The organism is Paenibacillus barcinonensis (assembly GCF_003217495.1).
In the GTDB taxonomy this organism is placed as follows: domain Bacteria; phylum Bacillota; class Bacilli; order Paenibacillales; family Paenibacillaceae; genus Paenibacillus; species Paenibacillus barcinonensis.
Window position 1 is genome coordinate 282,306 of sequence record NZ_QJSW01000002.1, and the last position, 53,784, is coordinate 336,089.

Genomic DNA, 53,784 nt, shown 5'->3' on the forward strand with positions numbered 1-53,784 from the left:
CAATTCAATCGTAATACTTATAGTGCATAATTACCTCCCGATAAATAAGTATTCCAAACAATCGTCTTACAACTACATCTTCTCCGGTATAAACTTTTTTTGTTTTTATTTTATTAATTACATAATACTCCCCATGATCCAAGTCTAAGTAATCAGTCATCACGAAATTTTTCAATGACCGCTTAACATAAACAGGTTCATGATAAGGGAATATGTTTCGTTCACGGTATGTAGTTGTTAAATTGACCAACAATAAATTCACCTTCTACGGCTGTCCTATATTCAAGTTTATATTTTTCCTGTCCAAGTATGAACTGTCCTTTTTCATTAATGTAACCTGCTCCCATGGCATATCTCCTTAAAATATGTATTTCAAATAGATTCTAATAATATACTAAACTCTTTAGATAATTCGGTCTCGCTGCCGTAAATGTTTTCGTATTGAAGTAGTAACTCAGATCCAGTAGCTTTAATTTTAGCTAAAAGGATTCTCGTCTCAGTCAATTCTCTAATTGTCCGACTAATTAGCATGTCATCATCGTTTGGAGATGCAGGAATACTCAGCCTACCTTTGCCGTTTATAAATCTCGTTAGTGCTGAGTCTGCTGAATGTAGATTAACGGGTGAATAGAATTGCTCATCAAATTCCGCTTTGTTCATTTTCAACCTCCTCCCCACTGTCCAAATCATTCAATTCACAACTTGAATCAACATAAAGATCAAAGCTCCGCAAGAAAACTGCTTCTGCATCGGTCAATTCTTCGTCCTCTTCTAATCTATCGTGTAACTCATTGGCTAGATCAAATAGGGAGTTCATCATTCCATCAAAACATTGATAGTTGTAATCTTCTTTCTCCTTCATTAGCAGCTCTTCCTGTTCTTTGTTCATAGTTTCATCCTCCTAATTATATGTATTTATTTATTGTGAATCCTTTGCACTCATTAATCTCATAGTTATCTTCGAAAGTATACTGAATGTTATTGTCTGGATTGCTACATGTCTCAAAGCAGCCATATTCTTCTTGTTGAGATGAGTCTCCGCATTCATGCCAAAAATATTTACACTTTAGACAGACGCTGTCAGTATTTACTTTCATTAAGTTTCTCCTTATAAAAATAGTGTTCTTCTCCATTTGCATGAGTCCATCGATATATCCATCCGTCTTTTTCTAGCAAACCGATAACTTTATTAAATGACGTATACTCACTGAAACGGCAAAGTATTTGCTCCCTATTATCAGTTGAAAATCTCCAAACTTCATCATCTAAGAAAACCGTGGCTGAAGTCTGTTTTGGTTTATTTTGTATGTCTAACTCATTGGCTACTAACAACAATTCCTTGGAGAGACTTCTCAAAGTTTCTGATGACCAATGACTTTGGCTAAACCGCAATTCATTAAATAGGTAGGGTAGATTATATAAGCTTTCGTCAGCGCGCTGTTTACTTATTTTCCCTCGTACGAAGTCACCATTAAAATCAGTAATACTGTTATTTGTAAACATAATGTCTCCTTCCCATTGTTAGTGAAACACGCATTTCATTATCAAATTTCTTTTTGTTCAAATATAACAGAATTATTTCTTTCAACCTTTGCAATGAAGTATTTATTAACGAATTGACTCCATCCATCACCGTAAACCACGACACCTTCTAAATAAGGATTTTTTTCTTTAACCTCACCCTTATCTATAAAGAATTTCCCTTCGTTTTGGTTGTAGTAGTGAACCCAATCTCCTTTAGATAGAATGGTAGTATCCACACAGTTATATTCTCTCATTTCCCTCTCCCTTTCTCACTGAAATAGACCTTTTACAAGATCGTATAACTTGCCTCTAGGTTGCTTTCAGTTAGTTTAATAACTTCGTCAGAATGTTTGCCATGCTGATCGCAGTATACTATTGCCCCGTCCCCATGTCTCCTTGTCACATACCACTCATCGTCTTGTGCGTAATCCACCCTTGCAACTTCTCCCGTAGGAAGTAAATCTAGTAGCCCAGATAAAGTCAACATCAAAATTATTCACTCCTTCTCAATCTCCCATTAATTATCTCCTGATACTCCACTATTAGTTCGTCTGGATTTTCAAAATACTTTATAGAATCAGTGTCATGTAAATCCACAATCAATTGCTCCTCTGAGGCATTGGCAAAATATCTTTCAATTGATTTCTTCATCTCTTCGGCATTTAACTTCATTGTTTTCCTCTCTTCCTATCGCTGACAAAAGTTCCTTTAGGAGCAATTTCAATTTGAACAATAAAGTCTCTCTTTTCTAAATACTTAATATCAAGTTTGCTCCAGTATCCAATCAATCCATCAACGACAGGAGATACATATGCCACGATACCTAATTTATTTAGCACTCTTTCACACTTTTCATAATCTTCTGAAAGTCTAACTATGTATTCCATGTTAACCTCCTTTTTAGTTTCCCACAAAACAATCTTGAATACTTTCCCGCACTTGTTTTTTCAAGTCTATACCTGAGTCTTCGTCCCACTGGTTTATGTAAATACATTTCCAACCAATGAGGTATTTTCTTTTCTCAAAAATCTTTAACTTTTGAACATTTTTATAGTAAGTCGTCTGACCTTTCGTATCTGTGACTACCTTAACATCGTTGATTTTCACCATGTATCTCTTGCCATCTTCATTCCAGTATTTTTTATACATTTCGCTCCCCCTCTTGTCACTGCATTCGCAATAACCATGTGATTACATTTTTTATCGACTCATCATTTTCACTCAACTCATAATCATATTGATTCTGTTTTAAAAATTGAATCACTCTATTAGTGTTAAATCCGTCACTATATGTATCCTTAGTTTGATCTCCGCTGCTTGGTGGTTGAATTGTGGTCTTAGATTCATCTCTCATGTTATCTCTATGATGTTCCTCTACCATGGATTCAGGTATTAAGTATCCCCTGCAAATTGGACATCTATCGAGATCTACACTGAATTTTTCACCACAACCGATAGAACTAGAGAAATGCATGAAATTCCTTTTTGGTACTCCAATACATTGATACATTGCTCATTCTCCTCCTTTCTTTTTGGCGGTATAAAAATATTCTTCATAGATAAATTTAAACGCTGCCTCTTCTTGATCTATAAGGCTCTCTTCGCCATCTATACCGTATCCCGCATTACATCCTTGAGCGAAAAAATAACGGAGCATTTCTTTCAAACTGTCCCTCTTTATATATGGCATAAATCATGGCTCCCATCTATATAGTTCATAGTCGTTATCGACCAATTCATAGTAATCAGAACTATGATCACCTGATAATTTCTCATTTAGGATATCAACTATCATATTCCCATAATATTCACTTACATTTTCACAAATTAAATTGTCATTTTCTGACTCTCTATTAAAGTTATCTTTGCAAATGATCTTCATTTTAACTCCTCCAGCACTTCTTCAATATTTTTAAAGTTGCCCCATACCTCATCATAGTAATAGTTAACATTTCCATCTATACTATCGACCGATATTTTGCAACAATCCTTCCCCTCTTCGTCACAGTAATTGTTCCATCGTACATTTACTTCTGGGCTGCCACTGTGCTTCTGAAAATATGTAACCATATATGTGGGAAGTCTACTTATTTGAACAATCATAATTATTTCGCCTCTTCCTATGAAACGTGCCTTTTACTTAGACTATGATTGCAAATCATCTACTCGAACTAAGCCCCACTTCTCTTCGTCCTCTGGCGTTGCTTCTCGTATGAATGTCGCTTCAACATGAGGACATAAGCATCCACCTTCTCCTCGTACAATCATTTCAATCAGGTTATCTGCACACCATGAACCTTTATTGTATCTGAACTCAATATCTTCATCCTTCCAATGCTCTGGCACGTTTATTACCATCCTGACAGTAAAATCCATTACAACTGTTCTACTCCGAATTACACATTCGGAAGTATGCGACTCTCCAATCAAGCTATGGCAATAAAAACAACGATCAGGCTTACCTGCTGGTCTTGCTGCATATTCGGTTACAATCCAGTCTTCTCTTTTCATTTAGATACCTCCAATTTTGATGAAACAGATCTTTTATGTAATTCCTTAATGCTTATCTCTTAGCTCAGGAAATAGGAATATAATAACGTCTATAACTTCAACTTTCTTTCTTGTGACATCAATAGTTGAATGCAACTTAGGCGATCTATTTCTTGCTGCAACACTAATGCTCAGTTCCTCTGCTAATCCCAACATTCTCTCTATTCTGTTCCCTTGCTGCACTCTATGTATCACATCCTTTCATAAGAAAAACGGCGATGTAACAACTCGTTAAAGTCATTATATCACCGTTTTCACCAAATGTATAGTATTATCTTTGTGTTTTAAGAGATTCTAATGTGTTTTTTATCTGTTACAAGAACCGCACCGTCGACTTCTACCCCATTCTTAACATCCTTAAGCAAAGCCTTACTGTCGATTTTAGGATCTTGAGCAGTCTTGTATTTATCAGGAATCTTCTTGGGATCAATAATATTGATTGAAGGTGGGTTAGTCTGTAGTTTAACCTTAAACGTACCAGCATTGACCTTATCGATATTGCTAACCTCAAGTGTGGTCTGCATATAATTCTTCAGCCCATCAAATTTGTTCTGTAGATATTTGCGCTTCTTCTCAAGTCGCTTTTCTTCATTCTTGAAAGCCTCAATATCGCCCTCAATATTCTTCATAAACTTAACAATGTTCTCAACCTTTACGCTAACTTCATCTTCAATCGACTCCAGAGTCTCAATGTACATTTGCAAATCATCTTCAGTCAGATCCTCGTCATCCCATGCTGTATCAACAAAGTCATTAAAGCGTCTGTACTGTTCACCAAGCTCATAAAGTTTACTCATTAAACATTCTCCTCTTTTGTGTATATGTTATGGTCAGTTCTCTAAATCAGTACTTCATGTATCTGTAATCTTTTATCGTATTGAGTTTTAGTTAATTCATACAGAACATAGTAATTGGGGGTATCAATAACATATCCAGTAACTAAATAGTATCTCAACTTTCCACCTTCGGGCACAATAACATGACTATTCAATTCGGTAGAAATCATTCGCTCCGTAAGACCTCTTGAAGTCATACCCTTAATTTCTTCCTTGGTTAAATGATTAACAAATTTCATATTTAATCACACTTCTTACTATGTATTTTTCATAAAATCTATGTTTCATTAAATCTCGCTTTCTAACTTATCCAACTCTGACACAGCTCGTTTAATTTGCTTATTTAAACTTTCAATGCGCTCATTTAATTCTGCCTTTTCTTTTGCGATTACTATTTCAAATGCTTCTGTACTATACGCTTGATCGTTATAAATAACCCAATCATTACGTAGTTCCGAACCAGACATAACACAACTTCCTTCTTCAAACTGTTGTTTATAGAAGAGAAACTGTTCTTCAATCGATTTACTATCCATCTCTTTGGCTCTGATTATAATAACATTCACCATCCTTCCTCAAATTCCAGATGTTCTTGAACAGTTTGATAATCTTTGTATAGTTGAGGATCTTCTTTAGCTGCTATACTGTAAATTACACTGTAGTTATGTTCACAGTCTCTAAACACTCGACCATCTCCATCCCATTTATCGTAAATGTATGAAGAAATGTTGTCATATATTTTATAGTCTAAATCTGATTCGGTTACGAAATCACTCAAACCAGACTCCGCATAACTATACCCATCAGTCCAATCATTCCGATTCGCCTCTAGACAGTGAGCTAATCTTAAATATTTATTTCTGTCTATGATTGCTTCATTAAGTTCCTTCCAAGAATCTGTGAGCTCAAGATCGTATTTAGCTAATAACAAAGCCAACATTTTATTGTACTCTTTTTCCTTTTCTTCCTTCTCCTTTTTAACCCTCGCTTGTTTCATTTTATAGACCTCATCGTTCCAGATCTTTTTAATCTGATCAATCAAGGATTTTTTCAGTTCCTCTAATCTATTTTCTGAATATTGGGTTGGAATCTGCTTTCTAATTTCTGTAGGGAAATTGTAATATAATTCAGTCGTTTGTCTTGATCGTCCAGTTTTATAGCCATAGTAACTATTCCTGATGCCAACTTGCTTTAATAAATCAAAAACTTTGGTTTCAGTTTCTTTGTTACTTTTTACCCTTTCAACGTTCTTAAGATGGATGTCTTTATCTGTATCTGCAATTGCACAAATAAAACTAATCATTTTCTCAAGAGCATCATTTTTATTCTCATCAAAAAATACATATGTATAATGCCAGTTTTCTTTATAGTTTACTCCGTTGAGTAATCCTCCTTGTTGGACGAGCTTATCAATGTCGGAGCTATTCCATTCAACTCTGAGAATTGGCTTATCATTATACCAACCATCTCGATGCTCTGATCGTCTTACACAGAATTCGCTAAGTTTGAGTGGTACAAGATGCTTGATTTTCGCCAATCCTGTTGACTCCTCCAACTTCTTAAACTTTGAAGTTGTTAGATCCTTCATTTTCTCAATTTCTTGAACGATCTCATCAAAATTCTTCTCAATACTTGATGATTCCCATACTCCCACTCACATTTCTCCTCTTCTCAGTAAAATTTACATTTTATAAAGTATTCTATGTATTAGTCTAGTGATTGCATTTGACTATTCAATCTATCGATTTGTTCTTGAATGTATCTTTTATGAGCTTCTTTTTGTTGGGCTTCAGAATCATTTTGATCTCCATTCCAATTATCTTGAAGTCTCCACATGTCTTTTTCGTACCCATCAAATGAATCTGCTGCCACGGTCTCATGTCTTTTTACGATGACACTGGGAACATACCAATCGCACCCTACTCCGCAACATTTATGTCTATAATCAAATCCAGTATCAGTTTCTTCGCAAGTACAATAGCTGCCACGCATATCGTCACTCAATTCGATCGTATAAATAAAGTTTAGTTCTTTATTCCATTCGTAGGGATCGCTATCTCCATCACCCTTTTCGAAAAAGTTAATAACTATTCTTTCGGGCTCATAATATGAATAATATCCTTCAGGAGGATCATAGAATACGAACGAAAAATCATATTTATCACATTCTTCAAACAATTGTTTCAATTTTTCATTTAGCTGTTCTATGGTGCGATAATATCCCGCCACTTTTGAATTGTCTAAGTCTTTACACTCAACCATGAATTTTTTCAGTTTGGTGAAGAATAATTCCATCTAAACATACCCCTCACAATATTATTTGTTGTATTAGCAATATGATCCAATCTTCCGTCTAACCGTGAATCCTCGTGTTTCTAAATACTCATTCAATTCGCGCGCGCTAATGTTTCCATTATATTTACTCTCAATATCATCAATCAAAATGTCTACTGCCTTGTCTGGCTTCTTAAATGGTTCTGTTGGTTCTGACACTAATATGTATTTGGTTATTCCACCGTCTAATTCTTCACTATGTATTTTATATCCACGAACATACAACTCTTGAATACGTGCATTGTATCGTAAAGCAATCTTATTTAGTTCTACATTGGTTACACCAGAATCTCCAGCTCGTTTTAAGGCAGCAATAATCTTATCCCTCTGAGTCTCGGTTCTTTTTTTTGTCTCTTGGTTCATCTATACTCCTTTCTTTGATCTTGCTTCTTTAAGGCGTTCAGCAGCAGCCTGTTTCTGTTCTTCCGTCCACGCTCTACCACCACTCTTGGCACGAAATGACACTTGCCCATATTCACCTTTAAAATAATGGCCTCCATGCTCGTCTACACGCAACAGTTCCAATCCAGCCTTTTTGATCTTTGTAATTGTTTTAGGCGAACAGCTATAAACTTCCCACTCATTTGTTTCATCATTACATACACATACCGTTTCTCTTTCCTCTGCCGTATAACTCAATCGACATCAACTCCCTGTTCCTTCAAATAGTCTTCAGCTTCAATTATGTAGTCCATCAACTCTTCATATCTATTGCCTGTCATACTAGCACCTTCTTTGATACCTCTACTGCAAATTGTACAGAGTTCAGAATCTAACTCATTAGCAGCTATGACGAGATTTTTTAATATATTTATCAATTTATTGTCGAGTATTATACCTCTTTCGAAGTTCAATTCTCGCCCTGTAGGAGAAAGCAAACTTTCCAAGGCTTTGGTGTAACTATTGGATTCTTCCTTAGTAAAATCTCTCACTCAAATCAACTCCCACAACAATAATCTCTTCTGTTGAACATCTTCAAAACAATTCATCAGGTTCTTCCTTTGCATTCGTGTTATTTTTAGAACTAAAATAATCTTCCCCGGAAACCTCTCTTCCCGTTGATTGTCTGCATCTCAAACATCTACTTAGAGATTCTGACTCATAGATTTCTCCATCACACTTAGCGCATTTGTCTGTCAATATTGCAACGCTCCTTTTTGATCAAAGTTTCATTTCATACCTTTTTATAATTAATATAAATACTACTTTTTTCCGATATAGTTACTATTAATCAGAGAGTGGTGAGCTAATGTTAGATAGTTTAAACGATATTGATTTACAGTCTTTAATTTCCTACCTTTCACCTGTATTAATTCTAATTACTTCTGGAATTTTACTGTTGTTGGCAAACAAACATGAAAGAATTTTATTTACTCCAAAAAGAAACCTTTATAGGGTAATAACTAAAATTCTTATCTTATCGATGGTCGGTACTGTATTGGCTACAGTATTAGTTCTATTTGCCACAACATTAGTGAACGATGATACTTTTAAAGTCACATTGACCTATTTGCTAATTGTTTTTATAGTGTACTTTGTAGTCATGGCTTTGGTTAATGGATGGGTAGAGAAGAACGTTAAGGTCTACCACTGGGTCTACCTTGAAAAGTATGATTGCAAACCACTACTAATACACAAAGTAACTTTCAATAACAAGTTAATGCTTTCATCAGCACCATCTCCCCAAGACAAGCTTGATCAAGGTTTAATAATTATTGAGGATGTATCCATTCTAGATAATCAAGAAATCCATTTTATAGGGCCGAAGAAAAGAAACTTTATCTTAACCAACAGACCAAAAACAGAAGATTTATTGCAGGCGATAGACAATTGCAGACCTTAAATAAATTAGAGGGAGATCAGTGGTCTTCCTCTTTATATCTGCGTCAAATGCTGATTTTATTAAAATATTATCGTTCCCAAGACTCTTTAACCCGTTCAATTTGGAGATTTTCTTCATCTTTAATGTCAAAGTCTAGCCTTGCACATTTTTCAACCTCAACATATTCCTGTTTAAACTCATACTTTCCATCACAACAAGGGCAGCGCAACCAAACTTTCTGCCCATCATTATCAGAATCAAATAGATTCAACACTCCATTTTCGAGAATCTTATATTGAGTAGTCATTGTTTCTTCTACATATAAAATCAATTCAATATCTTCCCACTCATTTTCATAAAGCTCAATACATTCTGGGTCAGTACATTTAAGCTTTTCCAATTTAAACTTACCTCATTTCTCAGTAAATGATCGATTTTACTTGCTTACGTATGGAGCATCCTCAAAATACTCTTTTTCGATACTGGTTAACTCAATCTGTTGTTGTGGGGCTAGCATTGAAATAACTTCTAACAACATTTCATATCTATGTATAAGTCTAATCCTGTCAATGCATTCATGTTCACGATGCGCACAACTTGTTTTACTATAAAGTTGTTCGTAGTATCTATTTTTTTGTTTAGCTAGGTAATACAAATAATCGTACACTTATATAACTCCTTTCAATCCTTATGGTCATATATGTATTCAAGTTCAAACTCCACATCTAACGCCTCTAATAAATTCCTTACAACATCCATGTCAACATCTGTATATGTGCCAATCAACTTCTCATTAACAATCAACTCTGTTCCATAATCGCCACAACAACCGTCTGAGCAGTTATAGTAATATTCTCGAACCACAATTTTGTTCAGCCTTATCACACCCTTTACGTTAAACGTTTCTATTAAAAGAAATGTACATAGTCTTTCCAATTGTACTTTTCGCTTGTATTTCGTTCATCAAAACATGGTGGACGTAGCTTCATAATAATTACACTAACATCATAAGCATTATCCCAAAGAGTTTTATCAATATAGACTTCCTGATATCTCAATCCTCTGCAATTATCGCTATACTTTTTGGCTTGGTATGTTCCTAAAACTGTTTTAACATAATCCTTTTTGCGTCTGATGATTGTTTTTTCGGGTAGATATCTAATCAGCTCGTTCATCTTTGATTCGGCTTTTAGTTGATCGTCTGAAAATATCATCGTGCTAACATGCGTAGCATTCATGCCTATACTTTCCCTTCTTTCTCTGTGAAATATCAATTTTACTTAGATCTTTTTAGTTTTCTTAATCTATTTACAATGCCTTCGCTACTAACTGTATAGCTACCTCCCATAATCAACATATAACAATAGACGACAACATGAGCCAAAATGATAGGAAAAATCAACAGTAATACAAACCATACCCACATACCTTGAAAGCTAAGTTTAAGGACACTCTCTTTCAAAAGCGATGATGCTGCTACGGAAATGATTACCAAAATATAGTTTAGATAATTATTTTTAAGATGTGATTTCATTTTATACTCCCCATTCTAAATAAATTCTTTATTTTACTGAAACATAACTTTGTAGCTGTTCAATTAAGCGTACTACGTCATCTTTTTCTAGACATACTTCTGTTAAAAACTCAGAATCTTTGTAGTTGGAGAAGGATACATGTGATGCTTCTGTATCAACCTCAAAGTAAATCCCCTTACGAGGTAACTCAAAATAACAGCTATATCTATTGTTCATTGGTTAGCCCTCCTCCGTTCTTAAAGTAAATCCATCAATCGTTTTTAACAATCTACTATGAACTGCCTACTCATATGTACTAATAGCTTTCTCAATGTCGTTCAATATCTTTTTTATTTCTTCGGCATTCTTTCCAAAAATTGAACCACCGCTTGATTTAATCTCAAACCTGAAGTTGTCCTTGTTCGTCTCTGGTTCAACTGGAACAGTGTTGTATATCAACGTACCTTTTGAAAATGTCTTTTTAGTGTAGCTGTCACAATAATCTTCTCTAAGTTCTGTCAGACCTTTACATCCTCTAATTTGTTTAACACTTTTCTTTGATCTGATCCAGCAATGACCGAGCGTTTTAAACTTATGAACCTCTAAGAGTAATCCATCTCTAATTCGCCATATGTCCTTAATTGCGTGTGATTGTATTTTTTCCATATTCATCAATCCGTTTCTGAATTTTCTTTTTAATTCGGGTGCTTTTTGTTTTCTTCATGCGTCTATTCAAATCAGGATTTTTTACAGTTTCTTTCTTGGTCCATTTTGGGCTAAATGGTGTTTCAATCATTTCAGTTTCAACAATCGAACTTTGATTACCTACTGTCAAATTAATCCCCTTTTCAGAAGTAATGTGAACATCACCATTCGAGTGAATTTTAAAGTTCCCCAGTTCGATACTGTCCTTACTAATCTTAATGCCCTTTTCTTCCTCAAACACTTCCGCTGCTAATGGTTTAACTGGAGTACTAAATTTGCTTGCTACCTTTTTAATGAATTCTTTAAATTTACTCATTCGTTCTCTCCTTGTTATATGAATTTAATCTAATAAATTTTTGTTAATATCAAACTTGTAATATGATAGGATAGTCAGTCTCATATCCCTCAATACAGACATTCTTTCAACCATTCTATTAATATCTTGAACATTACCTTTTGCTATCACATAGAAGGCATATGCCTCATCAAACGTAACTGGGTAATCATTAGATATCTCATTTGCAATGTTAACTCCAACTTCATCAAACATCGCTTCCATGTGCAACCTCCTTTTTAAACGTAATTTCAATATCTTTATTCTTAATAATTGAAACGATTGTCATCCCTCTGATTTTACTTCCTACGGAAATATTATTGAGATTATCTTTCCAATCTCTAATCTCAAGTCCATCTCCGATCCATACAAACCCGTATGTACTGCTATTTTCGTCAAAGGTGATGAACACGTAGTTACCAAGCTCAGTTACTAGTACGTCTCCATGTTCTGCATGAGTTTCTGCTTTGACTCTCTTGTCGACGATTTCCACTCAATTGTCCCCTTAACTAGAATTTGCTGTCCTTATAACAGACATTACACTTAACAAAAGCGGTCGTTCCCCAGTGCTCATATTCTTCATCATGGTTTGTTTCATAGTGATCTTCAGAAACAATCTCGCAATCTGTACTCCCACAATTTAGGCAAGTGATCTGAAATCCATTCTCCATCTTATGTTTCCTTCCTATGAAATACAGCTTTTACTATGACTCAAGGCGTTCAATTAACTCCTGCACCTTGAGTCCATATTCAGTCCTGCTTGCTTTTGCTGATTCAATAACTTTGTTAATGTCACTCTGTTTAGAGACGATCTGTCTGACCATCTCATCTACAGAGGTTTCACTTATGCATTTGACTGTTTTAAGCCTATTCACAAACTACTCTGTCTTTCTGATATTGCTGATTTTTCAGTTCTACCGCTTGCGCAAACATTGCACGACACATAATATGTGACAAGTGCTCATCAGAGGTATCTCCAGCCAAATAAGCATATGCATGAATCAACATGTGATTGATGTGATCTCTTACTTCAATGTTCATCCAATTATCTGCACCATATTTATCTGCTCCATACTTCAAGACTTTCGTCATCTCAAACATTGCAGCAGGATTGAGTAGATCAAACCGATAAAGGACTTGTGACTGCTTACCACCAAGTTCGTTGGTGACTGTTGGAGCATCCTTCCCTACTCCTTTAACTACTTCGCTCATATATGTATTCATCCTCTACTAATCAATAATTCTTACTCTTACGTTCTTCTTTCTTCCGAACTCTAATGCTTCTTTTTCACTTTTAAAGTACACGTCGATTTTGTGATTTTTAATCGCGCCACCCTTATCTTGCACAACTCTTTCTCCAACTCCATCTATATAAACCTTTGTTCCTTCAGGCAATACATGCCAGTCTGCTGCAATCGTTACACCTTCTTTGGTCATAGCTCCACTTGCTGTCTTTCCGTATTCGGGGTGACCCTTACTCTTACCTGTGCTATTTTCGTGATTTGAATAGGCGGTTAACTCAAAATACATCCAATCATAATCATCGTCACTTTTTTTGCTTGTAGTTGCTTTTACTTGCTTAACTTCCAATTTAGCTACCTTCTTAGACTCAACCGACTTTTCAACTTTAACACTCTCAATCTTAGTCGTGTTTTTCGCTTCTCGTGCTTGATTGACACCCTCATATCCAACTTGACCAATATTACCAATGGACAGTGCCAACAATAGAGATAGGAGTACTTCCAACGTATCACCTTCCTGATATTTGATTATAGTAAAGCCCCACTATTTTAAGTGAGGCCATATGTATGACTGTTTCTAATTTCCCGCAAACTCTCCGTAATGTTTTGCTCTCATCTTTTTAGCAAATTCGTCTGCTACCTTTAAGTCATCAAACTTACCAACAATAGTATTGATTCCTTCAATTTGAATTTGTACAGTCCATTTTCTTGTTCTTTTACACCAATACACATTTCTAATGCCAGATTTACTATTCCTATTTGCTTGTGGACGATTACACATATTTTGTTTCTTATTAACTACTCTCATATTTGCAATCCTATTGTCTAGAGTGTCATGGTTAATATGATCGACATACATCAATGGGTCTTTGACATCCATAAGAAGTCTATGTAAATGAACTGTCTTTTGTTTTCTATTGCCTAGTTCGTCTCTAACCGTTTCAGTTGCTTTGACATAATAAGACTTGGTTTTATTGTCCCATTTCAAATGCCATGATAAGTTGAGTTTTTCAATTTCACTCAACTTATCGACATTAAATACCGTTTCTAGGTGGACACCTTTCTTATTCTTAAGTTTCATATAGACAAGGTTATCTTCAATTCTATAATCGTTTCTAATTTCTTAATTATCCCTTTCTATATTTATATGATATCTGTCTTTGATTCAAACTCTATGTATTAGATTGATTTTACGAAATCTAGCGCTTCTTGAAGTTTTTCTGTATCAGTAATTGTTCTAAAATTAGGAACACCAAGGATATCTTTAAATTTTGGCACAATCTTTTCTGTTTTATCATTAGAACTGAAACGATCAACCTCTGTTTGAATGGCATTGATTAGGTCGTCGGCTGAAGCTTTTGCTTCCTCTTTCTCTGCAAACTCTTGAGCTTTTTGTTCCTGCACTGTTTCTTGCTCTTCCTCAATTTTCACAATATTCTTTCTAGATTCTGCATCCATTTGACCCTTTACAGCTTCTTCGTAGATTCGCATAAACTCTTTAGAGCTATAGGGAACAGGTTCTGATGGAAGATTAACATATCGTCCACCACCAATTGATACAAATTCATTTGGTCTAAACAGCATCATAACCTGAGTCTCATGGAAAGCGCTTGCCTTATCTTTTCCTTTTTTGTCTTTGATATTTTCATCTAATTCATTTCCGTCTTTGTCTAAAATCACAGTATCATTATAGAGTGTACAAATCAGGCTCGCTTGCGATTCGAACACTTTCTTGCCAGTAGCAGACATCATCATATCAATAGATGTAAACTTATTACCATTGCGAAGCGTGGTTTCTCTTTCTTTAGACCAAGCAAGTGACATTGTTCCATACCCTGAATTTTCCAATGTATCAAACTGCTTATTCATTTCTGCTGTAAGAAGGGTGTATCCATTATCGGTAGTTTTGTCGCTAATTTCTTTCAAGGAGGTATATCTTGACCCATTTCTCTTGTTAAAGTCTCTAATAACCCACTCTTCCGCTGCTGCCATAGCTTTATCGGCAGTATCTACACCAAGTAGTTTAACAATCTTATTTGTACTCGCTTCCTCAACAAGATCCTTAACAACTGTACTTCGGAAATATTCCCATTGATCTGCTGGAGTTTTACCTTTAGCATGAATAGGAACAACGTTCTTCAGACTCCATGTTTCCCATCCTTTTTCAAATGATAGCAACATGTAATCATCTGGATTGTCGTAGTGAAGTTCAGTTACTTCCTTCCAAAGCCGCGTTTTGCCCGACTTATAATTTCCAACAATAAGCGAACGAATTCCATGTAGAGCTACCTTTGGTACATTGTTGATTACTGCGTCTCTCAATCCCATAAATTAAACATCTCTCCTTAGAGTTATATATTATTTTTTATTGTTGTTTCTATTGATATGGGGTGCAATTACACACCCCACTTGTAATGCTCAGTTCTTATGCAAATGGATCATCAACTTTGTTGCTATTGCTGCTAGAAAAAGGATCTTTATCTGTTTGACTAAACGGGTCGTCTGAATTACTAACACTATTGAATGGATCATTACTTGTCAAAGCTACTGTTTTTCTCAATTCTTCTTCAGTTAAAAGTTCACGCATCAAACTACTCTGAACATAGCTGATTACTTCCAAACCTTTTTTATCTCCATTGGTTACGCGCTCTTGGCGAGTTACTTTCTCTCTACTATCGACTTGGCTAAACGGATCGTCAGTTCCAATTTCTTCAACAACATCTACATAAGCAAATGTTGCACGGTTATTGTCTTGACCAATAACTTCAATGAAATCATAAGTGTTTAGTGACGCAAAGGCATCAGCCATCGAGATTCCTTGTTCTACCTTCTTCTGATAGACCATCATCTCAACATCTTTTGGTTCAGATCTCTCCACTCCATTTGTCAAAACGACTGCGTTCACTTTCGTATCACCAGTTTCACTATCTTGATATGTAGTATTGATACCAATCTGCATGTTAAAACGATTTACTTCAATAAAATCAGGTGATTGGAAATCACAAACATAGTTGATAGTATTTTTATCGACTTTAATTTCTTTGACCTCTCCATCGATAATCACTTTGCCTTCCTCGTTAATCGGATTAATAAAACTGATTTGTCTTGAGATACCTTTGATTACTTTTCCGTCTTCGGCTTCAAACTCGTATGGGATATATTTCCCCTTAACTTCCACCCAACAATCTTTCTCTACGATCTCTTTAAACTTTTCAATTCTATCCCATTCAGGCTCAATGAGATGATATGTATTATCTGGATAGCCTTCTTTATTGAATCTTTTATTCCATTCTACTTTTGCGGACTTGCCATGTTGTCTACTATATGGATACGCATATGGCTTTTCTTTTCCTGTGACTTTAACTTTTAATTCATTGCTCAGTGCCGTTTCAACAATAAATTGAAATACTTTCTTTTTTCCATCTTCTTCAGTTGAATAGAATGGAATGTCTTCCCAATTATCTGTATTCTTATCTTTTTCTTTAATGGGTTTTACTTTGCCGACGAAATGAAATCCACTATTAAATTCTTTTCCACCATGATTGTTGTTTACCTTGATTTTGTAGTCTGCCATTGATTAATATTATCTCCCTTTGTGTATATGTATTTTTTGATTGTTGTCTCTCTGGTTATTCATTTACATTGGAGGACTTCTCAATCTGCTTGTCATATGCTTCACCACCTTTTCAAAGTGAAATTGCTGCCTCTATATAATCACGCATAGCGTGTTATTTTCGGTTGAATGGGTCTCATCGGACTCGAACCGATATTATCTGATTTATGAGATCAGAGCCTTAACCAATTAGACGAAAGACCCAACTTAACTTCTTGATGAAACTATTATTTGATTAACTTGTTTGGCTTACTTACTCAGTATAAGTTTAGTTTTTATATCCGTCAAGTATTATTTTTGTATTTTATTGTTAACCGGGAAATCCCGGCTACATAAACTGCATTGTAAATCGGTCAAATCTAATTTCTGGATTGTTCAAATGAAGATTATAAATGGTCGTCGTATCATTACAATTAAACCTATCCATCTGCCATTTTGAAATAGGCTCTTGAAACAAGCGCTCTAAGGCAGTTTTATCATTAATATTATATGTATCATTAAACTCTTCGAAAGAGGCAAAGCGAGTTCTTTTAATCATGTCTTTTCTGTAGTCATACAAAAAAGAGTGCATAAACCCAGAAGATTTATCTTTGCATTTATCAATAAAAAAATCTAGATTACCTTGGAAAAGAAACGTAACCATGTTTAAAAAATCTCCAGCCTTCTTGTCAACACCTAGTAGATCAATTATTTGCTGCATATACTCAAACCCTCTCGTGATAAAAATGTATTTTCTGGGTGTAAATTATCTTATGTAACTATCATAATCCATGTTTATACACTTGACAATCACTGTAAGTAGCCGACTTAAATCTGTTGACAGATGCATAATTATGGATTTACAGTCAAATTGATGTCGTACTTTGTCGAATATGATAACAGAAGAACTTATGTTCGTATTTATTATACAACAATCCTATATATTATAAAAGCTTTGGTTTACGTGGTTTACTATGTATAGCTGCTTATCTGCCAAACAGCTTTTTAATGTACTCTTTTACAAGACTCTCTCTTGGTTTGGAAATCGTTATGTACTTCTCTTTATCAGTATCGAAGTATACTTTTCCATTGTCATAATCTACGCTCTTCATTTTGGTTAAGTTCCCAAGCACACCTTTATCGGTCATGATCATACCATGTCTTTCACTCATTAAATCAAAGAATGCATTATTGTTTGTACAATAGACGTACTCTCCATTTTCCGTATATATAACCACTCTATAATCTTTCTTTGTAAACATTTCTTTCTTACAATCTATAACATCATCAACTTCAATCCATTCGGCCTCATCCTTAATGTTTTTACCGTCTCTCCTCTGCACCATAATTCTATCTCTAAACAATGCATTCACCTCATTTAAAATCAGCTCCCCATCCCTACAAGAAGAACAGGGAGCTTAATTTGTTACTTCATTTCTTCTGGTACTGGTTCATTATGAATCACAGTCCAGCTTGCGACATTGGCACCTACTGTCGCTACTGTCATAAATAAAAATCCTAGGGCAGTTACACCCATTCTAATCATTTTTGATTTAATCATTCTTTTCACCTCCCTTCAAGCGAATGAGCAGGAGGGACTGAACTAATAGAGCCGCACAAATTAGATAGTCATTTAACAAAAAACTCACTATTATCATGCCTATAGATATCAACTTTAAGTACTTAAAATGCTCCTTGAGAATCTTAGTTTGGTTCTCGATGTTCGACGGTGCGAAGATTGCCACCAACCCTAAACTTAATAAATTCATAAGCAGTGTGTAGTCACTTAAAAGATATCCAAACTTCGCAATAAGAGCGATTAAAATGGTTGAAATAACAAGACATACTTCAGGTTTTTTAGCGTGATACCCACCAGAAACCATCCTTAAAGATGAGAAAGCAACTAAGCATATTATTACTTCGCTAACGATATTTAGTAATAAGCCGATAATCAATAATAGTACTACAGGCGCAATGTTTGATATTAAGAATTTGATACCGTATCTCGTTATGCCTAATGGTGGCATTTCATCTGGAAATTTTTCAACCAGCCTAGTTGATATTCGTGTGGCGAAGCTATCAATCATACATTCCACTCTTTTCTTTTTTAATATCTATGTACATTAAATTTATTAAACACACTCCCCAGAACAAAATAGTCAGATATATATTTTCAACTGTTTTCACATTGTACAACAGCGCCATAATTACAATGGCAATGAGTGTGCTAAAAATGTTAATTTTATTTAACTTAATTTTGAAACTATAATCGTAGGACATAGTACTGAACCAGATTCTTTTATGTCTTAGGATAAGTGTAAGAACTATTAAAAATCCATTTGCTAACAGTTGCACTAGTGAGCCAAACTCACTTGATGCTTGTGTAAAGTTTAATCCTGAACTAAGCATAAACAATGCAACAACTGAGAACTGAGCCACTATTTGTGCCACAAAACCATAACATGCCAACTTGAAACTCTCCCATAATTTTATTCTAAAATAGAAAGTTAATGATAATACCAATAAGGCAAAACATAGCACTGGAACAAATCCTAAAATTGTCTCATACCCTTTAAGAAAGAAAGTTCCTATTGAAATTATTAAATTAGTTACTAGAATCTCTTTCCAGTAGTCTTTAAAGCTGATCTTGAAACAGCCAAATGCAAACATAAATATTGTTATTCCATCCATTAGACTCATTAGCGCATACACGATATCGTTCTTCATCTTACTGTCTCCATCCTGTTATGTAGTATTTAGTACACAAAGATAATATGTATTTCTTGATTTAAATATAACATGGTCTCTATCAAGAGTCAACAGTTAAAACAACAAAAAAAGAATAAAGTTTGCACTCTATTCTTTAAAGGTTGTACACTTTTTTAATTGTTGGAACATTCAAGAATTCTGACTTCATGGAACCGTAATGATACAGGCCATTTTTATCCTTTTTAATGTTGTAATGATCACAAACAATACTGTATTCTTCTTCTTCTAGCTTCCCACGTTCAACGTATAGATCCTTTGCCATCTTAAGCATTCCGCTATTTCGAACATTTACAATAGTTAGAAGGGGTAAGTTGTGCCACTCAGCAATCTTAGATAGTCTCATTGTTACTAAGTAAATTGATGCTGGTTCTTCAACGCCTTGTTTGATACTAGAATTCACAGCGGATCTAATAATATAGTCGTTATCAATCAAATTATTGTGAGTAACTTTTGTACTGGGTACTAAGTTGCCATTGTTCTTAATATATTTATCTTCTTTATTTGCTATCCTGAGGATATTATACAGATATCCTGTTATAGTTATCTCTCTGATTTCTTGACCATTACGAGATTCGTTAAATAATTTTATCTTATATTTATCTATTTCATCTGTCTCAGTTATATGTTCCATTTTCATACTGAGTAATTCACTATTCTCTCGTCCCATTATACCTTCAAACAATGATTGAACCACGGCTTTATCTTGAAAGTTTAAGCAGCCTTCTACTACGTTTTCTATATCCTCTTCAGTAAATAAAGTTTGTCGACTATCATCCACAAACTGACTATACCATTCAAAAGATGTTACCGCATTTAGTGGATTAATATTATCTTTACGTAAGTCTTGTTCTATGGCCCAACCTATGTAGTTGTTGATAATACTTCCAGCCTGTTGCAAAGATGATACTTTTGTAGACTTTAATAAATATAGAAATTGCGATATTTCTTGAAGATTAAAATCATATAGATCTTTATCAAGCTTTTTTTCCATTATAGAAACTCTTTTTAATACTCGACCATATGCCTTTTTAGTAGCTTCGCTTAAATTTTGAAGATATCTGTCTTTTTGTTCTTTATTAAAAAATTCATCATCATATATTTTATTCACTCTTATCGCCTCCAAAAACATTTACAAAATAATCAAAAAGTTTCTCACGAATTCTTTTGTTGCCCGTAAGAGATTTCTTTGCATTCAAAAGTGGCACAAATTCATCAGCATTTTTACTAATAGTATCAATATACTTCTCTATTTCATCAAAATCAATTTCATTGTCTTGCATATATCGAGACAATACAATGTAGCCAATAAACATTAGTGGATGACCCATGAACTCGTTTTTTCTTTCATTGATGTTCTTTGAAAACTCATTGGGGTAACTACCTGCAAGATAAACAAAAAACTCGTTTAGATACTTTGATATCTTTATGACATCTAATTGTCTTTCAATTGTATAGGAACGATCAATTGCATATGACATAATATCAAAAGTTGTTAGATCTCCAGCTAAATAACTAACTGTGCTGCCTGAAGCAATTTGCTTTCCGATTTCAGATTTACGCTGAAGGTCTGCTACTACTTTATCAGACATTCTTTCTTGTGCTAATTCTTTTCTTCTTTCTTTATTTAAAACATTGATTGTATTTAACTGACTAAAGAAACGTTTTGCAGTCTCTTCGTCATAAACTCTTATTGATAATATTTCGTGTAATTCAATGTCTGGATTAATACTGAGAGCAGCGATAAACCCTTGTAATCGATGAAAACCATCGAGAATAGATACAATTGCACCATCATTTATGGTTAATGATTTAGAGTTAGTGTCATAACTAACAGGCTCAACTTCAGTTGAGTACACGTTCAAAGTAATCATGTCCTCAAAGTATTGATTTTCAGACACTTTGGATGCAATTCTTTTCACACTAGTCTTATTAACGATTGGTGTTTTGACTATTCCACCTGATTTATTTTCTTTATATGTTACTCCACGTTGAGTCTCTTCCTCATAAATTATGAGCTGGCTCTCAACCATTTTTACTAATTCTTTAATATTGATTTTAGTAACATAGCTATCGAACTTAATTTCAATAACCTCTTTAATTGTGAGCGGTAAATATAATTTATATTGATCTTTATCTTTTAATGTACGTTCAGCATCTCTTATTTCTCTTACACCAAAATACGTTTCTGGATTGGGATTTGAATTGTCTGCATCATGCATTGCAGATACTATACCTATCAAGTAGTGTGCATCAAATTCAGATATCACTTCTTCATTCTGGGAGATTTTTTGCACCATACCAAAAGGTACATTATAATCAGCAAGTTTTAAATTAAGCTCATATTGTTTTTGTCTGGAATTTTGAATCAACTTTAAATTTTCTAATACTTCTTTTTCAATAATGTTACGATCTACTTTCATATGTACTCACCTCTAACAAACATTATAGCACATATAGTTAAAAATAATACATGTACCAATATCAAAGTGCTATAATTTCGAGGAAAAATGTTAAGAAACTATTATGAATATACTACACAATTCAACCCATTGCAAAATAAGAAAAAGCCTCAATTAGAGACTTTTATCATTTAACCATTTATGTAAATCTAAATTTGTTTTTACTACTTTATTCTCCTGTATGTCGTAAATTCTATAACCATTAAACAAAAAATTATTTAGCTCATGTGGTTTTTCCGTTCCTAAATTGAGACACTTCCAAGTTTCAACTTTCAACTCTTTATCATAATCTATAAGCTTCATTAACCAGTATCTCTTCATGCTCCACCTACCTTAACAATAGTATGTAAATTATATTTGTGTTAATGGTATGTGACAAGCGGTAATAAATTACAACGAAAGAGATAACTGTAGTGCCTTGTTAATTGCATTCCCAAAGTGTCTAGGTAGTTCGGCAATCTTAAAATCAAGCTGATCTTTTGATACAGTCATTATCTGTTCCAACAAAATGATACTATCGTCATATAGCCCAATCTCTTCTTTTTCTACTTTTACATGTGTAGGCATAGGCTTTTTAACTCTGCTTGTTACTGGTGCAACAATTACTACTGGACTATATTTGTTACCCATATCATTTCCTAATACTACACATGGTCTCTCTCCGCTCTGTACACTTCCTTTGTTTCTACCTAAGTTCACATTCCACATATCTAAGCGCTTTACGTCTTTCATCATTCGCTCCATTGCTACCGCCATCTCAAACACTCCTTATTAATTATCTTCTTAATCTATATGTACCACATTCAATGTGTTTTTAAACTACAAGTTCTATATAAGTATTATAGTTGTATTATAAAATTAAAACAATACGGAACGTTTGTTCTGTCAAGAACTTTTAGTAGCCGACTAAAATATAACTTGCTTCGGCGAATAACCTATTGACTTTTAGGATATATATGGTATTAAGACTAATCAAATCAATTTGAGGTGTGTAAATGAAAAGAAAAGATGGATGGAACGTCGATGATGATAATTTATTAGCTAGCACGGTACTAATGTACATCGAATCTGGCAAGACTCAGTTGAAAGCCTTTGAGGATGTAGGATTAAAACTTAGTAGAACCTCTGCTGCCTGTGGGTTCAGGTGGAATTCAACTGTAAGGCATAGATATATCAAAAGTATTGCTGAGGCAAAGACTCATAAAATAAAAAGAAATTATAAAAAGACGTATTCAAACGAAGAGCTGTCAATTGATAGTATTATCTCATGCCTTCTGGCTCTTAAGGATGATCTACAGCGCGCTGAGATAGAGAAGAGTATAATTAGTAAGAAGATACAGAACGTATCATTAGAAATCAATGCTAGACGTTCTGAAAGGCATTTAGATGCTTTGGCAAATAAAGAAGCCCTTTCATTATTATTGTCTAAAGCTGCTGAGCTTGGGCTGTTTGAACATAACAAAAAACCCGCCATTTAATTGGTGGGTTTTAGTATTTGTCTCTATGTGAAACCTACATTTGATTAAATATTGCTAATCCCTCTGAAGTTTATTGGGGTATATCCAACTGGATTCATCAAGTTGAAATTCATACAAGACTTCTTCTTGCCCATCATTAATTATTTTACATATGTCTTTTTTCTCAGGTAAGCTATGAATATAATGCACTTTCTCATTACTTAATGTACTGTATTCTACTTTCACTTCGATGATTTCAACAGTATCACCAACATGTGCATTAATTGGAACAGTAGGTATGAAAATCTCAATACCCTTTTCAAATACACCGATATCGACTTTAAAGTTTCCAAGGTTCCCTTCCGAAGTTTTAGTCTGTAAAAACACTCTACAGTCCAGTATCACTTCGGGATTGCCATAATGTGATAGCTTGAGGAAACTGGTGTTAAATGCATCAGATGCGCCCGTCATTGTATTTAGACTATCAACTAACTTTCTATAGCCTTCTGTCTCAATTATTCTACTGTTTTCATGTGTTTTAACATTCTTCAGTCGCAAATTACTGTTAAAGTCATGAAGTACAATGTATGAACGGTTGTCTCTTTTAAGTCGATCCTCTTCTTTCTTTTTTTGAACTAATTCGTCTTCTTTGTCTTTTTTCCTCTGAATATGCTGTTGATAAAGAGCAATACAAACCGCTGAAATTAAACCGACATAGTTAGCAAAGAATCCCAACCAAGCGTTTTCATCTGCATTCACTCCCGGTGCTTGCCATGAAAACAAAGCATAATTCAATACAACTGGCAACCCTATAATCAATAGAATTAAGTAAACAAACCGCTTCAAAAAATCACCATTCCTCTTTCTCAAAAATACGTTAAACTTGCATTTTACTCAGAATCGATCTTTGTCCATCGCGTTTGATTGCCCATCTTGTTGTAATCCATATCAAACAATCTTTTTGCACCAGCTAATTTATCATGCCACAAACCTTCTATAAGTGAATAGGAGCCATCATCGAAGCATTTTTGGATTTCAATATCGTATCGTTCTCCTAATACTTCCGAATCCACCCTGGTTATTATTGCTTTATAAAAGAAATCCTCATCATCAAAACTAACTATTTTCTCCCATTTCATAACCCACCCTCCCTCTCCTCATGAAACATGCCTTTTACTTGCTTAATCACAGAATTCAAATCTGAACATAAAAAATTCATCATGTTCATACTGTTTGTATTGATTGTCTTTGGTTGCAATCACATGCTGATTATTGAGGTCATCAATGATCTCAATGCCGTACTCCTTAACTTGAAATTCATATTCCTTTCCAAGTGTAAACTCTTCATCGCGTCTATCATGAACATATTTGACTTTCATCTTACTACTCCTCTCGTTACTCCCCAGAATGCTTATTCACCGTTATCGAATAATGGTATATCTCAATATCCTCTGCAATGAACTCTCTTCGTTGAGCTGCTAACAACGTCTCATACATGTTCTGTCGTCCTACAGGATTGTCGGTATGTATATATATCTTATCTGCCCTCAATCCATGCTCACAGAAATACTTAACCAAGTCATATCCATTGGGTAACTCTACACCATCTACATCCTCGCCCAGATCGTGGTCTAATGTAAGAATAGCCACCTTTCTAGTCTCAAGTATATGTATGGCTTCATAATATGTACGAGCGACCACGAAGCCTTCTGGACAGTCTCTGAGGTCATCTACGTAGAGGTTAATCTTATCTGTCATGGTCGCACATCCTTCCATATACAATCATCTTATCTCCATATCTCTACGATCAATGTATTGCTTGTAGTCACGTACATATAACTTATTGTCTGAGGCATCATAGAAATACTCTATATTTTCATTCAGAAAATTTTTTTCCACATATATAATTGAATAAAAACCAACATATAAGCTACTATCGTTAAAGTCTTTCACAACCGAAATAACTTTATCTGTCTCAACTTCATCTTTCCTTGGCATTCGATTCTCATCTCCTTCCCTATAAACACATCTTTTATCGTTTTACAATGTAGCATCATAGAACTCTGATATAGATACATTGACGTGTTCCTGAAATTTACCAAACGTTTCTTTAAAGTGTTTCATGAGATAAACTTGTGATTTATTAAATATTTCGTCTTCAGTTAACTCTTCATCAGAAGGAACCATAATTCCCCCTTCATATTCTTTAGAGGGTATTTCGTAAGTAACAACATAATAGTATCTTGCATCCCCCTTAAACTCAGAAGATCTATCTTCTGGTATAGGCGAGTATTCCCACATAAAACTTCCTCCTTCATGCTTTATGTTCGTTATAAAATAGCCATTTGATCAGATCTTTACCAACTGTTACCCAAAAGATTATAGGATTTAAGAATTATTCCTAACACCCCACAACCAAAACCTCCCAGTAAGGTAAACCCTATGCATAGTCCATATGCAAATTTAAAACCCTCATCTTGTATGTTCCTAAAATTCTTAATTAACAGCAATCCTATGATTAAGGATATGCATGTCACAAATACCCATATCAATTGAGTAATAATATGCACTCCCCTATCTTTACGAAATAGTTATTTTACTTACTGTTATTCTTTATGTAATCGTCAATAGCTTCATTTACCCTCTTTTTGTGTTGATTTTTTCAATTAATAGATACTAAAGGGATCTGGAGATGAAAGCAGAATATACGCAAATACGGTAATAAGCAGAACATATCCCGCAACACCAAAGTACTTCTTCTTTTTAAACGATACAATGATTCCAATCAGTCCAATAATTATTGCAACTAAAGACCAAGCATCATTTAACATAAGCATTGAAATCCCCCCAAATTATTGTTTAATTTTAATTTTTTGTTTTATTTACAAGCCTATTAGACCTACGCTTAATAAAACGAAACCCACACCACAAAGAATTACGTCTTTCGCCATGTAGCTGTAAAATCTACCAAAGAAACTGATGAAGAAGGAGATAAAATTCAATCCAAACATTGCTAGACCTATCACACATAGACTAATGAATACATAGTCCATCTACTCACCCCAATTTCAAAATGAAGGTTATTCAAACAACTCTAAACTGTCTTTGTATTCTTTTCTCTTTTTCTTACTATACTTCAGATCAATATTGTATTTACTGCGAAAATGTTGATCATAGTCTTCTGCTTGTTCTTTGGAGGCACAATACTCCGATTCCATTTCAAATTGAGTTCCGTCATCATTTTTTACTTGTACACACCATAACCGGATGTTCCGATCAAACCAAACGTCTGTCCATGTCGGCATTTGATCATTCATATTAATTTTCTCCTTGAATAAGGTTCATTTTCAATAACTGAGACGTGAAGCCTTTCGCTCTTTTTAGGCCAGCTTCGTTTTTATCACCAGTCACAGCATTCAATGAAGATATCTCAAGTAAAGCGCCATAAGTGTGGAATTCATCCCACTTCTTTCTTGTATTCTTTACGCTTCTGATGCCATATTCAGCAAAGTCATAATCGCTCTCTATTGAGCTCAATTTAAGTTTAATGTATTTTGGAAAATTGGAAATAAACTCTCTAGCCGATTCTTCGCTTTCAAATCCTTGTAAAGTAACTGCCCCATTTAACTCAACAGCTTCTAATATTGCCTTTTCTGTTTCATCTATTTCATTCTGATAGCCCCTCGATGTAATTTTACTATATGGTTTCATGCTACCTCTCCTCCTTCTATTAAGTTCGAATGAAATAAACCTTTCACAATCTTATGTATATCACCACTATATTGATACTTTTATTATATAGTAGCAATGAAATATACACTACTTGGAATTGTTCAATAGTACGTCTATAGCTTTAAATCCCAACTTCGACACGGGTGCCTGTTTCCCGTTTTCAAATTCAGCAGACATTGAAATGTTGTTCAGTCTCTTTACTTTGATTGGATTGACGTAAGTGGCTCTATCCGATTTCACAAAATATCCCTTTACGTTTAAGTGTCTGATCAATTCAGAGTTGCTTAACATCTGATAATCATTTTCCTCTGTAGTCACTTTAAGAACCGATCCATTTATTCCACCTCTAGTAACATAGAAAATATCAGAAACATTTACGGTTTTAACTTCATTTGTCGCAGTATCAATTACAGGGACTATCATATAGGTTCACCTCATGTTAAGTTTATGTAATTATGTTCCATCACGGCGTTGCTCGTTACAGTACTTTATCTCTTTTAACTAACTCAATCTTACCACAATATATAATAATATGTCAATATTATCTTTGTGTAATAAAAAAAGACGGAGGGTTACCCTCTCGCCTTCGAATATGTATTATGATCTCTGCTATATATTTCAGCAGCCTCTTTTAAGCTCATCCACCTACCATCATGGTCTTGTACCCACATAGATCCGTCTGGAAGACGTTTGCCTCGTTTATACACTGTAGTAGTAAGCCTCCCCTGTCTGAGCGATACGCACATCTACAGCTTGTTTTAGATCCATGGTCAGAGAGTACACTCTGTCCATGAGGATGTGAGCAATAGTATTTTTACAGCGCCCTTGTTCTTCTACTGTTTCGATTACCTCATTGTTTACGATGATATTGTATGTGTTCATTTTATTATCTCCTTTATTATTATATATTATTTTTGTATTTAATAATTTCCTTAGAAAGACTTATTTCATCAGCCTATTCATAATTTCATTCGACTTCTTTATGGCAGCATTCATTTTTTCTGTTTGTTCTTTGGATGGAATACAATTGCCTTTTCCACACCAAGGAGTTTTAATTGAGGGATTGCACTGACACATTGATTAAATTCAACTCCCTTCGAAATACTTCTTTTATTCCGACCTCATGCCTTTTGACAAAACATCATGAATTATTATTATTTTATCTTTTAAAAAAAGTATCAAGTGCCTCTAATACTTGCAAGAAGCCCCCATCGTTTACGAATTCCTCTTCGAGTAGCGCCACACCCCATCTATCAAACGTCTCTGGAAAGTCAGCTCTTAAACAATACTGAAAGTCTGTCCTGTGATATGGCTCAATTAGTTGAATATATAAATCACTACTCTTCAAAACGGTAACACCTTGTCTTGTCCACTTTTCTGTCATATTGTACTTTGATGATAAGATCTTAAGGTAGTCCATTGCTTCCCTCCCCCATTAAGATGAAAGAATCCTTTTACCAAAACCTGTGCTATTTCATTCATTAAATGAAACTATATATTTAGGATTATTTTTCAAGCTATTGACATATCCATAACATGATTCTTTATCAAGATAATACTCCTCTAATTCTGGAATCCTAAAGCCAGAGCCGCTATCCCATACATTTACTACCCAATCCTCTTCTGCATTTGAGAATTTGATCGATACATTCAATTCTCTTTTCATATGTCATCTCCTTATGAAATAATCTATTTACGCACTCTCAAATCTTATCCTAAGATCACAAAACTATTAGTGTCTTCAATAAATATCGCACCAATTTTTAACCAGAATCGTTTAGATGAATCAATTGCTTCTCCAGTTAGGATACTTATATTTTTAATTGATTTTAGATTTTTAATCACTGTTCTACCATATCCCTTTTTTTCATACTCCTCATAAATTTCGAGGTTAGATATAAATAGAGTGCCATCTTTAATTTTATAGTGAATTGTTCCAATTTCAGTGCGGATGCTATCCACAAAAATCTTATAGAATCCTTTGATTCCTGAGTATGGTTTTAGATACATCATTACTCATTCCCTCTTCTGAGTTCTCCGTTTTATTTACAGTTTCATTTTCTTATGAAATATTCATTTCATTTACTACAAATTACTCACTTAGAAGCTCCTTATACTGAGCTATGGCTCTATCATATACAATTAATTTACTAATGCATGTATCGATAAAAACTGCATTGCCTTGAAGCCCATCAGATTCATATAAAACTTCACTGTTGTCTACTTTACTTTGCAAACTTTCTATCTTATTACGAACGCTGTTCAAATGGTCATTCAATTTAAGGAGCGTATTCTGTTTTTCTGTTCTCATAATCATTAGATTAATTCTGATACGTTTTTCCATTCTATTTTCTACTCCCTCATGAAAGGATCATTTTACTTCCACCAATCTTTACCGTACTCTTTTTCTAAATGAGCACCAAATTTTATGTACATATCTTCAATTTCCTGAAATGAATTATCGTCTCTTGTCTCAGGCATACTTTTTAATTCATGGTATCTTTCGCTAATCAGATTATACAAAATTACTTTTTCTCTAAAGATCAATTCCATCACATTTCAACTCCCTATAAAATTATAGTATCATTCAAACTGCAACTTGCTCCCGTGTAATAATAATGACATCATCATCTTCGCACAATTCCTTAAACATGTCTCGCTGCTCTTCAGTTGGAAATCCATATGTATTCTCAGTAATCTTACCAAAAATTTTCTCAATGACAACCACTTGGTACATTGTGATCACCTCTTCTATTTGATAATCTTATTGTACATCATATTTATTGAATTGTAAAGTATTATCTTTGTCTTTTAAATAAAAAAGAGATGCTTTTTAGGCATCTTTAATTATAGTGTATTTATTATTGTGTTTTTATAAACTCTATATAATGCTTCTTACATCTGTCTCTCATAAAAACTTTCTTTCTACAACTTTTCAAAATGCAAACATTGTAATCGTACTTAGTTAGATCCTCTTTAGACTTGAACATAGCCACCTTCACCTTCTTGACTGGAGCATTTCGTTTAGGGGTTTTAGATAACTTTTTCTCTAAAGAGACCAACCTACGTTCTTCGCATACTAAGCACAGATCTGATTCAGTATCATTGCTCCTATAGTTGCTACAAGAGCTCTTTGAACATTTGATGAGAATATTATCCATGATGTCCACCATCCAGTAAGTTCTAAGTTGTCTACATAATTATTCTAACACTGAATGATCTTCTGGGTAAAATTAATCTTTCTTAGGGAGTTTCCTTTTCCTTTTTATGTATTTAGCGTAGTCATATCTAATCCATAAATAAATTTTATAATATCTTTCATATAGAAACGAACTATGTGTATCAACGTTATACCAATTATTAAATGAAAGCTCACCCTTACTGGAGTTGCAAATTGCACAAGCAGGAACACAATTTTTCAAATCATTACGCCCATCATTGATTAAATGATCTTTATGTAAATCTTTCTTAGTTTCTAATTTATTTTGCTCCCATGTCTTTCCGCAATACGCACATCTGAAATTGAAATATTGTCGGCATTCATCCCACTCTTTAGGTGTTATTTCGTGTTTTTTATTCTCTCTTTTGCCTCTATAGTATCGAGATTTGTCTGGATTCTTTCTCTGCCAGCTTAAATAATAACCGTCTAGTCTTTGTTGTTTTGCATGTTCTCTCTCAGACTGTCTCCATTTTTCACTCGTGTTTCTTTGATGTTTATTATACTTCCTTTTACGCTTCAGATAGTAATCTCTATTTTCCCAGTGCCATTTCATTTGTTTTAAATTTGCACAGCTAACACAACAAGGATTTAGCCCATCAATTTGATTACCTTTATTTTGATAGAAAAATTCTTTAGTTGATGGGAGATATGTGTTGCATCTATTGCATTTTTTATGATTAATATAATTAATTATTTTATGTGTTTCATTCCACTTCTTACTCCTTCTCTCTTCTGTACGTAGATCTTTTTCTTGTTTACTCATAGCCATAGCTGTATGTATATTCTCCTATCTTTGTTTGTTCTCATATGCTCTAATCTTCTCAACAGCTTCAATATATCTACTCATGTAAATTGGTGAGACTCCAAGAGATCCTATTTTAACTGCCTCTTCATGATCTTTTATATTTTCTTTGAGTTTTTGATCGAGTAGCTCCATTAAATCTTCATGACTCATCTCTAGTAGCTCCTTCAGTAGCCCCATCGTTATCGTCTCCCTCTTCTAAAATCTCGTTACATATATCTACGCACTCATCACATATGTATACATTTGATCCAGTAACCAACTTAAAAACCTCATTTTGACTCTTCCCACAAAACGAACAGTGAAGAACTGGCTTACCTTGAAGTTTCAATAGCTGATCATACTTCTGCGCTTTATCAACAATAGTATAAATTGTCTTTTCATCGATATTCATCTTCGTGTCTTCCCTTCTATTTGAAATTCAACTTTCATAACGACTTAGCCACATTTCAAATTCATACTTCTCTGGATTGAACGCTCGATCTATCTCTCGTTCTGAGCGAACAGGACGAAATCCAAAATCCAAATACTGATAAGGTTTGTAACAATAAAGATTATTTTTAAGACGTAAAAAAGTGAAGCCATTACTGTTAGTGAATGTATTTTTATCGAAACACTCCAGACAGAATTCTCTAGTCCTATGACTGACTCCTATACCAATATTATCAGTCACTCCTTCTTTATAACCTTTGACTTTTAAAGTATTACAAACTTCACATTTTTCTATTTCTACAATTTGAAACATTGGCTTCATCTCCTTGTAAAATAACTGTTTTATCAGTTTATTTATAAAAACTTAACAGACAAAATTAAATCTGTTAGAATCTTTTATAAATACATAATCTGGGGGATCAATGTGGTAAAAAAGAAAAACATACTTGGCATCATTTTAATTTTAGGTTGTATAACATTAATTTCATCATCACTATATTCAGAATACAAAATAAATAAACTAGAAAATTCGTTTGAGAATGAACTTGATGCTTATGTTAATCTGAATCTAACGCCAGCAATTAATTACTTTGAAGAATATAGATTAGAAGGTGATTATTTAAACACATTCATACTTACTCTCAATAAAGACTTTGATGTACTTAGTCTTAAAGAGAAGTGGGATTTTTTAAAGCCGTTAATGAATGATTATGACAGTCAAAGAGAACGCCTCTTGAACGTTCATAATCTTTGGGAGGGCAGTCTAAAGTTAGGGATTTCTAATCAGTCAGATATAATTGTAAAGACTTCAAATGGTGAATATGAATACTCTTCCGTCGATTCTCTAAGAGAACCAACCGGAAAACTTCATTTGAGTTCTGATTTCGAAGAACCGATTAATAATTTTGCCAAAGTAGTTGAGCAAGGGTTCAGAAGCCCTCCACCCCCTGGAAACCAAATTGGACATGGCATGAGCCAAATAGAAGTCCAGCGTCTACTAGGTGACCCTGATTCAATTAATCGAAAGATGGCTGGCGATATAATAATTGATCACTGGTATTACGGAGGAACTTATATTCTCTTTCAAGATGGCATAGTAAAGCAAATGTCGACTCATCATATTTACAAGTAATTCAATCGTACATTATCAAGCGGAACTCATTGTGGAGTATTGTAACTACAATCGAAAATCCGCTTTTTATTTCGTTTTACCAGGTGAAAGTGAAATCCTGCATTCACTTAAATTTATTAACACGAATAACCTCTGCCATTTTTAAGATGAGTTTTGTATTCATCGTCTACATCATTGAGTGAATCAATAAAACTCCGTACTCTTGCCACAGCTACCTTACGTTTTTCTAGTTTCAGTCTATACTCAGGATTGTTTTTGCAAGTGTAGTACTCATCCAGTTCTGATTTTGAGAAATTCGGAATCCAATTGATAGCCTGACCGCACAAGAACGTTCTTGTTTCCCACCGTTGGCCATTGGTATGTATCCTTATTGTCTTACTTAATATGTCTCTTTCAATTTCTTCACCAACAACTGTAGAATCTCCGCAAACTGGACACTTGCTTTCTTTCAAGTGTTTCAGCATTTATTATTCATCTCCCTCTTCTAAATGAAAACTGTAGTTACTCAGAATCATCTATATTATTTCTTACAAACTCTTTAATCTCTCCAAGTATTTCGTATTGCCAACGAGAAAAATCATATTGTTCCCCATAGCGCTCACAAGCTTCAGCTTTAGCAATTACTACTTTACCTTCCCATTGATCAAATCTGTGAATGGTTTGCCAATCATTAAATACTCTAATGACTGTATTCACTCTCTCCCTATTACTATTCCACCAGTCAATGTCGGTGTCAGTATCCAGTTCCTCAATAAGTTTAAATATCAACTTCAATCCTCCATTTCAAAATGAAATCGTTGTTTCATATTATCTTTATGTAATTAACTTTCCAGCACATTGTTTCCTCTGCTTCATACCCAAATTATACATCTGACTATATATATTGTCAATATTATCTTTGTGTTTTAAGCAGGGTATCAAACTTTCGCTAGTATACCCAACACCACTCCAAATCTAATTGTTTTATTCTCACTCCACAAAATGAACAGATCGCTAAATATAACCCCGTATAGCTTCATCTGTTCCACATGAGAAGCTGTTATAGATTCGTTAAATAGATCGCTCAAAGTTTTTACGGGATTTTCTTGAAACTCTTGATATATTGTATCAGTTACAATAGAATTACTTTGATATAATTTTCTGAATTGATACAATACTCTATGGATATTCAGCTCTGAATAATCATCATCTAGACGCAAATAAAACTCATCAATCACTTCATGAGTCTTCAGTATTGTCAGGATGTTTGATTTTAATATTGTAGCCTTTTCGCTGATCTCTAAGAGATCAAACAATGATTCTATTGTCATAGATGAATCTCCTTATGTATGTTTTACTTTGCTGCCTTGGAGGTCATTTAACTTTTGTGCTTCATGATACTTAACAGTTCAGTTTAATCAACTGCTAGTTAAGCACTCTCTATAATGAGGGTGCTTTTGTTATGCCTATTTTCTGTTACCCAAACGGTAACACACATATTAATTTAAACCAAATACTGTCTGTTGTCAACTGAATTTGTATAAAGGGGGATTCTCTATGGTTTCTCGTAGATTGAAGATTCATTTAGGAAACTTACTTGATAGCAAAGATATTTCAGCTAGGGAGCTATCAAGACGCACAGGCGTTCGTCATGTGACGATAAGTAAGATTATCAATGGTGAAGCTATATACATATCGATTGAAAATATCGAAAAGATCTGCATTGAGTTAGATATTGACGTTAATGAGATAATGTCCATGATTAAAGAAGATGAATAGGAGCACGTTAATTTGGCTTGTAGGTAATTGTTTGGCTCTCATAGCTTACCTGTTATATGTTCTTACAGATTTAATTGAGTATGTATATTTTGTTTTGACTTGCGCACTAATTCTTTTAATCCTCTCCATATACTCAATAATCAAAAAGAAATAAAAAAGGAGCTGCTTAAATATGCAGACTCCTCTTCTTTATGTACAAGTACTTTAAATTGATTTTTTATTTCTAATCCAAACCAGCACCTTTTCACTTACTTCGGTGTCAAACCATCCCCATTCGGCTGCTAAGTGCTTGATGTCACTGGGCAACTGTTCGTGAATATTCTTAATAGTATCTTCAGACGGTACTCTGTTATAGGTGTCTACATAGCAATCGTTAATCACAGAGTTCCTATCGTGTGCTTCCATATCCTTCATTCATGCATCTCCATTCTTTATCAAAGTAACATTTCGTAAAGATTCATTCTGTGGATGTCATCCAATCTGATTTGACCCAGTTGATGATTCTTTCCAGTCTTTCTAAAGTAAATATCTTATTCAAGGGATTGTACCATTCAATAAAATCTCTATCATGTTTACTTGAATTACACTCTCTACAAGCTGGAGCACAGTTGTCAATAAAATTATTACCATCGTGATTAACGTGATCTTTATGTAACTGCTGTCCAAAATTGTTAAGATGCACAAAATAATCAAATCCACAATATGCACAAGACCATTCAAAATAATCTAAGCAAGCTTCCCATTCTTCTTTTGTTATTTCATGTTTATGCTTCTTGGAACTATAGAGCTTTAATTTATCAGGATTTTTCCTCTGCCAATCTTTTTCTTTTCCCGCTGCTTTTCTTTTTTTGTTACTTTCCTTGATGGTCGAAATACTCTTATCTGATAAATTTGAATTATAATATTTCATCTTCGTCAGGTAGTATTCTCTATTTCCCCCTTGCCAATCAACCTGCCTATTAATCCTACAGACTTTACAAACCGGATCATAATAAATCCAGTTTCCTCTTCTTTTTGAGTATTTCTTTTGCGAGTAAAATTCATTCAAAAGTTTTTCCTCTTTACAATCTTTGCATTCTTTGGCTTCAGAAAAATTTATAATCCTCAATGCCTCCTTCATCTAAATTTGTAATCGTAATGATATTAAAATTTCATTCAGATACATAGAAACTAGCAAAACCCATTAACTCATCAATAGAATATACATCAGACAGCACAACATTTTGGCGCTGACCATTTTTCCAAACTTCCACCTTCGCCCATTCAATTTTTTCGACAATTTCTTTCATATGTACTAATTCATGTTTGACACTTACCAACCCGTAGTCTTTAGAAAAAATAAGAAAACTCACAATTTCCATCGTTATCGCCTCCATATAATATTATCTCATGAACCTAAAGTTCAATGGAATACCCAATCTGTCTTCAATTGTTCTGATCCTTTTCTTCAGATTTATTCTTTCTTCCCAGTTTAAGTTGTCATTCATTAGATAATCTTCCTTGAGACTTTTCAGTAGATCTCTTGCACTCAATCCTAACACCTCTCTATGTATTATCATCTCTATCTAATGATAATTATACAACAATAAATATACATATGCAAGTATTATTTTAGTGTTAATGATGATAAAAGTCTTGTTTGCGAACAAAAAAGAGCCCCATCAGGACTCTTAGTCTATATGTGATCGATCACTCTTAATCTTGATAAAGGAAACTTGGATCTGCCCACATCCGTGATGGTGAGCTGAGTTCACGTTGTTCAATACTTTCAGGAGTTTGAATGTGCCCATATAAAGTACCCTGAATAGTTTCTCCCGGTTCCACAAGTGAAATATCTGCCCAAATAGTATTATTCAGAGTTGGATCTTCGGGGAAAACGTCTTTATCATTGTTTAGTTTACTTTCCTTATCTATTGCAATAATTGCTTCATTCTTTGTTTCCCAGCTTGAAATAACTTTATTGAAGTTTCCCAATACTACAAAGTAATCAGATTCGTTAGTGAATTCATATTTAATTTTGCTTCCCAAAGATATCATCTCCTATAACAATTGTATGACAAGTATAGAGCATACCCCAAACAAAGACAATGTGGTTAGTTTAAGCGACATGAAAGACTGGTTTTATTTGGTCTCTATGACACCATTTTTTATCACATACTTCTTCGTGTCTTGAATTTCAGTATGAGTATTATCAACTACTTTGCTACTGTTAAGGATCTGGGAAATGAATCTCAGTTTATGTTCTAAATCGGACTTTTCTTTTTTTAGTTTACTATTTAACTTGGTTTTGTTGTTCAGTTGAGCATCTTTTCCTTCAAGTAGAACTTCTTTCAACTTAAGTTGATTCTTTAAATCGTTAACTTCTAATCTTAACTCATTGATTTGAGACATAAGATTAGATTCTATTTTAACATCTCTCAAGACAGTCTCTAGATGAGTTGTTAAAGCCAAAACTACGTCAGAGTGCTGTTGTGTCGAATTGTTCTCCGAAGGCGTGAGACTTTCGTATGAAGGTTCCAGATAAATCACATTATGTTTAACTATATAGTCCTGTAGAGAACCATATTTCCTTTTAATTTGATAATACTTCTGTTGAACATTATTTGCATTTCTGTTTAATTTTCCTGCTGCTATCCTTATTGCATTCATTTTTGTCTTACCTTTTCCCACTTCTTCATTGACCGTTTGATTAAGAACGTACAAGTCATTGTCAGTCCAATTTCCAAGGATTTCAGTTTTAATCTCTTGTGGTGCTTCCTCTTCCACTTGAAGTAAGTAATCACGTACCTTGATAGCAACTTTGCTATCTCTCAAAAGCATCCCAATTCTTAATACGGCCTTCTTGGTTAGCAGTTTAACAATGTGTTGCCCCGGTGACAAGGCTTTTGACAAGGTGTCAAAACCCTCTTGCTTACTTGAAATTGTCCTCACATTGTCTTTCTTAAATTCAGCATTATGTCTAGAAAGTATCTGTGCTACAACGCTGTAGTCTACCTCATAAAATTCTGAAGCCATTTTCACAGTCATGCTTTCTCCATCGGGAAGAAGTATTACCTTCTTAACTTTATCAAGCATGCTAACCTTGTTTATGTATTGTTCTCTAAAGTTTGTATTCTTGTTTTCAATAAACTGATCATGATCCAACTGTAATGCTTCATTCATTTTTAAAACCTCCGATATTATTTTAATGTTTGTAAATAGAAATCAAATCTTCGAGCTTCAAAATCTCTGCCTTTTGCAAAGGCTGTTTCCCGTTGATGAACAATGAAAACAAAGAATTACTAATTCCTAGTTTCTTTGCAATGAATGACTTCTTAATTCCATAATCATCAATAACTTTTTGTGTTCTTTCTTTGAGCGTCATGTGTCCACCTCCTTAAAATATATTTTAATTGTTATTCAAAAAAAATTGGTCAAATAAGCATTTCATTTAGATAAGTATTCATTAAACACTGTAATACTCGACTTCTAAAATTAAATCAATCATATCTTCAATGTCATCAGCAGCCTTTTCGTTAACTGTGATCCGATTTTTATTGATCTCAATTGTGCAGTTATTTGTATGTATTGTACATGTAGGAGAGATTGCAAATGAATGTTCATCCCCAATTACTTCGTATTTCACCCCTTCAGCATCAAGTTTCTTAGTGACTTGTTTAACAAATTTATCAATCTTCATTATTTTCATACTCCATTCATTATGAATTTATAATTATACGATATTCTGTATTTAAATATCATCAATTGCGAGTGTTATACTTTTGATTTCGGATATTCATACAATTGAATCTAAGTAAAGCAAGAATTTTATTAGAAAATCATCTTCCGTAAAACATTCAACTCTAATTAAAACAAGGAACCATGTAACCGTTGATGTGATCGAAAGTTGCTTCAATGTCACTCATTTTAATTGCTTGTTTGCCCCATGCATCAACCCTAAGCAATTCACCTTTATCATCAATTAGCCAGATATAAGTTTCCATGTCAGCATGTACGGCATATGTTTTACTTTTAAAATTAACCACTTGATTAAGTTCGAAGTCCATCTTTTATTCCCCCATTATTTGCTTATATGATTAAGATTTGTTAAACATCCATCAAACAAAACATATGTATCTAAAGTGTTGATCCACAATTCTACAATTCGTTCTGGGATTGATGTATTGGTCTCACTCAATACATCCGTTGTGTTAATTCCATATTCCGCTTCTAAACTCAGTAATTCATCGAGCGCCTTGGATGGCTGAACTTTAAAATTATCAGGTCGTATTACTGTCTTGAATTTATCAATCATATTTTATCCCCTTATTTCTAAGTGAAATCACTCATTTATCAAGAATATTTAATCAATTCCAATGTTTCTTTACTTATTTTCACTTTTGTTAGTGACTGCAATATATTGTAACCACAAGATTCACAATCAAAGTATTTTTCATTTAAATCATTATCCGTTTTGATTTTCATTTTTATTTTGCAATTAGGACATTGCATATTAGCAATTTCCCCTCTTATATTTGAGTACCGATTTCTTTCCTAGATCAAATGTATCGAAGTTGCCAATAAAATTCTTCTCTCCAGTACCCCAGTTTATCGAATAAGCCTGAAAAGATGATCCATCTTCATATACCTGACCAACTACAACATCTTTCTTTTTGATAAGCATTATTATTCCTCCATTATCCTTATGAAATGAGTAATTCATTTAATTACGGTACAAAGTTTCTCGTTCGAATACGTTGTTTATGTATTGCTTAACTTGTTAATGTAATTATAATCTCTATTTTTATTATTGTAAAGTATTATTTTAGTGTTTAATACTACTCATAATTAACTTATAAGTAGTCTCTCTCTTTGATTAAATCCGCATTTTCTTTAATCCACTTCTTTGCTTTAGCCAACGTCTGATGGCTGTCCGACTGGCTTTTAAATCGTTCAACAGCCTTAATATTCCAATGGATGGGCTCCACATCCCATTCATGCTTAGATCCACCATTGTAAATAACGAAACCCATGTACTCATATAGACCATCGAACTTAGTCTTTTCCAAGTAAACCCCTCCTTGTAAAGATTATTATATCATTTCATGTACGCCGGTACTTGTTTGCCTTGAAGTTCACACTCTTCACGGAAGCGCTGCTTCCACTTTTCGCTACTTTCCTTGCGCATTGCATCTAGTCGAGCAGTTTCTTTTGCTGCGAACTCTGCACAGAGGCGTTCATGATTGGCACGTTCTTCCGCGAGTCGAACATTGATTGCCTCGATTCGAGCCGCTTCTTTCTGTGCTTTCGCTTCTTTGATTCCTTTGAATAATTTAAACATATGTATCGTCTCCTTATTTGTTAACTTGATAATGTAATCATAACACCTAGTTACATTGTTGTCTAGTATTATCTTTGTATTTTATAAATTAAATCACCTCCTGTTGTCCCCATTTTAAACGTGTGTATCCGTGTTGGTCTTTTTCCTTTGTCATTACCATGTTCAAAATATCGAAATCGACACCAAACCGCTCATATAATTCATCATCGTTTACATCATCATTTTTCATAAACAGATTCAACTTTTCCTTACTTAAAATTAACTTTAGTAGATTACTTTCTATGCTATTTTCATAAGTTATATAGTGTATTTCTTTATTGTCCGATTCTGAATCAAAACGCACAAACCTAGCTGTAAACTGGTGCAGACTTGCCCCATTCCACGCCAATTCTGGAACAATGATTTTGTTTACGTAATTGATGCTTATACTGCTAGACATTGATTGTTGAGTACAAACCATAATAGGGTTGATACATTTTTTCATTTCAATTATCATTTCTTTCCTCTGCTTCAGACTCATATCCTCACCAGTGACAATAAATAGTTTTCGTTCTGGGAATATCTCTTTAATATGTCTCGCATAACTATATACTGTCTTTTTAAATCTACATCCGATTACAACTGGTTCATTGTTCCATTTCTCAAGTTTGTTAAATACATTCTTAAACTTAGAGGAGTATCCGCTACCTCTATATTCCTTAAAAAGGTGCGGAGCGCTGCAACTTCTGATAAGCATATTTAACTGTTGTAATATTTCTAACATTCTATCTTTTCTGCTGTTACCTGTCCTATTTACGCTTCTCGCCATTTCATAAAACTCTTCTATAATCTTTTTATATAAATCATATTCGTGATTGTTGAAACTGCATGTATCTTGAAAAATGTTAGCAATTGATCTTCCTGTAATTTCTTCAAATGTTCTAGTAATAATCGTTGAATCAATTAAAGCTTTTAGTACATCCGAATTATATATGTGCTGCGTAGCCTGTGATACTCCAAACACAGTTATTTTTTCGGGTATATGACTTTCTTTAAATAACTTCTGCCCCTTGTGATACTGAGGATAGGGTTTCAGATAGTGTACATTTAATTCTGTTTTTAGTTCCTTAGTCTTCTTGTCTTCTACATATATTTCTTCACATCGATTCAAAAAATTAACCGAGGAATTATAAAGCAACTGAAATTGTGGAAAAGCCTCACCTATTGAATTTCTGACACTTGTACCAGTTGTTAATAGTTTGTATTTTGCATTTTTAAATACGTTCAAAGTGGCCTTCGTTCTTTTACTTGTCATGGTGGCTATGCTGTCACTTTCATCAAGCACTAGACCTATTTTACGCCCACTTAAGCGGATAAACTTCTTAATCTGTCTCTGATACTTAGTAACCATATTAAACGTTACTAGTACTATGTCAGATGGTTTAATAGATGAGATACTTTGCAAAGAGTCTACTTTAACAAATGGAATACCATAACTTGTAAGTATAGTTTCAAAAGTGCCCGTAATTGCAATAGCTGGAGCAACTATAAACATATTTCTCACATTGTTGTGCTGTAAGTGATACTGAGAATAGGCAACGGCTGCAAGAGATTTACCGCCTCCACAATCCCACTGTAAAAGCCCATATCGCTTTTGTAGCATCCTTCCCATATCATCACATTGTATACTATTAAACTTGATTACACGGTCATTTAGAGAGTCGTTTAGTTCATATTCATTTAGCCATTTAGAGATATATTTATCTTGCGACATTGTTTTAAATGGCTCTGCTTGTTTCTTGTAAGCATTAATTTTTCTTTGTTGTAGTTTCTTAAATTTCCGTTCTTCAAAAGGGTAGTCCTCATTGAGAATCATATCTACAAACGATGCTTCTTTTACTTTCTCCATTTTAGATAGTTGCAATTTCGTTTTGTGAGAATAGGCTTTATATTTTAATCCTGACGCTGTTTTAACAAGTTCAATTTCATCCATCTCTTTTATATGTTGATTCTTAATTATACGTTTTAGATATGACAATACTTTGTTTGGTGTTAGTCTCACTTTTACCCATTCATCGTACTTCATTGATTCAGGTTGTCTTTGTTTCGCTAACTGATTAACTTTTTCTAAGCACTTAGCATATTTGTTCCTGATTTTGGAATTACGCTTAATATCAAATAATAATTTTTTCACCTCATCCTGATAATTACTATCATCGCTTCCGCTTCTTAATGATTCTAACAAAACCTTTTGCTTAATCTTCTCCTTCTCTTTCACAATTGGTTCTATGTATGACTTATAAATGCAATCACTAGTAGTTTCGCTTATGTTTTGAATTGATGAAATAGTACTTTCATAGGGTCTATTATTTGAAATGTATTGACTCTTCTTTTGAAAAAAAACAATCTTAGTTCGAAAATTGTTTACTCCAACATTCTCAAAAGAGTTGGAAGGTAATTCAGTTTGATAGATGAAGTTGAATTTTTCATTTAATGTCTTGATCATTCCAGCATCTGAAAAATCATCAACTATAAATGAGACAGGGACAATCAAAGCAAGTATCCCTGAAGGTTTAAGTAGTTCATAAGATTTTAAACAGTAATATAATTGACTTAAGTATTCTACATTGTTATATGACCATTTCAAGTTAAAAGGAGGATTTCCCAATACAATGTCAAACTTGATTTGTGGCTCATAATTTCTAATATCGTCATGCGACATGTTAACATCAGGGTAAAGGTGCTTAGCTACTTTAAATGCCTTGATATCAAGTTCATTCCCGTATACATTATTATGATTCGGTAACCAGTTAAAAAAGTTACCCATTCCACAAGTAATATCTGCAAACAGATCATCTCTGGAAGGCTTTAGACAGTCAATGAGGAATTTAGATAGAAGATGAGGCGTAAAGAATTGCCCCACCTCCAGATCCTTCTTGGCCTCAGTATATTCATGAAAATTATGGTAATCCGAAAAGTTCAATCCGTGTAGGCCACCATTACCTGTATATGTATCAAAAATGTTTTGTTCCGTTATTCCATATTTTTCAGTCAAACCGTTATCAATTAGGTGAATTATTTTATCATTTATATTTTCTCTCTTATTAGATGGAACAGTAATATTTTTAATCTGATAAGCCACTTGTTTAACCCCCTACTCTATATCACACAGCTACTTTTTTGTATCCACAATATTCAGATGCAAAGCGCGCGGCTTCTTGATTGCCGATAAACTCAATATCCAATTTCCCATTTTTAAAGAACTTGATTGTCTTTACTTTTTTCATTTCTTGTGTTGTATAACGTTCATAGTTTTCCAATTTCAATAAATTTTGATATCCACAATACTTGTCTTTTAATTCTTCATTAATTGTAAGTAATCCACTATCGAATAATTGTAATGATGCGAGAATTTTTGATACCCGATCTTCATTTAATTCATACCTTTTCCAAATCGAATCATAATGGGCAAAATATCCGTCAAGATTTAGTTTATTACCTTTAATTAATATTTTTTCTCCATATTTGAATATTTCTTTGGTGTTATCTTTAATTTCTTTTTCAGCTTTTTCAGTGAATGAGCATCCTTCTAATTGAATAAAGATATTGTCTAAGACATCTTGAAAATCACTTTCAAAATCCAATTTTTTGATTATTTTCTCACTATCAATTGTTACTTTATATTTGTTTATGAAGTGATAACAGATATTCCTAATGAAACTTTCTTTGATTTTTTTTAAACTATTTTCATATTCGTAAGAACTCATTACGCCATGAAAGGAACCATGTGGAACTTTATTTAGCTCACTATAGAAATTTTCATAAGCCACTATAAGGGCTTTATAGTTTGTTTCTTGTTCTTGGCAAAATTTATAGTCATCATCAGAAACTCTCTGATCATTAGTTATCTCAATCTCATCAAATTTTGAAAAGATATCATCAAATGTTTCTGTGTTGTTTGCTAGTTCTTCGTTGTTCATAGGCTTTTCCTCCTGTGTTACGCTATTTTCTTTTAAATTAGAATCAACAGTATTATTTTCTTGTTTATGAGGAGTTTCAGCATCCTCTTTATGTGGTACACCTTGTAAGTCGTTTGTATTTACTTTAAGCGACTCAGCAAATGTAATTGTTTCAGGCGATTGTTTTGCCCACCACTTGCCTCCATTAAAGCGAGACCAGCGAAATCCATTAGACTTAAGTTCTTCAATTACTTCAGGATCTGGCTTCTCAGTAAAGGAAATTTCAATACCATTCTTTTCTTCATTCAAAACGACAGAAACAGCTTTTAATTCTTCGTTGCCATTTTCGTTTACCGTTTCATTGCCTTCCTCACTACTCTCATTTTGTTGAGTTGTTTCAATTGCGGGAACACTTGATACGGACTGTTTACGTGTAGTCTTTTTGTAGACTGTTTTTTCAACATATTCAGTAACTTCAACAAACTCAATAACAGCAATATGCCCTTTACCCAACAAGCTATTAATTTTATCAACGGAAAGACTCCAAGACTTATCAATGCTTTTAGATGGTTTATTGTTTTTCCCTAACTTTGCAAAAGTGTGATATTTATTAAACTGTTGATCAATGTGAATTAATGTGTATCTGTTTCCTTTACTCGCTCCATGTGTGTAACCAACTTTCATTGCAAATGTAAACCCTTCTTTGATATCTGCTTCAGTAACTTCATTAACAGATTTTTCAACCACTTGAATTGTTTTAACAGGAACTTTAACAATCTCAGGTTTAAGAGCATCGCAGTCGCTCAAAGCTTTTTCAATACGTTTGATCAAAGAACTAACTTTTTCTTCTTTTTGTTGGGATGCAGATTTCTCTTTGTTTTCCCAATCATATGTATTAGTAGCATATACGCCGTTACCTTTTGCAATAATTTGACCATCTTTCTCAATGTGCCAACTTGCTCCCTTAGGATTGGCAAATGCAAATGTTGGATATGTTTCGATTACTGTATAAGATGGTTCAACGTTAGCTTTTTCTATTTCTTTTTCAATAAGTACTGCACATGAGGCTTTTTCATTCTCTGTGGATGCTGCGTCATTCATCATAGCCGTTAATTTCTCAATACGAGAGTTTGCAACATATGATTGCTTATTGTAGTCATATTTTCTTACTTCGCGACCAGAGTCAGAAAGATTATATTTGCATACATCGACTAACAATACATATCCATTCTTAGTTGCGACACCAGACCAAGAAGCAGGAGAATAATAGTCAACCATTGAATCCGATTCATCTTGTTTGTATCCGAAAACCTGCCAACCTGAGTCCACCAATTTGTACATAATGTTAACCTTTGCTTCTTGTTTGTCTAAGTAATGCATCCGAATCACCTCATCTATTTGATACCTTAATTATAACTTATATCAGTGTAGTTGTACAGTATTATTTTTGTGTATTAAACTAAAAAAAGAGATTCCTAAGTGGAATCCCTGAGTAATAACTATTTAACTTTGACTGTCCATATCTCTACTTCTTCATCATCATTTAATGGTTCAACATATGTTACCTCAACCTGCTTATCTTGATACTGTTTACGCAATACATTAGTAAATGACTTGTCCTCTTTAGTTGTAGCAATATCTGTCACCTGTAACACCCAGAAACGTCCATCCTGATCCTTGGTGGTGTGAGCCACATAGTAGCCACTACCCTTCATGTAGTAAACCTTCTCGACCTTCATAGTCGCTTGCTTAACCTTTTGGTTGACCCCATTTGCCATACTTACACTGGACACCATTAGAGACAATACTAACACCATCAACATTACAGTAAACTTTTTCATTCAATACACATCCATTCTTATATTATTTTAGTCTATTTATTAATTGAATTTATAAGTTCAAGGTGCTGGCTGAAGGATAATCCTGCTGACGAACGTTTAGTCTGATTCTGTGAATTTACTCTTTGCTCTGGCTGCTTAAACGCTGCATATGGATTAGTTTTATGTACTGGATGTATGTAATAGATTCTTAGCATGTAATTACCTCCTTTTTGCTGTTGATTGTGATTAGTGGTGAGATAGACAATGAAGATTTGATATCAGCCATATATCTAGAATCGAAACTTGTGTATTTAGATTGCTTAACAGTTATATGTTGATTAGAAGTGATTGTAGTAAGAGATATTGCATCGATATCAAAATCAATCCATCCATCATAAACCGCTACCTCTTGGTAAGGTAGAATAATCTCAACCCAGTTAGTCCGCTTACGCTTAGGTTTATGAGTTATGTATAACGCATTCTCGTACTGTGCGTAGCGATCAACCTTGACAGACTCGATAACTGTATGAGTTAGTTGCGGAAAACCAAACTCAGAGAACTTTACGATACTTACTTTGTGTCCCAATTCAAGTTTGTTGATAATTTCTTGCTGATCTTCTGTCACATGAGTAGTATTTGCTTGCATGAATTCAGTCAGCATATCAGCCATAGGAGAGCTGGAGAATTCAGCCTTAACAGCTTCAATCAATTCATCAGTAACAGTAACATTGTTGTCAGCCAAATCAAGATGAAATCCCAATTTCACAGAACCTTTCTGTGCATCAGACAAGTTGTTGTATTTGTCGTCAAATTTGCGAATTTGGTTAGCGAGTAACTCAGAAAGATAATCCACTTTGTAATCCATGTCCATTTGGTTGAAGTTTGTCATTATAATTACCACCTTATTATTTATTATTTTTGTGTTGTTATTTATATTAACGAAGGATTAGTGCCCCTACGATTGTTTTACTCTTCAACGCTTGCTTACGTGCCCATTGGGACTTCATAATTGCCAGTTTAGTCTGACTCATTTGATTTCAACTCCTTGTTTCGTTTTCCTTTACCTTATATACTTATTATACATCATAAATATATAAATGTACAGTATTATCTTAGTGTTTTAACACAAATAAGCCACCTTTTTTATGGGTGACCTAAATGAGTTATAGATTAGAATTGAATTAAGGAATAATTAAACCAAATGACAGACACAACGGGTTTTGTTGTGGATGAAGGTGAAGCGACAGCCATGGAGTGAAACGGAATGGATCTCGCCACCTATTATTAGGTGTAAGATGAGATTCAATATGATTAATTACACTTTCCTTATGTATCAACGATTTTTTATGTTTTACTACATCAAAAATAATCAATTATGTACTTTCATTTTCCACGTTTTGGACGCAAAAAAATTCAAAAACCCTTATGTATCAACGGTTTCAAGCATGTTATTACCTATTAAAAACCCTTATATAAAGGATTATTCCACGATTTGGACGCAAGCTACACGTCAAAAGCCTGATATTTAGCCAAAATCCAGCATCTCTTGTTGTAATTTGGATTGATTTGACCGTCCTCCAATTTCCGTCTTCTGTCTTTGTTCGTTCTGTCATTATTATTTAAACTATAAGGTAAATCATTCTTCAAGAAGTACATGTTTAACTGATCACAATCCTTCTGTAGTCTGCCACGTCCATCTCTTAAATCAATTCTTTTGATTAATTCAGCTTGATCATCCTTGTATAAGCGCTTTCCTACAATACAATCCAGATAATCCGATATTGTAGCTTTGTTAACTGTATCATCTAATACACTATGATTCACTTGTCCTAGCTTATCTTTCATATAGTTGATGTATCCTTCCTCTTTGTTAAGTAAGTTATTGTATAAATTTTGATCATAGCATTCTTTAAAGTATCTTATTTCATTTACTACCTTCTCATATCCAACCACGTTTTTTGCTGCTTTGTCGTAGATAAGAGGATTATTGCTTCTGCGATATTTTTTAATATACTCAGCAGATCCAGTTTCAAGTAAATATTTCGCTGGAACAATTGTACGTTCACACTGCACCATCTTCTTATTCATCATCTTGTTAGACATGTCTTTGATTATGATAGTAACCTTATCTCGACCATCTATAATGCGCTTTCTGCCTAAACATTGAATAAGAGTATCCACATCTTCAATATCAGCAATAACATATTTGATTTGTCTATCTTTGAGGTTAATACCATTATCCAATGTGGATGTAGTAAATAAGAATTTCTCTTCAAACATTTCATTAGCAAGCATGTGACTGATTTTTTCTTTGTCTATTTTCTTCCCTACACCAGATACTGTTTTCTCAGCACAAACAAAGAGTGAATCCTTAAACAACAAATGTAAGTCCGCTGCTCTAGTTGCTGACTTAGTAAAACAAATCACCTTCTGATTCTTAGGAATCGCATGTAGAAACTTTTCTAACACCTTATCGTTTCTATAGAAAATCAATTCCTTAATGTGACTATAATCATGAGGAACATTGTAACTTCTGTATTGGATACCCTTATGCTTGAAGTATTCAATAGAAGAATCTGCTGTAGCTGACATAAAGATTTTAGTTTTGTTGGTATCAGCCAAAATCATATTGAACGAGTCTTCAGTATTGAAATTAAACTTTGACTCCGTTAAGAAATAATGAAACTCATCAGATACAATATATTGATACTTGCTACTGAATACCCTACTCTTCTTGCGTAAAGCACTCTCAATAGTTTGATAAAGAAAGATATCAATCGTATCTCCTTTATTATCTTGTTCAATCTCTCGTTGAAATTGTTCACTTAGTCGTGTTCGGTTAAGTAAGAATAATATCTTGGTTCCTTCACGTTTAGCCTTCTCATATAGAGTGTTCTTGATGAAGTATGACTTACCCACACCTGTACCAGCTTCAATCGTGATAATCTCACCTTGCTGCCATTGTTCAACTTCATTGCCTATGATGTCTGTTACTGTGAGTCTCTTTTTGCGAGCAATAACTTTAGTCCTCCTTCCGTGATAAGTGATATAAATCATATATGTAAAACTCTATAACAGAGTGGAAGCGTATATTCTTTAATGAATATGTAATATGTTATTATTGTGTTAAATGACAAGGGAAAAGACTATTCCCCTTTGACTATGCTTAACAACTTAACGGTGTACTCTTCTAGAAATATTCTAATTTGCTCCTGTGCTAAAACCTCATTTGAAATAGATCCATGTTTATATGCTTCCATTACACCCAGTAAATCATCAACTGTATATCCTACTGCATTATTGTATGCTTCAGTATTGTTAGGTGTAATGACATCGTTGATAATAGTTTGTTTAAGCTGCTTATCTTTGTTGTATAAGTTATCAAAGCTATTCATATGTAACTCCTCCTCATTAATTGTATTGGCTACTACATTGCCAAGTGTAATCATACGTATTATACCCCATTCATATGTAAATGTAATTTGGATTGTTCGTGTGAATGAAACCAGTAGCCACAGTTAGAACACCGTGACTACCTTGATATATGTATTGCTTATGATAAGACTGACAATGGTATGACGCTTATTGAACCCTTGAACCTTATACTTATATGCTTGCCTACCTTCATCCCATTCATGCGTTATAGTCTTTGGATGCTTAAGGATGAACAGTAAACGTTCAAAAGTGAAGTTTCTATCTGGTTGAGATAGTCGTTGTTCAGCATGTGATGATAATATGATATGTCTCTGTGATGCTAGTTGTGGTATAAGTGTTAGTAATGTATCAGTTGATAATGGTTCATGTATCATGATGTTCACCCCCAATAGTGGATTGCTTATTCGATAATCTAATTATACCATTTAACTATATAAATTGAAAGTATTATCTTTGTATTTTTAATTGAGATGAGATTATGAAGTGGACAAGTGAAAAGTAAAATTGATAATGGAAAATTGGATTCGAGATTCGGATTAGGAATTGCCGAGATTGAAATTTGGATGAGATTATACATATGACAAGTAAGACTGATAGCAGATAGATAGATGAGTATATGAGATGAGTAGGATAATATGTGGGTGATAAGTGGAACATTGTGATGAGAGATAGGCTAAGGTGAGAGTGATGAGATGAATGGATAAGTTATAGTGATAGTGATAGTGGAGATAGTTGATAGGTAATATAGTAGACAAATATCAATTAGATTATAATAAGTCATGATTTATGCAAACACTGTTACCCAGCGATTCAGATACCCCCATAGGGTATATAATAAGCGAGATGGAAATTTAGAATTTTTTTGAGTTTTCGAATATTTTTTTGAAAATTATATTGACAAATAGGCAGCATACTAGATCAGTTGCAGATATGTTGGTGAGTGGTTCTATCAGTAATACAATGTATCTTATATACCTGATAGAACCATAGGTGGGGGGTACATTTACACCCAGAAAGTAATAATATCTGGAAAATAATCCGCTAGCACTTCTCTATGGGTCATCAAGTTATTTTGAATTACACATTTTCAGCCTAATTTTCATGCACTCTCAATCGTACTCCCAATCGTAAAACTATAGATTTATCAACGTTTTAATATGTTTACTGTCTATCATATTGGCTGAATATTAGTCCCCATTTGCCCTAAATACTCATTTTCCCCTTATTCTATAAGCCTTTTACGATTCGAAGCATACATTTCAGCTATTATTATTCTTATTTTCCCTTGATACATATATGTTTTTGCGTTGATTGTATATCAATCTACGATGCTATACTTTTAATACAAAAAAGCCCACTGGACTCTTTCATCCAATGGGCTCAATTTTTCATATATTTAATTAATCTCTCTTAGCAGGTTGCACAGATGAGTATTGCGTCTCTTACTTTCTACTTTTCTGATGGCAAAATTTAGTGTCTCTGCCTGAGTTAAGAATATACACTTAGATACACTTCTCGTTATTGCTGTATAAATCAAGTTGGCACTAATCTGAAACTTATTGGATCTATCCACTACTATTAATGTTGCTTCACTAGAACTTCCTTGACTCTTATGTATCGTTAATGCCCAAGCAGATAGTAATTGAGCTGCTAAACCTATGTCTAATCTAACCAGTTGATCATCAAACTGAATTATAATTCCTTTTCTTTCACTCTCCGCTAATTCATCGTCGCTATTCTTTTTATCATCTTCCAGCTTTATATCGATCACTTTCCCTGAATCTCCATTTACTATATCTGTTCCTTCTTCAGACATGTTTGCTATCTGGTACATATTAACTGTATTAAGGATGTAGTCTCCAACTCTAATTAAACCATCATATCCATATTCATGTTGTTTCTTTGTTGAATCAAATGGATTGACTTGCTCTTGTATGTGCTTATTTAATTCTACGGTTCCTAACTTCCCTTTCTTAGTTGGAGATAGTACCATAATATCTTCAGGCTTATAAGTATTCAACAACAAATTATAATAGTGTTTATATCCCTTTTCAATCTGTACCTGATCAACACAGTGCAGTAAAAAGTCATTTCCAAACAACTGCTTGCCTTCAAAGTCATTATTTACAATTTGTTTACCTTCTCTTATCTTAGTGGCAACATCAAGGATGCCTCCATCACCTTGTCTAAACACGATGTCCAATTTAGTCATTGGAATTGCTCCGCTTACAATAGCATCGTGAAGAAAGTTTCCTGCCTGTACAGATAATAACTGAAAATCATCACCAACGAATAATATTCTTGTATTCGGATTTTTAATCTTAGAGAGTAATGATGATAGTATAAATACATCGGTCATACCGGATTCATCAATAATCACAAAGTCTTCATGGATCTCTAACATCATCTCTTCTTCCTTATCCATACCAAAACCAATTCTTCTATGTATAGTTTGAGCATTTACTCCTGTGTAGGTACGAGTAACTTTCGCTGCTTTTGCAGATGGGGATAGTAATACATATGTGAGTCCTAATTTATTTAGCAAATCTACAAGGAACTTTTGAAGCTTACTTTTTCCTGTTCCTGCGTACCCAATAAGTAAGTTGACTGAATATTTCTGAATACTTCTAAAGAAATCCTTTTGTTGATATGTAAGTCCTTTGGGTATATCTTCCTTATACGTTGCTTCAATCTCCAGAATGTACTTATCAGGATCAAAGTTTAGTGAAATTCCATTTTCCAACATTTCCGCTAATCGTTTCGCTATATACTTTTCAGCGTTGTAAGTTCTAGTAAGAGAAACTTTGTCATCTACAAATACTAATCCATCTGTATCATATAGAAAATTCTCAATCATTACTTCAGCAAGTTCTAGTTTCTCAGAAGCGTTTCTCAGCAACTCATCTTTTAACATATATGTGTGTCCTTGTTGTTGGTTGTCATCAATGGTGAATCTTATCCCATATTTGATTCTATGTGGATCATCTTTCTTGAAACCCATTAACTGTGCTATCTTATCAGCTCTTTTAAATCCAAATCCAGATAATTGAGTAAGCTCATATGGGTTGTCTTCAATTTTCTGGATGGCTAATTCCTTTGATCCAAATGTTTTCTCAAGTTTTAAAATAATGTCATATGTTATGCCGTACTTTCCCAATCGACTCAATACATCTCTATAGGCTATATTCTCAAGAATTCTATCTCTTATCTTGTTATATGTCTTTGATCCAAACTGTTTAACTTTCTCATATTCAAATTTATTATCTACAATCAGCTTAACAATATCCTCGTTTGGATAGGTCTTATATACTTCCTTTAACTGTAGATCCGTCATAAGTGTCGCTAAAAACGCCTTCTGACCCTCCATTGTCTCAGGAACATCCTGATATATCGATAACACGTTATAACTTGCTCCATATTTTGCATCAACTTTTTCAAGTTCAATTTGAGCTTCATACTCCACACCTAATTCTAGTCGTTGCATGACCCCTTTAACGCTAAGATTCCCGTATGAGTTTAAAAGCACATTTGGGCTATTTGTGTTACATGAGTATATCCTAAAATCATTTTTGTTATCTGCTTCTTTTCTTGGGAACATCATTTTCTCTGGTGTTAACTTCAATTCAATAATACTCAATTACTCATCTCTCCTTTATTTTGAATGAACTCTTGTGCCTCTCTTTTTATTTGGGACAATGTTCCATGATTTTGTTTCATAATCAAATCAATGAGTTCTTGCTTAGTAAGTTGCTCAAGAACAGAGTCATCAATTTTATCCTCTATTCTCAAACTTATACTGTTTGAATAGTCTTCGTTTATATGGCGGTAGTAAGTCTCAGTCGTAGAGATATTTGAGTGATTAAGATGTTTCTTTGCCTCTTCTAAAGTACCAAAGCTCGCAGCCACGTTTCTGAAACTGTGAAACTTGACATTTCTATCAGAAGAGATATTCATTTTTTCTTTCAACTTGTTCATCATTGTCTGTATAGTATTGTTGGATAAATGAAATATCTTATTGTCCTTGTATTTGTGATAGTATTTCTGGTCTTTGATTTTCAAGAGTTCATTGTACAGATCAACCGATATCGGCATTGTATGTCTTTTATTTCCCTTCCCTATAGTTGTAACTAAATAGTTTTCTGCATTAGGATTCTTTTTTATGTCATCCCACTCTAGCGACAAAATCGAACTTTTTCTAAAACTAGTAGTGTAAGCAGTTCTAATTAGAGCAGATTTTTCTTGTCCTTGTTTTCTGTCATCATGAACAATTCTAGCCATTTCTTCTGCTTCATTCAGATATAGTGGGCCAGTGTGTTCTGAATCATCAGAAAGCATATCGACTTTTACATGCTTCGAGTTGATGGGATACTCGTTTATCTCCAGAAACTCATATAAACTTTGGATCGGAGCTATGTAATTGTTTATGGTGATATTGGTGTACTCAGCTTCATGATCTTTTAGATGCTTTTGATATCGAATCATATCCGCATTGCGAACTTTCAAATCATCAACGGTCAAATATTCTATGTCTTTGTTGACATTGTGCAACCATAAAAAGAAATTTCGAATACTCCTCTCATAGTTTTTTTGTGTGTGTTTGCTCTCGAACTTGCCTATGAAAGTCATAATGTCTTCATAAACTCTTCTACTATACAACTGAATTACATTTGCTTCGCTTTTCATAAAGCATTCCTCCTTCGACCTCTTGATTTCATTATATATGATAAGCATTTAAAACACAACGATAATACTTGACAAAGTTTAAATATAAACTTATATTGTATCTACGGACATCAAATCCGAATAAACGAAGGCTACTAAGCCGAAAGGGAAGACTTAATGAGAAAAGGAAAACAGGGAAATCATTCAACTATCACGTGGGAGGATCGATACTACGATGGATACGGCGATGACTGGGATTATTATGATGAAAGAATGGTATCAGAGTATATGAAACAAGGAATTGATGATTGTATCGAATACATAGAAGTGGCAGTAGATCAAGAAGTCTTGTGGTTGAAAAACAATACACATAGATAATACATATTATAAAATAAA

Annotated in this window: 86 protein-coding genes, 1 tRNA gene and 1 pseudogene; 5 read left to right on the forward strand and 83 right to left on the reverse strand. The window is 33.9% G+C overall.

The annotated features are described in order from the left end of the window. Positions 1-221: 221 nt before the first annotated feature. The 18 genes from DFQ00_RS30085 to DFQ00_RS04695 all read right to left on the reverse strand — a co-directional run bounded on the left by DFQ00_RS30085 (position 222) and on the right by DFQ00_RS04695 (position 8,176). Entirely contained in the window at positions 222-347 is a 126-nt protein-coding gene (locus DFQ00_RS30085; RefSeq protein ID WP_279630388.1) for a hypothetical protein, read from the reverse strand. A 25-nt stretch (positions 348-372) separates the two neighbouring features. Further along, positions 373-660: a hypothetical protein gene (locus DFQ00_RS04595; protein WP_110894616.1), complete on the reverse strand. Its 288-nt coding sequence runs from the start codon at positions 658-660 to the stop codon at positions 373-375. Then, complete coding sequence (locus tag DFQ00_RS04600) at positions 641-889, reverse strand: hypothetical protein (protein WP_110894618.1); 249 nt, start codon at positions 887-889, stop codon at positions 641-643. Before DFQ00_RS04600 ends, DFQ00_RS04595 begins: the two co-directional genes overlap by 20 nt. 191 nt (positions 890-1,080) lie before the next feature. Further along, positions 1,081-1,503: a hypothetical protein gene (locus DFQ00_RS04610; protein ID WP_110894622.1), complete on the reverse strand. Its 423-nt coding sequence runs from the start codon at positions 1,501-1,503 to the stop codon at positions 1,081-1,083. 41 nt (positions 1,504-1,544) lie between these two features. Next, positions 1,545-1,778 (reverse strand): hypothetical protein, encoded by a 234-nt coding sequence (locus DFQ00_RS04615; RefSeq protein WP_110894624.1) that lies wholly within the window; start codon positions 1,776-1,778, stop codon positions 1,545-1,547. 238 nt (positions 1,779-2,016) lie between these two features. Further along, positions 2,017-2,196, reverse strand: a complete 180-nt coding sequence (locus DFQ00_RS04625) for a hypothetical protein (RefSeq protein WP_110894628.1) — start codon at positions 2,194-2,196, stop codon at positions 2,017-2,019. Further along, the gene (locus tag DFQ00_RS04630) at positions 2,193-2,411 is read right to left on the reverse strand and encodes a hypothetical protein (protein WP_110894629.1); all 219 of its coding nucleotides are present in this window, start codon (positions 2,409-2,411) and stop codon (positions 2,193-2,195) included. Before DFQ00_RS04630 ends, DFQ00_RS04625 begins: the two co-directional genes overlap by 4 nt. A 13-nt stretch (positions 2,412-2,424) precedes the next feature. Then, on the reverse strand, positions 2,425-2,673 hold the full coding sequence (locus DFQ00_RS04635; RefSeq protein ID WP_110894631.1) for a hypothetical protein: 249 nt from the start codon (positions 2,671-2,673) through the stop codon (positions 2,425-2,427). Positions 2,674-2,689: 16 nt separating this feature from the next. Further along, on the reverse strand, positions 2,690-3,034 hold the full coding sequence (locus DFQ00_RS04640; protein WP_110894633.1) for a hypothetical protein: 345 nt from the start codon (positions 3,032-3,034) through the stop codon (positions 2,690-2,692). Between the two features lie 3 nt (positions 3,035-3,037). Further along, positions 3,038-3,214, reverse strand: coding sequence for a hypothetical protein (locus DFQ00_RS29030; RefSeq protein ID WP_167433602.1), 177 nt, complete (start codon positions 3,212-3,214; stop codon positions 3,038-3,040). 455 nt (positions 3,215-3,669) lie between these two features. Further along, positions 3,670-4,035: a hypothetical protein gene (locus tag DFQ00_RS04655; protein ID WP_110894639.1), complete on the reverse strand. Its 366-nt coding sequence runs from the start codon at positions 4,033-4,035 to the stop codon at positions 3,670-3,672. 323 nt (positions 4,036-4,358) lie between these two features. Next, complete coding sequence (locus DFQ00_RS04660; RefSeq protein ID WP_110894641.1) at positions 4,359-4,871, reverse strand: siphovirus Gp157 family protein; 513 nt, start codon at positions 4,869-4,871, stop codon at positions 4,359-4,361. Positions 4,872-5,197: 326 nt separating this feature from the next. Continuing rightward, the gene (locus DFQ00_RS04670) at positions 5,198-5,476 is read right to left on the reverse strand and encodes a hypothetical protein (protein ID WP_208643746.1); all 279 of its coding nucleotides are present in this window, start codon (positions 5,474-5,476) and stop codon (positions 5,198-5,200) included. After that, a complete protein-coding gene (locus DFQ00_RS04675) occupies positions 5,473-6,564 on the reverse strand; it encodes a hypothetical protein (protein WP_110894646.1) in 1,092 nt (363 codons plus the stop codon). The genes DFQ00_RS04670 and DFQ00_RS04675 overlap by 4 nt, the downstream gene beginning before the upstream one ends. A 53-nt stretch (positions 6,565-6,617) precedes the next feature. Next, the gene (locus tag DFQ00_RS04680) at positions 6,618-7,205 is read right to left on the reverse strand and encodes a hypothetical protein (protein WP_110894648.1); all 588 of its coding nucleotides are present in this window, start codon (positions 7,203-7,205) and stop codon (positions 6,618-6,620) included. 33 nt (positions 7,206-7,238) lie between these two features. After that, complete coding sequence (locus DFQ00_RS04685) at positions 7,239-7,607, reverse strand: hypothetical protein (protein ID WP_110894650.1); 369 nt, start codon at positions 7,605-7,607, stop codon at positions 7,239-7,241. Then, entirely contained in the window at positions 7,608-7,883 is a 276-nt protein-coding gene (locus tag DFQ00_RS04690; protein ID WP_110894652.1) for a hypothetical protein, read from the reverse strand. It abuts the gene before it with no gap. After that, complete coding sequence (locus tag DFQ00_RS04695; RefSeq protein WP_110894654.1) at positions 7,880-8,176, reverse strand: hypothetical protein; 297 nt, start codon at positions 8,174-8,176, stop codon at positions 7,880-7,882. Before DFQ00_RS04695 ends, DFQ00_RS04690 begins: the two co-directional genes overlap by 4 nt. 317 nt (positions 8,177-8,493) lie before the next feature. Here DFQ00_RS04695 and DFQ00_RS04700 point away from each other — a divergent pair, with 317 nt between their 5' ends. After that, the gene (locus tag DFQ00_RS04700) at positions 8,494-9,087 is read left to right on the forward strand and encodes a hypothetical protein (RefSeq protein WP_110894656.1); all 594 of its coding nucleotides are present in this window, start codon (positions 8,494-8,496) and stop codon (positions 9,085-9,087) included. A gap of 67 nt (positions 9,088-9,154) precedes the next feature. Here the strand turns inward: DFQ00_RS04700 and DFQ00_RS04705 are convergent, their stop codons facing one another. The 22 genes from DFQ00_RS04705 to DFQ00_RS04820 form a co-directional block, all read right to left on the reverse strand. Continuing rightward, entirely contained in the window at positions 9,155-9,466 is a 312-nt protein-coding gene (locus tag DFQ00_RS04705; protein ID WP_110894658.1) for a hypothetical protein, read from the reverse strand. 508 nt (positions 9,467-9,974) lie between these two features. Continuing rightward, positions 9,975-10,304, reverse strand: a complete 330-nt coding sequence (locus DFQ00_RS04715; RefSeq protein ID WP_110894662.1) for a hypothetical protein — start codon at positions 10,302-10,304, stop codon at positions 9,975-9,977. 324 nt (positions 10,305-10,628) lie between these two features. Continuing rightward, a complete protein-coding gene (locus tag DFQ00_RS04725; RefSeq protein WP_110894666.1) occupies positions 10,629-10,817 on the reverse strand; it encodes a hypothetical protein in 189 nt (62 codons plus the stop codon). 66 nt (positions 10,818-10,883) lie between these two features. Continuing rightward, positions 10,884-11,246 carry a hypothetical protein gene (locus DFQ00_RS04730; protein WP_110894668.1) on the reverse strand — a complete coding sequence of 121 codons (363 nt, stop codon included), beginning with the start codon at positions 11,244-11,246 and terminating at the stop codon, positions 10,884-10,886. Then, positions 11,218-11,601, reverse strand: coding sequence for a hypothetical protein (locus tag DFQ00_RS04735; protein WP_110894670.1), 384 nt, complete (start codon positions 11,599-11,601; stop codon positions 11,218-11,220). Before DFQ00_RS04735 ends, DFQ00_RS04730 begins: the two co-directional genes overlap by 29 nt. A 24-nt stretch (positions 11,602-11,625) precedes the next feature. After that, positions 11,626-11,844, reverse strand: a complete 219-nt coding sequence (locus DFQ00_RS04740) for a hypothetical protein (RefSeq protein ID WP_110894672.1) — start codon at positions 11,842-11,844, stop codon at positions 11,626-11,628. Next, positions 11,828-12,112 carry a hypothetical protein gene (locus DFQ00_RS04745; RefSeq protein ID WP_110894674.1) on the reverse strand — a complete coding sequence of 95 codons (285 nt, stop codon included), beginning with the start codon at positions 12,110-12,112 and terminating at the stop codon, positions 11,828-11,830. The genes DFQ00_RS04740 and DFQ00_RS04745 overlap by 17 nt, the downstream gene beginning before the upstream one ends. 211 nt (positions 12,113-12,323) lie before the next feature. Further along, complete coding sequence (locus DFQ00_RS29425) at positions 12,324-12,494, reverse strand: hypothetical protein (RefSeq protein ID WP_208643747.1); 171 nt, start codon at positions 12,492-12,494, stop codon at positions 12,324-12,326. Continuing rightward, positions 12,487-12,831 carry a dATP/dGTP diphosphohydrolase domain-containing protein gene (locus tag DFQ00_RS04750; RefSeq protein WP_110894676.1) on the reverse strand — a complete coding sequence of 115 codons (345 nt, stop codon included), beginning with the start codon at positions 12,829-12,831 and terminating at the stop codon, positions 12,487-12,489. Before DFQ00_RS04750 ends, DFQ00_RS29425 begins: the two co-directional genes overlap by 8 nt. Before the next feature lie 18 nt (positions 12,832-12,849). Next, complete coding sequence (locus DFQ00_RS29750; RefSeq protein ID WP_244213690.1) at positions 12,850-13,341, reverse strand: 3D domain-containing protein; 492 nt, start codon at positions 13,339-13,341, stop codon at positions 12,850-12,852. Positions 13,342-13,437: 96 nt separating this feature from the next. Then, a complete protein-coding gene (locus tag DFQ00_RS04760; protein ID WP_110894678.1) occupies positions 13,438-13,941 on the reverse strand; it encodes an HNH endonuclease in 504 nt (167 codons plus the stop codon). A gap of 98 nt (positions 13,942-14,039) precedes the next feature. Beyond that, the gene (locus DFQ00_RS04765) at positions 14,040-15,188 is read right to left on the reverse strand and encodes an AAA family ATPase (RefSeq protein ID WP_110894680.1); all 1,149 of its coding nucleotides are present in this window, start codon (positions 15,186-15,188) and stop codon (positions 14,040-14,042) included. A gap of 97 nt (positions 15,189-15,285) precedes the next feature. Beyond that, entirely contained in the window at positions 15,286-16,434 is a 1,149-nt protein-coding gene (locus DFQ00_RS04770; protein ID WP_110894682.1) for a hypothetical protein, read from the reverse strand. A 169-nt stretch (positions 16,435-16,603) separates the two neighbouring features. Then, a tRNA-Ile gene (locus tag DFQ00_RS04775) sits at positions 16,604-16,677 on the reverse strand. A 124-nt stretch (positions 16,678-16,801) separates the two neighbouring features. Continuing rightward, the gene (locus tag DFQ00_RS04780; protein ID WP_110894684.1) at positions 16,802-17,173 is read right to left on the reverse strand and encodes a hypothetical protein; all 372 of its coding nucleotides are present in this window, start codon (positions 17,171-17,173) and stop codon (positions 16,802-16,804) included. Between the two features lie 265 nt (positions 17,174-17,438). Beyond that, positions 17,439-17,816 (reverse strand): hypothetical protein, encoded by a 378-nt coding sequence (locus DFQ00_RS04785; protein WP_110894686.1) that lies wholly within the window; start codon positions 17,814-17,816, stop codon positions 17,439-17,441. Positions 17,817-17,878: 62 nt separating this feature from the next. Beyond that, on the reverse strand, positions 17,879-18,013 hold the full coding sequence (locus DFQ00_RS04790) for a cyclic lactone autoinducer peptide (protein WP_110894688.1): 135 nt from the start codon (positions 18,011-18,013) through the stop codon (positions 17,879-17,881). Beyond that, positions 18,006-18,539, reverse strand: coding sequence for an accessory gene regulator B family protein (locus DFQ00_RS04795; RefSeq protein ID WP_110894690.1), 534 nt, complete (start codon positions 18,537-18,539; stop codon positions 18,006-18,008). Before DFQ00_RS04795 ends, DFQ00_RS04790 begins: the two co-directional genes overlap by 8 nt. Beyond that, positions 18,532-19,179 (reverse strand): hypothetical protein, encoded by a 648-nt coding sequence (locus DFQ00_RS04800; RefSeq protein ID WP_110894692.1) that lies wholly within the window; start codon positions 19,177-19,179, stop codon positions 18,532-18,534. The genes DFQ00_RS04795 and DFQ00_RS04800 overlap by 8 nt, the downstream gene beginning before the upstream one ends. Before the next feature lie 136 nt (positions 19,180-19,315). After that, positions 19,316-20,329, reverse strand: coding sequence for a phage lytic cycle repressor MrpR family protein (locus tag DFQ00_RS04805; RefSeq protein ID WP_110894694.1), 1,014 nt, complete (start codon positions 20,327-20,329; stop codon positions 19,316-19,318). Further along, complete coding sequence (locus DFQ00_RS04810) at positions 20,322-21,641, reverse strand: DNA sulfur modification protein DndB (RefSeq protein WP_110894695.1); 1,320 nt, start codon at positions 21,639-21,641, stop codon at positions 20,322-20,324. Before DFQ00_RS04810 ends, DFQ00_RS04805 begins: the two co-directional genes overlap by 8 nt. A gap of 429 nt (positions 21,642-22,070) precedes the next feature. Further along, positions 22,071-22,436, reverse strand: a complete 366-nt coding sequence (locus DFQ00_RS04820; RefSeq protein WP_110894699.1) for a type II toxin-antitoxin system PemK/MazF family toxin — start codon at positions 22,434-22,436, stop codon at positions 22,071-22,073. Between the two features lie 239 nt (positions 22,437-22,675). Here DFQ00_RS04820 and DFQ00_RS04825 point away from each other — a divergent pair, with 239 nt between their 5' ends. Continuing rightward, entirely contained in the window at positions 22,676-23,158 is a 483-nt protein-coding gene (locus tag DFQ00_RS04825; protein WP_110894701.1) for an RsfA family transcriptional regulator, read from the forward strand. 54 nt (positions 23,159-23,212) lie between these two features. On the opposite strand, the gene DFQ00_RS04830 is transcribed toward DFQ00_RS04825, so the two are convergent. The 20 genes and pseudogenes from DFQ00_RS04830 to DFQ00_RS04915 all read right to left on the reverse strand — a co-directional run bounded on the left by DFQ00_RS04830 (position 23,213) and on the right by DFQ00_RS04915 (position 31,636). Further along, the gene (locus DFQ00_RS04830) at positions 23,213-23,944 is read right to left on the reverse strand and encodes a hypothetical protein (RefSeq protein WP_146236108.1); all 732 of its coding nucleotides are present in this window, start codon (positions 23,942-23,944) and stop codon (positions 23,213-23,215) included. An 83-nt stretch (positions 23,945-24,027) separates the two neighbouring features. Next, complete coding sequence (locus DFQ00_RS04835) at positions 24,028-24,276, reverse strand: hypothetical protein (RefSeq protein ID WP_110894705.1); 249 nt, start codon at positions 24,274-24,276, stop codon at positions 24,028-24,030. 42 nt (positions 24,277-24,318) lie between these two features. Next, complete coding sequence (locus DFQ00_RS04840) at positions 24,319-24,516, reverse strand: hypothetical protein (RefSeq protein WP_110894707.1); 198 nt, start codon at positions 24,514-24,516, stop codon at positions 24,319-24,321. Positions 24,517-24,532: 16 nt separating this feature from the next. Continuing rightward, the gene (locus DFQ00_RS04845; protein ID WP_110895428.1) at positions 24,533-24,895 is read right to left on the reverse strand and encodes a cyclic-phosphate processing receiver domain-containing protein; all 363 of its coding nucleotides are present in this window, start codon (positions 24,893-24,895) and stop codon (positions 24,533-24,535) included. Between the two features lie 24 nt (positions 24,896-24,919). Continuing rightward, positions 24,920-25,135 (reverse strand): hypothetical protein, encoded by a 216-nt coding sequence (locus tag DFQ00_RS04850; protein ID WP_110894709.1) that lies wholly within the window; start codon positions 25,133-25,135, stop codon positions 24,920-24,922. Between the two features lie 42 nt (positions 25,136-25,177). Next, positions 25,178-25,438, reverse strand: a complete 261-nt coding sequence (locus tag DFQ00_RS04855; RefSeq protein ID WP_110894711.1) for a hypothetical protein — start codon at positions 25,436-25,438, stop codon at positions 25,178-25,180. 779 nt (positions 25,439-26,217) lie between these two features. Next, the gene (locus DFQ00_RS04860) at positions 26,218-26,454 is read right to left on the reverse strand and encodes a hypothetical protein (protein ID WP_110894713.1); all 237 of its coding nucleotides are present in this window, start codon (positions 26,452-26,454) and stop codon (positions 26,218-26,220) included. A gap of 1 nt (position 26,455) precedes the next feature. Continuing rightward, complete coding sequence (locus DFQ00_RS04865; protein ID WP_110894715.1) at positions 26,456-26,848, reverse strand: hypothetical protein; 393 nt, start codon at positions 26,846-26,848, stop codon at positions 26,456-26,458. Positions 26,849-26,956: 108 nt separating this feature from the next. After that, complete coding sequence (locus DFQ00_RS04870; protein ID WP_110894717.1) at positions 26,957-27,292, reverse strand: LytTR family transcriptional regulator DNA-binding domain-containing protein; 336 nt, start codon at positions 27,290-27,292, stop codon at positions 26,957-26,959. 276 nt (positions 27,293-27,568) lie between these two features. Continuing rightward, positions 27,569-27,751, reverse strand: a complete 183-nt coding sequence (locus DFQ00_RS04875) for a hypothetical protein (RefSeq protein ID WP_110894719.1) — start codon at positions 27,749-27,751, stop codon at positions 27,569-27,571. A 277-nt stretch (positions 27,752-28,028) separates the two neighbouring features. Beyond that, a complete protein-coding gene (locus tag DFQ00_RS04880) occupies positions 28,029-28,289 on the reverse strand; it encodes a hypothetical protein (RefSeq protein ID WP_110894721.1) in 261 nt (86 codons plus the stop codon). 54 nt (positions 28,290-28,343) lie between these two features. Further along, a complete protein-coding gene (locus DFQ00_RS04885) occupies positions 28,344-28,535 on the reverse strand; it encodes a hypothetical protein (protein WP_110894723.1) in 192 nt (63 codons plus the stop codon). A gap of 44 nt (positions 28,536-28,579) precedes the next feature. Then, entirely contained in the window at positions 28,580-28,882 is a 303-nt protein-coding gene (locus DFQ00_RS04890; RefSeq protein ID WP_110894725.1) for a GNAT family protein, read from the reverse strand. 79 nt (positions 28,883-28,961) lie between these two features. Further along, complete coding sequence (locus tag DFQ00_RS04895; RefSeq protein ID WP_110894727.1) at positions 28,962-29,213, reverse strand: hypothetical protein; 252 nt, start codon at positions 29,211-29,213, stop codon at positions 28,962-28,964. A 32-nt stretch (positions 29,214-29,245) separates the two neighbouring features. Beyond that, positions 29,246-29,422, reverse strand: coding sequence for a hypothetical protein (locus tag DFQ00_RS29035; protein WP_167433603.1), 177 nt, complete (start codon positions 29,420-29,422; stop codon positions 29,246-29,248). A 34-nt stretch (positions 29,423-29,456) separates the two neighbouring features. Beyond that, complete coding sequence (locus DFQ00_RS29040; RefSeq protein WP_167433604.1) at positions 29,457-29,606, reverse strand: hypothetical protein; 150 nt, start codon at positions 29,604-29,606, stop codon at positions 29,457-29,459. A gap of 496 nt (positions 29,607-30,102) precedes the next feature. Then, the gene (locus DFQ00_RS04905; protein ID WP_110894731.1) at positions 30,103-30,858 is read right to left on the reverse strand and encodes an HNH endonuclease; all 756 of its coding nucleotides are present in this window, start codon (positions 30,856-30,858) and stop codon (positions 30,103-30,105) included. A gap of 18 nt (positions 30,859-30,876) precedes the next feature. Then, complete coding sequence (locus DFQ00_RS29045) at positions 30,877-31,044, reverse strand: hypothetical protein (protein ID WP_167433605.1); 168 nt, start codon at positions 31,042-31,044, stop codon at positions 30,877-30,879. 40 nt (positions 31,045-31,084) lie between these two features. Further along, positions 31,085-31,222 (reverse strand): annotated as a pseudogene (locus DFQ00_RS29755) (ClpX C4-type zinc finger protein); the annotation flags it as partial. 90 nt (positions 31,223-31,312) lie between these two features. Beyond that, positions 31,313-31,636: a hypothetical protein gene (locus tag DFQ00_RS04915; RefSeq protein ID WP_110894735.1), complete on the reverse strand. Its 324-nt coding sequence runs from the start codon at positions 31,634-31,636 to the stop codon at positions 31,313-31,315. Between the two features lie 111 nt (positions 31,637-31,747). On the opposite strand from DFQ00_RS04915, the gene DFQ00_RS04920 reads away from it, so the two are divergent. After that, positions 31,748-32,455 (forward strand): hypothetical protein, encoded by a 708-nt coding sequence (locus tag DFQ00_RS04920; protein WP_110894737.1) that lies wholly within the window; start codon positions 31,748-31,750, stop codon positions 32,453-32,455. Positions 32,456-32,571: 116 nt separating this feature from the next. Here the strand turns inward: DFQ00_RS04920 and DFQ00_RS04925 are convergent, their stop codons facing one another. From DFQ00_RS04925 to DFQ00_RS04935, 3 genes are all read right to left on the reverse strand, one after another. Further along, on the reverse strand, positions 32,572-32,919 hold the full coding sequence (locus tag DFQ00_RS04925) for a hypothetical protein (RefSeq protein ID WP_110894738.1): 348 nt from the start codon (positions 32,917-32,919) through the stop codon (positions 32,572-32,574). Positions 32,920-32,956: 37 nt separating this feature from the next. Next, positions 32,957-33,223 (reverse strand): hypothetical protein, encoded by a 267-nt coding sequence (locus DFQ00_RS04930; RefSeq protein ID WP_110894740.1) that lies wholly within the window; start codon positions 33,221-33,223, stop codon positions 32,957-32,959. Between the two features lie 149 nt (positions 33,224-33,372). Then, positions 33,373-33,765, reverse strand: a complete 393-nt coding sequence (locus DFQ00_RS04935; protein ID WP_110894742.1) for a hypothetical protein — start codon at positions 33,763-33,765, stop codon at positions 33,373-33,375. A gap of 226 nt (positions 33,766-33,991) precedes the next feature. On the opposite strand from DFQ00_RS04935, the gene DFQ00_RS04940 reads away from it, so the two are divergent. Beyond that, entirely contained in the window at positions 33,992-34,213 is a 222-nt protein-coding gene (locus tag DFQ00_RS04940) for a helix-turn-helix domain-containing protein (RefSeq protein WP_110894744.1), read from the forward strand. 204 nt (positions 34,214-34,417) lie between these two features. Here DFQ00_RS04940 and DFQ00_RS04945 read toward each other — a convergent pair whose 3' ends face one another. The 20 genes from DFQ00_RS04945 to DFQ00_RS05040 form a co-directional block, all read right to left on the reverse strand. Then, positions 34,418-34,627, reverse strand: coding sequence for a hypothetical protein (locus tag DFQ00_RS04945; protein WP_110894746.1), 210 nt, complete (start codon positions 34,625-34,627; stop codon positions 34,418-34,420). A gap of 43 nt (positions 34,628-34,670) precedes the next feature. Then, positions 34,671-35,333, reverse strand: a complete 663-nt coding sequence (locus DFQ00_RS04950; protein WP_110894748.1) for an HNH endonuclease signature motif containing protein — start codon at positions 35,331-35,333, stop codon at positions 34,671-34,673. A 31-nt stretch (positions 35,334-35,364) separates the two neighbouring features. Next, positions 35,365-35,574 carry a hypothetical protein gene (locus DFQ00_RS04955; RefSeq protein WP_110894750.1) on the reverse strand — a complete coding sequence of 70 codons (210 nt, stop codon included), beginning with the start codon at positions 35,572-35,574 and terminating at the stop codon, positions 35,365-35,367. Positions 35,575-35,908: 334 nt separating this feature from the next. Beyond that, positions 35,909-36,241, reverse strand: coding sequence for a hypothetical protein (locus tag DFQ00_RS04960; RefSeq protein ID WP_110894752.1), 333 nt, complete (start codon positions 36,239-36,241; stop codon positions 35,909-35,911). Between the two features lie 93 nt (positions 36,242-36,334). Continuing rightward, positions 36,335-37,375 (reverse strand): hypothetical protein, encoded by a 1,041-nt coding sequence (locus tag DFQ00_RS04965; RefSeq protein ID WP_110894754.1) that lies wholly within the window; start codon positions 37,373-37,375, stop codon positions 36,335-36,337. Between the two features lie 22 nt (positions 37,376-37,397). Continuing rightward, a complete protein-coding gene (locus DFQ00_RS04970) occupies positions 37,398-37,577 on the reverse strand; it encodes a hypothetical protein (protein ID WP_110894756.1) in 180 nt (59 codons plus the stop codon). An 81-nt stretch (positions 37,578-37,658) separates the two neighbouring features. Then, positions 37,659-37,892, reverse strand: coding sequence for a hypothetical protein (locus tag DFQ00_RS04975; RefSeq protein ID WP_110894758.1), 234 nt, complete (start codon positions 37,890-37,892; stop codon positions 37,659-37,661). 163 nt (positions 37,893-38,055) lie between these two features. Next, complete coding sequence (locus DFQ00_RS04980; RefSeq protein ID WP_110894760.1) at positions 38,056-38,259, reverse strand: hypothetical protein; 204 nt, start codon at positions 38,257-38,259, stop codon at positions 38,056-38,058. Between the two features lie 14 nt (positions 38,260-38,273). Then, positions 38,274-38,507: a hypothetical protein gene (locus DFQ00_RS04985; RefSeq protein WP_110894762.1), complete on the reverse strand. Its 234-nt coding sequence runs from the start codon at positions 38,505-38,507 to the stop codon at positions 38,274-38,276. Positions 38,508-38,705: 198 nt separating this feature from the next. Further along, positions 38,706-38,876: a hypothetical protein gene (locus DFQ00_RS29050; protein ID WP_167433606.1), complete on the reverse strand. Its 171-nt coding sequence runs from the start codon at positions 38,874-38,876 to the stop codon at positions 38,706-38,708. A gap of 169 nt (positions 38,877-39,045) precedes the next feature. Continuing rightward, positions 39,046-39,261 carry a hypothetical protein gene (locus DFQ00_RS04990; RefSeq protein ID WP_110894764.1) on the reverse strand — a complete coding sequence of 72 codons (216 nt, stop codon included), beginning with the start codon at positions 39,259-39,261 and terminating at the stop codon, positions 39,046-39,048. A gap of 29 nt (positions 39,262-39,290) precedes the next feature. Further along, positions 39,291-39,533, reverse strand: a complete 243-nt coding sequence (locus DFQ00_RS04995) for a hypothetical protein (RefSeq protein ID WP_110894766.1) — start codon at positions 39,531-39,533, stop codon at positions 39,291-39,293. Between the two features lie 88 nt (positions 39,534-39,621). Then, positions 39,622-42,654 carry an N-6 DNA methylase gene (locus DFQ00_RS05000; protein WP_110894768.1) on the reverse strand — a complete coding sequence of 1,011 codons (3,033 nt, stop codon included), beginning with the start codon at positions 42,652-42,654 and terminating at the stop codon, positions 39,622-39,624. 22 nt (positions 42,655-42,676) lie between these two features. Then, a complete protein-coding gene (locus tag DFQ00_RS05005) occupies positions 42,677-44,851 on the reverse strand; it encodes a hypothetical protein (RefSeq protein WP_110894769.1) in 2,175 nt (724 codons plus the stop codon). A gap of 119 nt (positions 44,852-44,970) precedes the next feature. Beyond that, positions 44,971-45,312 carry a hypothetical protein gene (locus DFQ00_RS05010; RefSeq protein ID WP_110894771.1) on the reverse strand — a complete coding sequence of 114 codons (342 nt, stop codon included), beginning with the start codon at positions 45,310-45,312 and terminating at the stop codon, positions 44,971-44,973. A gap of 187 nt (positions 45,313-45,499) precedes the next feature. Then, entirely contained in the window at positions 45,500-46,180 is a 681-nt protein-coding gene (locus DFQ00_RS05015) for a hypothetical protein (RefSeq protein ID WP_110894773.1), read from the reverse strand. A 614-nt stretch (positions 46,181-46,794) separates the two neighbouring features. Then, entirely contained in the window at positions 46,795-48,348 is a 1,554-nt protein-coding gene (locus DFQ00_RS05020) for a DEAD/DEAH box helicase family protein (protein WP_110894775.1), read from the reverse strand. A gap of 89 nt (positions 48,349-48,437) precedes the next feature. After that, entirely contained in the window at positions 48,438-48,686 is a 249-nt protein-coding gene (locus DFQ00_RS05025; RefSeq protein WP_110894777.1) for a hypothetical protein, read from the reverse strand. 1,436 nt (positions 48,687-50,122) lie between these two features. Next, positions 50,123-52,363 carry an AAA family ATPase gene (locus DFQ00_RS05035; protein ID WP_110894781.1) on the reverse strand — a complete coding sequence of 747 codons (2,241 nt, stop codon included), beginning with the start codon at positions 52,361-52,363 and terminating at the stop codon, positions 50,123-50,125. Continuing rightward, positions 52,360-53,409, reverse strand: coding sequence for a tyrosine-type recombinase/integrase (locus DFQ00_RS05040; protein WP_167433607.1), 1,050 nt, complete (start codon positions 53,407-53,409; stop codon positions 52,360-52,362). The genes DFQ00_RS05035 and DFQ00_RS05040 overlap by 4 nt, the downstream gene beginning before the upstream one ends. Positions 53,410-53,565: 156 nt before the next feature. Between DFQ00_RS05040 and DFQ00_RS05045 the strand changes: the two genes are divergently transcribed. After that, positions 53,566-53,766: a hypothetical protein gene (locus tag DFQ00_RS05045; protein ID WP_110895098.1), complete on the forward strand. Its 201-nt coding sequence runs from the start codon at positions 53,566-53,568 to the stop codon at positions 53,764-53,766. The last annotated feature ends 18 nt before the right edge of the window (positions 53,767-53,784 follow it).

Excerpts from the sequence above, each read along its gene's own strand:
- DFQ00_RS30085 (WP_279630388.1), bottom strand. The coding sequence starts at position 347 with ATGGGAGCAGGTTACATTAATGAAAAAGGACAGTTCATACTTGGACAG.
- DFQ00_RS04595 (WP_110894616.1), bottom strand. The coding sequence starts at position 660 with ATGAACAAAGCGGAATTTGATGAGCAATTCTATTCACCCGTTAATCTA.
- DFQ00_RS04600 (WP_110894618.1), bottom strand. The coding sequence starts at position 889 with ATGAACAAAGAACAGGAAGAGCTGCTAATGAAGGAGAAAGAAGATTAC.
- DFQ00_RS04610 (WP_110894622.1), bottom strand. The coding sequence starts at position 1,503 with ATGTTTACAAATAACAGTATTACTGATTTTAATGGTGACTTCGTACGA.
- DFQ00_RS04615 (WP_110894624.1), bottom strand. The coding sequence starts at position 1,778 with ATGAGAGAATATAACTGTGTGGATACTACCATTCTATCTAAAGGAGAT.
- DFQ00_RS04625 (WP_110894628.1), bottom strand. The coding sequence starts at position 2,196 with ATGAAGTTAAATGCCGAAGAGATGAAGAAATCAATTGAAAGATATTTT.
- DFQ00_RS04630 (WP_110894629.1), bottom strand. The coding sequence starts at position 2,411 with ATGGAATACATAGTTAGACTTTCAGAAGATTATGAAAAGTGTGAAAGA.
- DFQ00_RS04635 (WP_110894631.1), bottom strand. The coding sequence starts at position 2,673 with ATGTATAAAAAATACTGGAATGAAGATGGCAAGAGATACATGGTGAAA.
- DFQ00_RS04640 (WP_110894633.1), bottom strand. The coding sequence starts at position 3,034 with ATGTATCAATGTATTGGAGTACCAAAAAGGAATTTCATGCATTTCTCT.
- DFQ00_RS29030 (WP_167433602.1), bottom strand. The coding sequence starts at position 3,214 with ATGCCATATATAAAGAGGGACAGTTTGAAAGAAATGCTCCGTTATTTT.
- DFQ00_RS04655 (WP_110894639.1), bottom strand. The coding sequence starts at position 4,035 with ATGAAAAGAGAAGACTGGATTGTAACCGAATATGCAGCAAGACCAGCA.
- DFQ00_RS04660 (WP_110894641.1), bottom strand. The coding sequence starts at position 4,871 with ATGAGTAAACTTTATGAGCTTGGTGAACAGTACAGACGCTTTAATGAC.
- DFQ00_RS04680 (WP_110894648.1), bottom strand. The coding sequence starts at position 7,205 with ATGGAATTATTCTTCACCAAACTGAAAAAATTCATGGTTGAGTGTAAA.
- DFQ00_RS04685 (WP_110894650.1), bottom strand. The coding sequence starts at position 7,607 with ATGAACCAAGAGACAAAAAAAAGAACCGAGACTCAGAGGGATAAGATT.
- DFQ00_RS04700 (WP_110894656.1), top strand. The coding sequence starts at position 8,494 with ATGTTAGATAGTTTAAACGATATTGATTTACAGTCTTTAATTTCCTAC.
- DFQ00_RS04715 (WP_110894662.1), bottom strand. The coding sequence starts at position 10,304 with ATGAATGCTACGCATGTTAGCACGATGATATTTTCAGACGATCAACTA.
- DFQ00_RS04725 (WP_110894666.1), bottom strand. The coding sequence starts at position 10,817 with ATGAACAATAGATATAGCTGTTATTTTGAGTTACCTCGTAAGGGGATT.
- DFQ00_RS04730 (WP_110894668.1), bottom strand. The coding sequence starts at position 11,246 with ATGGAAAAAATACAATCACACGCAATTAAGGACATATGGCGAATTAGA.
- DFQ00_RS04735 (WP_110894670.1), bottom strand. The coding sequence starts at position 11,601 with ATGAGTAAATTTAAAGAATTCATTAAAAAGGTAGCAAGCAAATTTAGT.
- DFQ00_RS04740 (WP_110894672.1), bottom strand. The coding sequence starts at position 11,844 with ATGGAAGCGATGTTTGATGAAGTTGGAGTTAACATTGCAAATGAGATA.
- DFQ00_RS04750 (WP_110894676.1), bottom strand. The coding sequence starts at position 12,831 with ATGAGCGAAGTAGTTAAAGGAGTAGGGAAGGATGCTCCAACAGTCACC.
- DFQ00_RS04760 (WP_110894678.1), bottom strand. The coding sequence starts at position 13,941 with ATGAAACTTAAGAATAAGAAAGGTGTCCACCTAGAAACGGTATTTAAT.
- DFQ00_RS04765 (WP_110894680.1), bottom strand. The coding sequence starts at position 15,188 with ATGGGATTGAGAGACGCAGTAATCAACAATGTACCAAAGGTAGCTCTA.
- DFQ00_RS04770 (WP_110894682.1), bottom strand. The coding sequence starts at position 16,434 with ATGGCAGACTACAAAATCAAGGTAAACAACAATCATGGTGGAAAAGAA.
- DFQ00_RS04780 (WP_110894684.1), bottom strand. The coding sequence starts at position 17,173 with ATGCAGCAAATAATTGATCTACTAGGTGTTGACAAGAAGGCTGGAGAT.
- DFQ00_RS04790 (WP_110894688.1), bottom strand. The coding sequence starts at position 18,013 with ATGATTAAATCAAAAATGATTAGAATGGGTGTAACTGCCCTAGGATTT.
- DFQ00_RS04795 (WP_110894690.1), bottom strand. The coding sequence starts at position 18,539 with ATGATTGATAGCTTCGCCACACGAATATCAACTAGGCTGGTTGAAAAA.
- DFQ00_RS04800 (WP_110894692.1), bottom strand. The coding sequence starts at position 19,179 with ATGAAGAACGATATCGTGTATGCGCTAATGAGTCTAATGGATGGAATA.
- DFQ00_RS04810 (WP_110894695.1), bottom strand. The coding sequence starts at position 21,641 with ATGAAAGTAGATCGTAACATTATTGAAAAAGAAGTATTAGAAAATTTA.
- DFQ00_RS04820 (WP_110894699.1), bottom strand. The coding sequence starts at position 22,436 with ATGGCGGTAGCAATGGAGCGAATGATGAAAGACGTAAAGCGCTTAGAT.
- DFQ00_RS04825 (WP_110894701.1), top strand. The coding sequence starts at position 22,676 with ATGAAAAGAAAAGATGGATGGAACGTCGATGATGATAATTTATTAGCT.
- DFQ00_RS04835 (WP_110894705.1), bottom strand. The coding sequence starts at position 24,276 with ATGAAATGGGAGAAAATAGTTAGTTTTGATGATGAGGATTTCTTTTAT.
- DFQ00_RS04840 (WP_110894707.1), bottom strand. The coding sequence starts at position 24,516 with ATGAAAGTCAAATATGTTCATGATAGACGCGATGAAGAGTTTACACTT.
- DFQ00_RS04845 (WP_110895428.1), bottom strand. The coding sequence starts at position 24,895 with ATGACAGATAAGATTAACCTCTACGTAGATGACCTCAGAGACTGTCCA.
- DFQ00_RS04850 (WP_110894709.1), bottom strand. The coding sequence starts at position 25,135 with ATGCCAAGGAAAGATGAAGTTGAGACAGATAAAGTTATTTCGGTTGTG.
- DFQ00_RS04855 (WP_110894711.1), bottom strand. The coding sequence starts at position 25,438 with ATGTGGGAATACTCGCCTATACCAGAAGATAGATCTTCTGAGTTTAAG.
- DFQ00_RS04860 (WP_110894713.1), bottom strand. The coding sequence starts at position 26,454 with ATGAATGATCAAATGCCGACATGGACAGACGTTTGGTTTGATCGGAAC.
- DFQ00_RS04865 (WP_110894715.1), bottom strand. The coding sequence starts at position 26,848 with ATGAAACCATATAGTAAAATTACATCGAGGGGCTATCAGAATGAAATA.
- DFQ00_RS04870 (WP_110894717.1), bottom strand. The coding sequence starts at position 27,292 with ATGATAGTCCCTGTAATTGATACTGCGACAAATGAAGTTAAAACCGTA.
- DFQ00_RS04875 (WP_110894719.1), bottom strand. The coding sequence starts at position 27,751 with ATGAACACATACAATATCATCGTAAACAATGAGGTAATCGAAACAGTA.
- DFQ00_RS04880 (WP_110894721.1), bottom strand. The coding sequence starts at position 28,289 with ATGGACTACCTTAAGATCTTATCATCAAAGTACAATATGACAGAAAAG.
- DFQ00_RS04885 (WP_110894723.1), bottom strand. The coding sequence starts at position 28,535 with ATGAAAAGAGAATTGAATGTATCGATCAAATTCTCAAATGCAGAAGAG.
- DFQ00_RS04890 (WP_110894725.1), bottom strand. The coding sequence starts at position 28,882 with ATGATGTATCTAAAACCATACTCAGGAATCAAAGGATTCTATAAGATT.
- DFQ00_RS04895 (WP_110894727.1), bottom strand. The coding sequence starts at position 29,213 with ATGGAAAAACGTATCAGAATTAATCTAATGATTATGAGAACAGAAAAA.
- DFQ00_RS29035 (WP_167433603.1), bottom strand. The coding sequence starts at position 29,422 with ATGGAATTGATCTTTAGAGAAAAAGTAATTTTGTATAATCTGATTAGC.
- DFQ00_RS29040 (WP_167433604.1), bottom strand. The coding sequence starts at position 29,606 with ATGTACCAAGTGGTTGTCATTGAGAAAATTTTTGGTAAGATTACTGAG.
- DFQ00_RS04905 (WP_110894731.1), bottom strand. The coding sequence starts at position 30,858 with ATGGCTATGAGTAAACAAGAAAAAGATCTACGTACAGAAGAGAGAAGG.
- DFQ00_RS29045 (WP_167433605.1), bottom strand. The coding sequence starts at position 31,044 with ATGAGTCATGAAGATTTAATGGAGCTACTCGATCAAAAACTCAAAGAA.
- DFQ00_RS04915 (WP_110894735.1), bottom strand. The coding sequence starts at position 31,636 with ATGTTTCAAATTGTAGAAATAGAAAAATGTGAAGTTTGTAATACTTTA.
- DFQ00_RS04925 (WP_110894738.1), bottom strand. The coding sequence starts at position 32,919 with ATGCTGAAACACTTGAAAGAAAGCAAGTGTCCAGTTTGCGGAGATTCT.
- DFQ00_RS04935 (WP_110894742.1), bottom strand. The coding sequence starts at position 33,765 with ATGACAATAGAATCATTGTTTGATCTCTTAGAGATCAGCGAAAAGGCT.
- DFQ00_RS04940 (WP_110894744.1), top strand. The coding sequence starts at position 33,992 with ATGGTTTCTCGTAGATTGAAGATTCATTTAGGAAACTTACTTGATAGC.
- DFQ00_RS04945 (WP_110894746.1), bottom strand. The coding sequence starts at position 34,627 with ATGAAGGATATGGAAGCACACGATAGGAACTCTGTGATTAACGATTGC.
- DFQ00_RS04950 (WP_110894748.1), bottom strand. The coding sequence starts at position 35,333 with ATGAAGGAGGCATTGAGGATTATAAATTTTTCTGAAGCCAAAGAATGC.
- DFQ00_RS04955 (WP_110894750.1), bottom strand. The coding sequence starts at position 35,574 with ATGGAAATTGTGAGTTTTCTTATTTTTTCTAAAGACTACGGGTTGGTA.
- DFQ00_RS04965 (WP_110894754.1), bottom strand. The coding sequence starts at position 37,375 with ATGAATGAAGCATTACAGTTGGATCATGATCAGTTTATTGAAAACAAG.
- DFQ00_RS04970 (WP_110894756.1), bottom strand. The coding sequence starts at position 37,577 with ATGACGCTCAAAGAAAGAACACAAAAAGTTATTGATGATTATGGAATT.
- DFQ00_RS04975 (WP_110894758.1), bottom strand. The coding sequence starts at position 37,892 with ATGAAGATTGATAAATTTGTTAAACAAGTCACTAAGAAACTTGATGCT.
- DFQ00_RS04980 (WP_110894760.1), bottom strand. The coding sequence starts at position 38,259 with ATGGACTTCGAACTTAATCAAGTGGTTAATTTTAAAAGTAAAACATAT.
- DFQ00_RS04985 (WP_110894762.1), bottom strand. The coding sequence starts at position 38,507 with ATGATTGATAAATTCAAGACAGTAATACGACCTGATAATTTTAAAGTT.
- DFQ00_RS29050 (WP_167433606.1), bottom strand. The coding sequence starts at position 38,876 with ATGCTTATCAAAAAGAAAGATGTTGTAGTTGGTCAGGTATATGAAGAT.
- DFQ00_RS04995 (WP_110894766.1), bottom strand. The coding sequence starts at position 39,533 with ATGTTTAAATTATTCAAAGGAATCAAAGAAGCGAAAGCACAGAAAGAA.
- DFQ00_RS05005 (WP_110894769.1), bottom strand. The coding sequence starts at position 44,851 with ATGCATTACTTAGACAAACAAGAAGCAAAGGTTAACATTATGTACAAA.
- DFQ00_RS05010 (WP_110894771.1), bottom strand. The coding sequence starts at position 45,312 with ATGAAAAAGTTTACTGTAATGTTGATGGTGTTAGTATTGTCTCTAATG.
- DFQ00_RS05015 (WP_110894773.1), bottom strand. The coding sequence starts at position 46,180 with ATGACAAACTTCAACCAAATGGACATGGATTACAAAGTGGATTATCTT.
- DFQ00_RS05020 (WP_110894775.1), bottom strand. The coding sequence starts at position 48,348 with ATGATTTATATCACTTATCACGGAAGGAGGACTAAAGTTATTGCTCGC.
- DFQ00_RS05025 (WP_110894777.1), bottom strand. The coding sequence starts at position 48,686 with ATGAATAGCTTTGATAACTTATACAACAAAGATAAGCAGCTTAAACAA.
- DFQ00_RS05040 (WP_167433607.1), bottom strand. The coding sequence starts at position 53,409 with ATGAAAAGCGAAGCAAATGTAATTCAGTTGTATAGTAGAAGAGTTTAT.
- DFQ00_RS05045 (WP_110895098.1), top strand. The coding sequence starts at position 53,566 with ATGAGAAAAGGAAAACAGGGAAATCATTCAACTATCACGTGGGAGGAT.